The sequence below is a fragment of the Pseudundibacterium arcticum genome (assembly GCF_042646465.1).
In the GTDB taxonomy this organism is placed as follows: domain Bacteria; phylum Pseudomonadota; class Gammaproteobacteria; order Burkholderiales; family Burkholderiaceae_D; genus Undibacterium_A; species Undibacterium_A arcticum.
Map to the genome: position 1 here is coordinate 1 of NZ_JBHRTP010000085.1, position 55,067 is coordinate 55,067.

General features: G+C 56.9%; 43 protein-coding genes and 1 pseudogene. 19 read left to right on the forward strand and 25 right to left on the reverse strand.

Features of this window, described 5'->3' with window-relative positions; translation table 11 throughout:
• Positions 1–274 precede the first annotated feature (274 nt).
• The 4 genes from ACFOFO_RS22375 to ACFOFO_RS22390 all read right to left on the reverse strand — a co-directional run bounded on the left by ACFOFO_RS22375 (position 275) and on the right by ACFOFO_RS22390 (position 4,221).
• On the reverse strand, positions 275–1,183 hold the full coding sequence (locus tag ACFOFO_RS22375) for a 5'-nucleotidase (RefSeq protein ID WP_390322748.1): 909 nt from the start codon (positions 1,181–1,183) through the stop codon (positions 275–277).
• 112 nt (positions 1,184–1,295) lie between these two features.
• Positions 1,296–2,066: a BamA/TamA family outer membrane protein gene (locus ACFOFO_RS22380; RefSeq protein ID WP_390327905.1), complete on the reverse strand. Its 771-nt coding sequence runs from the start codon at positions 2,064–2,066 to the stop codon at positions 1,296–1,298.
• A gap of 44 nt (positions 2,067–2,110) precedes the next feature.
• On the reverse strand, positions 2,111–3,556 hold the full coding sequence (locus tag ACFOFO_RS22385; protein WP_390332904.1) for a patatin-like phospholipase family protein: 1,446 nt from the start codon (positions 3,554–3,556) through the stop codon (positions 2,111–2,113).
• Positions 3,557–3,924: 368 nt separating this feature from the next.
• The gene (locus tag ACFOFO_RS22390; RefSeq protein WP_390332905.1) at positions 3,925–4,221 is read right to left on the reverse strand and encodes a hypothetical protein; all 297 of its coding nucleotides are present in this window, start codon (positions 4,219–4,221) and stop codon (positions 3,925–3,927) included.
• Between the two features lie 123 nt (positions 4,222–4,344).
• Here ACFOFO_RS22390 and ACFOFO_RS22395 point away from each other — a divergent pair, with 123 nt between their 5' ends.
• Together ACFOFO_RS22395 and ACFOFO_RS22400 are read left to right on the forward strand one after the other, a co-directional pair.
• Entirely contained in the window at positions 4,345–4,815 is a 471-nt protein-coding gene (locus ACFOFO_RS22395; RefSeq protein WP_390322752.1) for an Lrp/AsnC family transcriptional regulator, read from the forward strand.
• Positions 4,816–4,990: 175 nt separating this feature from the next.
• On the forward strand, positions 4,991–5,932 hold the full coding sequence (locus ACFOFO_RS22400; RefSeq protein WP_390322753.1) for a CysB family HTH-type transcriptional regulator: 942 nt from the start codon (positions 4,991–4,993) through the stop codon (positions 5,930–5,932).
• Between the two features lie 251 nt (positions 5,933–6,183).
• On the opposite strand, the gene ACFOFO_RS22405 is transcribed toward ACFOFO_RS22400, so the two are convergent.
• The 7 genes from ACFOFO_RS22405 to ACFOFO_RS22435 all read right to left on the reverse strand — a co-directional run bounded on the left by ACFOFO_RS22405 (position 6,184) and on the right by ACFOFO_RS22435 (position 20,906).
• Positions 6,184–7,086, reverse strand: coding sequence for a hypothetical protein (locus tag ACFOFO_RS22405; protein WP_390332908.1), 903 nt, complete (start codon positions 7,084–7,086; stop codon positions 6,184–6,186).
• A 52-nt stretch (positions 7,087–7,138) separates the two neighbouring features.
• Positions 7,139–8,539, reverse strand: a complete 1,401-nt coding sequence (gene cls, locus ACFOFO_RS22410; RefSeq protein WP_390332909.1) for a cardiolipin synthase — start codon at positions 8,537–8,539, stop codon at positions 7,139–7,141.
• 32 nt (positions 8,540–8,571) lie between these two features.
• Positions 8,572–9,651 (reverse strand): glycine zipper 2TM domain-containing protein, encoded by a 1,080-nt coding sequence (locus ACFOFO_RS22415; protein ID WP_390322756.1) that lies wholly within the window; start codon positions 9,649–9,651, stop codon positions 8,572–8,574.
• Between the two features lie 314 nt (positions 9,652–9,965).
• Positions 9,966–18,710: a glycoside hydrolase family 94 protein gene (locus ACFOFO_RS22420; protein WP_390332911.1), complete on the reverse strand. Its 8,745-nt coding sequence runs from the start codon at positions 18,708–18,710 to the stop codon at positions 9,966–9,968.
• A gap of 508 nt (positions 18,711–19,218) precedes the next feature.
• Positions 19,219–19,527, reverse strand: coding sequence for a collagen-like protein (locus ACFOFO_RS22425; protein ID WP_390322761.1), 309 nt, complete (start codon positions 19,525–19,527; stop codon positions 19,219–19,221).
• Between the two features lie 548 nt (positions 19,528–20,075).
• Positions 20,076–20,624 (reverse strand): hypothetical protein, encoded by a 549-nt coding sequence (locus tag ACFOFO_RS22430; RefSeq protein WP_390322762.1) that lies wholly within the window; start codon positions 20,622–20,624, stop codon positions 20,076–20,078.
• Between the two features lie 66 nt (positions 20,625–20,690).
• Entirely contained in the window at positions 20,691–20,906 is a 216-nt protein-coding gene (locus tag ACFOFO_RS22435; RefSeq protein ID WP_390327909.1) for a CsbD family protein, read from the reverse strand.
• A gap of 679 nt (positions 20,907–21,585) precedes the next feature.
• Here ACFOFO_RS22435 and ACFOFO_RS22440 point away from each other — a divergent pair.
• From ACFOFO_RS22440 to ACFOFO_RS22455, 4 genes are all read left to right on the forward strand, one after another.
• Positions 21,586–23,190, forward strand: coding sequence for an ice-binding family protein (locus tag ACFOFO_RS22440; protein ID WP_390332913.1), 1,605 nt, complete (start codon positions 21,586–21,588; stop codon positions 23,188–23,190).
• Positions 23,191–23,314: 124 nt separating this feature from the next.
• Complete coding sequence (locus ACFOFO_RS22445) at positions 23,315–24,424, forward strand: OmpA family protein (RefSeq protein ID WP_390332915.1); 1,110 nt, start codon at positions 23,315–23,317, stop codon at positions 24,422–24,424.
• 451 nt (positions 24,425–24,875) lie between these two features.
• On the forward strand, positions 24,876–25,022 hold the full coding sequence (locus tag ACFOFO_RS22450) for a lmo0937 family membrane protein (RefSeq protein ID WP_390322765.1): 147 nt from the start codon (positions 24,876–24,878) through the stop codon (positions 25,020–25,022).
• Between the two features lie 10 nt (positions 25,023–25,032).
• On the forward strand, positions 25,033–25,149 hold the full coding sequence (locus ACFOFO_RS22455) for a DUF3185 family protein (RefSeq protein ID WP_390332916.1): 117 nt from the start codon (positions 25,033–25,035) through the stop codon (positions 25,147–25,149).
• Positions 25,150–25,510: 361 nt separating this feature from the next.
• Here ACFOFO_RS22455 and ACFOFO_RS22460 read toward each other — a convergent pair whose 3' ends face one another.
• From ACFOFO_RS22460 to ACFOFO_RS22470, 3 genes are all read right to left on the reverse strand, one after another.
• A complete protein-coding gene (locus tag ACFOFO_RS22460) occupies positions 25,511–25,978 on the reverse strand; it encodes a hypothetical protein (RefSeq protein WP_390322766.1) in 468 nt (155 codons plus the stop codon).
• A gap of 207 nt (positions 25,979–26,185) precedes the next feature.
• A complete protein-coding gene (locus tag ACFOFO_RS22465) occupies positions 26,186–26,497 on the reverse strand; it encodes a BON domain-containing protein (protein WP_390332918.1) in 312 nt (103 codons plus the stop codon).
• Positions 26,498–26,708: 211 nt separating this feature from the next.
• Positions 26,709–26,876: a hypothetical protein gene (locus ACFOFO_RS22470; RefSeq protein WP_390322767.1), complete on the reverse strand. Its 168-nt coding sequence runs from the start codon at positions 26,874–26,876 to the stop codon at positions 26,709–26,711.
• Between the two features lie 308 nt (positions 26,877–27,184).
• Here ACFOFO_RS22470 and ACFOFO_RS22475 point away from each other — a divergent pair, with 308 nt between their 5' ends.
• The 4 genes and pseudogenes from ACFOFO_RS22475 (at position 27,185) to ACFOFO_RS22490 (ending at position 31,588) form a co-directional block, all read left to right on the forward strand.
• Positions 27,185–27,934: a Crp/Fnr family transcriptional regulator gene (locus ACFOFO_RS22475; protein ID WP_390322768.1), complete on the forward strand. Its 750-nt coding sequence runs from the start codon at positions 27,185–27,187 to the stop codon at positions 27,932–27,934.
• Positions 27,935–28,109: 175 nt separating this feature from the next.
• On the forward strand, positions 28,110–30,365 hold the full coding sequence (locus tag ACFOFO_RS22480) for a PAS domain S-box protein (protein WP_390332920.1): 2,256 nt from the start codon (positions 28,110–28,112) through the stop codon (positions 30,363–30,365).
• A 41-nt stretch (positions 30,366–30,406) separates the two neighbouring features.
• Positions 30,407–31,216, forward strand: a pseudogene (locus ACFOFO_RS22485) (response regulator); the annotation flags it as partial.
• A 24-nt stretch (positions 31,217–31,240) separates the two neighbouring features.
• Positions 31,241–31,588: a PAS domain-containing protein gene (locus tag ACFOFO_RS22490; protein ID WP_390327914.1), complete on the forward strand. Its 348-nt coding sequence runs from the start codon at positions 31,241–31,243 to the stop codon at positions 31,586–31,588.
• Between the two features lie 201 nt (positions 31,589–31,789).
• On the opposite strand, the gene ACFOFO_RS22495 is transcribed toward ACFOFO_RS22490, so the two are convergent.
• The 9 genes from ACFOFO_RS22495 to ACFOFO_RS22535 all read right to left on the reverse strand — a co-directional run bounded on the left by ACFOFO_RS22495 (position 31,790) and on the right by ACFOFO_RS22535 (position 41,198).
• Complete coding sequence (locus tag ACFOFO_RS22495) at positions 31,790–32,491, reverse strand: ABC transporter ATP-binding protein (protein WP_390332921.1); 702 nt, start codon at positions 32,489–32,491, stop codon at positions 31,790–31,792.
• A 7-nt stretch (positions 32,492–32,498) separates the two neighbouring features.
• Positions 32,499–33,272 (reverse strand): ABC transporter ATP-binding protein, encoded by a 774-nt coding sequence (locus ACFOFO_RS22500; RefSeq protein WP_390322769.1) that lies wholly within the window; start codon positions 33,270–33,272, stop codon positions 32,499–32,501.
• Positions 33,265–34,329: a branched-chain amino acid ABC transporter permease gene (locus tag ACFOFO_RS22505; RefSeq protein ID WP_390332923.1), complete on the reverse strand. Its 1,065-nt coding sequence runs from the start codon at positions 34,327–34,329 to the stop codon at positions 33,265–33,267. The genes ACFOFO_RS22500 and ACFOFO_RS22505 overlap by 8 nt, the downstream gene beginning before the upstream one ends.
• Before the next feature lie 4 nt (positions 34,330–34,333).
• Positions 34,334–35,206, reverse strand: a complete 873-nt coding sequence (locus tag ACFOFO_RS22510; protein WP_390332926.1) for a branched-chain amino acid ABC transporter permease — start codon at positions 35,204–35,206, stop codon at positions 34,334–34,336.
• 108 nt (positions 35,207–35,314) lie between these two features.
• Positions 35,315–36,484: an ABC transporter substrate-binding protein gene (locus ACFOFO_RS22515; RefSeq protein WP_390332928.1), complete on the reverse strand. Its 1,170-nt coding sequence runs from the start codon at positions 36,482–36,484 to the stop codon at positions 35,315–35,317.
• Positions 36,485–36,508: 24 nt separating this feature from the next.
• Positions 36,509–37,315 carry an alpha/beta fold hydrolase gene (locus tag ACFOFO_RS22520; protein WP_390332930.1) on the reverse strand — a complete coding sequence of 269 codons (807 nt, stop codon included), beginning with the start codon at positions 37,313–37,315 and terminating at the stop codon, positions 36,509–36,511.
• A 66-nt stretch (positions 37,316–37,381) separates the two neighbouring features.
• Positions 37,382–38,959, reverse strand: coding sequence for a benzoate-CoA ligase family protein (locus tag ACFOFO_RS22525; protein WP_390332932.1), 1,578 nt, complete (start codon positions 38,957–38,959; stop codon positions 37,382–37,384).
• A gap of 125 nt (positions 38,960–39,084) precedes the next feature.
• On the reverse strand, positions 39,085–40,653 hold the full coding sequence (locus tag ACFOFO_RS22530) for a 3,4-dehydroadipyl-CoA semialdehyde dehydrogenase (RefSeq protein WP_390322771.1): 1,569 nt from the start codon (positions 40,651–40,653) through the stop codon (positions 39,085–39,087).
• Between the two features lie 71 nt (positions 40,654–40,724).
• Positions 40,725–41,198 carry a DUF4863 family protein gene (locus tag ACFOFO_RS22535; protein ID WP_390322772.1) on the reverse strand — a complete coding sequence of 158 codons (474 nt, stop codon included), beginning with the start codon at positions 41,196–41,198 and terminating at the stop codon, positions 40,725–40,727.
• Between the two features lie 214 nt (positions 41,199–41,412).
• Between ACFOFO_RS22535 and ACFOFO_RS22540 the strand changes: the two genes are divergently transcribed.
• The 9 genes from ACFOFO_RS22540 to pcaF all read left to right on the forward strand — a co-directional run bounded on the left by ACFOFO_RS22540 (position 41,413) and on the right by pcaF (position 53,279).
• Entirely contained in the window at positions 41,413–42,312 is a 900-nt protein-coding gene (locus ACFOFO_RS22540; RefSeq protein ID WP_390332934.1) for a helix-turn-helix transcriptional regulator, read from the forward strand.
• A gap of 996 nt (positions 42,313–43,308) precedes the next feature.
• Positions 43,309–44,967, forward strand: coding sequence for a 2,3-epoxybenzoyl-CoA dihydrolase (boxC, locus tag ACFOFO_RS22545; protein ID WP_390332935.1), 1,659 nt, complete (start codon positions 43,309–43,311; stop codon positions 44,965–44,967).
• Between the two features lie 288 nt (positions 44,968–45,255).
• Positions 45,256–46,683: a benzoyl-CoA 2,3-epoxidase subunit BoxB gene (gene boxB / locus ACFOFO_RS22550; RefSeq protein ID WP_390332937.1), complete on the forward strand. Its 1,428-nt coding sequence runs from the start codon at positions 45,256–45,258 to the stop codon at positions 46,681–46,683.
• A 73-nt stretch (positions 46,684–46,756) separates the two neighbouring features.
• A complete protein-coding gene (gene boxA, locus ACFOFO_RS22555) occupies positions 46,757–48,004 on the forward strand; it encodes a benzoyl-CoA 2,3-epoxidase subunit BoxA (protein WP_390332940.1) in 1,248 nt (415 codons plus the stop codon).
• Positions 48,005–48,075: 71 nt separating this feature from the next.
• Entirely contained in the window at positions 48,076–48,879 is an 804-nt protein-coding gene (locus ACFOFO_RS22560) for an enoyl-CoA hydratase-related protein (protein WP_390322774.1), read from the forward strand.
• Positions 48,880–48,893: 14 nt separating this feature from the next.
• Positions 48,894–50,420: a 3-hydroxyacyl-CoA dehydrogenase gene (locus ACFOFO_RS22565; protein WP_390322775.1), complete on the forward strand. Its 1,527-nt coding sequence runs from the start codon at positions 48,894–48,896 to the stop codon at positions 50,418–50,420.
• Positions 50,417–51,226, forward strand: a complete 810-nt coding sequence (locus tag ACFOFO_RS22570; protein ID WP_390322776.1) for an enoyl-CoA hydratase/isomerase family protein — start codon at positions 50,417–50,419, stop codon at positions 51,224–51,226. The genes ACFOFO_RS22565 and ACFOFO_RS22570 overlap by 4 nt, the downstream gene beginning before the upstream one ends.
• A complete protein-coding gene (locus ACFOFO_RS22575) occupies positions 51,223–51,708 on the forward strand; it encodes a MaoC family dehydratase (RefSeq protein ID WP_390322777.1) in 486 nt (161 codons plus the stop codon). Before ACFOFO_RS22570 ends, ACFOFO_RS22575 begins: the two co-directional genes overlap by 4 nt.
• Positions 51,709–52,076: 368 nt before the next feature.
• A complete protein-coding gene (pcaF, locus tag ACFOFO_RS22580) occupies positions 52,077–53,279 on the forward strand; it encodes a 3-oxoadipyl-CoA thiolase (RefSeq protein ID WP_390332943.1) in 1,203 nt (400 codons plus the stop codon).
• A 400-nt stretch (positions 53,280–53,679) separates the two neighbouring features.
• On the opposite strand, the gene ACFOFO_RS22585 is transcribed toward pcaF, so the two are convergent.
• Both ACFOFO_RS22585 and ACFOFO_RS22590 read right to left on the reverse strand, forming a co-directional pair.
• A complete protein-coding gene (locus ACFOFO_RS22585) occupies positions 53,680–54,123 on the reverse strand; it encodes a hypothetical protein (protein ID WP_390332944.1) in 444 nt (147 codons plus the stop codon).
• Positions 54,124–54,287: 164 nt separating this feature from the next.
• Positions 54,288–54,488: a hypothetical protein gene (locus tag ACFOFO_RS22590; protein WP_390322780.1), complete on the reverse strand. Its 201-nt coding sequence runs from the start codon at positions 54,486–54,488 to the stop codon at positions 54,288–54,290.
• Between the last annotated feature and the right edge of the window lie 579 nt (positions 54,489–55,067).

Genomic DNA, 55,067 nt, shown 5'->3' on the forward strand with positions numbered 1-55,067 from the left:
ACCGCACGTACGGTGGTGTGAGAAGGCGACGGGGGCAACCCCGTCCCTTACTCGATTCCGATCAAAAATTCATGGAGTATATGCCTAACTACCATGTAAATTAAGCGGCTTTATGTTGTTGCTTTGCCAGTATATTTTTAAGTCGGCATTCTGGGCTCGACCGGCACTTCAGATCTCGATGACGACTTCAAACTGAAATTAAACGGCGCCTGATGCGCCGTTTTTTGTCTGCGGGTTTATGCGTGTTTATGCGTGTTGATCCGTATTTGCCGATTCATGTCTGGGTGATGATCGGCACGCGTCCGGTCGGCACCAGCGCCCGCGCCCGGTCGCAATGGCCCGGCTGATCGTCGAAAAACATATGCGGCTTGAACGCCTGCAGCACATCCGACTTGGCGACGCCGCCCATGAAGAAGGTTTCGTCGATCGCCACGTCCCACGCGCGCAGAGTGCGGATCACCCGTTCGTGTGCCGGCGACGAGCGTGCGGTGACCAGCGCGGTACGGATCGGCGCGGCGCGGCCATCGGCGTTCTTGAAATTATTCTGGATGAACGACAGCGCCTTCAGCAACCGTGCGAACGGGCCTTCCGGCAGCGGCTTCAAGGCGTTCTCGCGCTCGTGCCGCTCGAATGCTTCGATCCCCTGTTGCTGAAAAATCCGTTCCGATTCATCGGAAAAAATCACAGCGTCACCATCGAAGGCGATCCGGATCTGGTCGAGTTCCTGCAGCACATTTTCGGGTTTCTGATACAGCAGCGCCGACGCGACGCCGGAATTGACCGCGGCCTGCACGTCGTCCTCATGCAGCGACAGGAACAGGCTGACATTGAACGCCTGCAGATACGGTGCCAGCGACGCGCCGCCGGATAGCACCGCACGGGTGATGTCGAGTCCGTAATGCTCGATCGAATTGAAGATGCGCATCGAGGTCTCGGAGGAATTGCGCGACATCACCACCACTTCGACGAAGCGCCGCTCCGGCGTCAATGCGTTCAGCTTCAGCAGCGCGCGCACCAGCGCAAAGCCTGCGCCCAGCTTCAGAATTTCATTTTCATTGGCGATCTGGTGGCGGCGGTAGGCGTCCAGCCCCTGATTGCGGAAGATCGCTTCTTCCGCTTCCAGGTCGAACAGGGCGCGCGATGAGATACCGACGACGAGCAATTTATCGAGCGAGACGGGCATGGTGTCCTTGTTCCTGCGTGCCGGGAAGTGGCAAAGGTGAATGGGTATGCGCCATTATAAAGAGGTTGAAGCGGGAGCTTAGCGCGGAGCGTTGAGCAGGAGCTCCGCGCAATCAAGGCCGTCCCAGGAACAGGTAATAGCTAGAATTGCCATCCAGCGCGCGGCCATACGCCAGGTACAGCGGACCGAGCGGGCTGTCGAGCGCAACGAAGACCGACATCGATTTCACGACGCCGCCGGGCGATCCGCCGATCAACTGGTGGCCGACCTTACCGGCCTCCAGCGAAAAGCCGGCGTAGGCGCCTTCCAGGAACGGCGCGTTGGCCAGTTTGTTCATGTAGGTCAGGCTGGCGAACTGGACCGATTCGCCAAAAAATTGACCGGTGCGGTAACCGGACAGCTGCTGCAAACCGCCGAACTGGAATTGATCGTAGATCGGCAGCGGGTTCCGGCCGATCGCGCCGCCGGCCCTGACGCCGAGCAGCAGCGTATGCCGGCCGACCGAATGCGCGCTCACGAAGTCGGCACTCCAGCGGTTGTAGTCGTCTTGCGCCCCGAGCGACTGGCGCGATGCCAATAGAGTGAGGTTGCCGCCGTAACCATCGCGCGGGAAGTTCCAGCTGTCCAGCTGATCCAGATACAGGTGCCCAGTAAAGCCTCCTTTGCCAATGTTGACGCCCGCCTGCGGCAGGACCGTCTGGCCAGTATCGACATTGTAGTGAAGGTTGCCGCGCATCATGCCAAACCGCAGCTCGCCGTATTTGCCGAACTGGCTGCCGACATCGACCCCGGCCTGGGCATCGTACACATTCAGGCTGGCAAAGCGCGTGTTGCCGTTGAACAGGTCGATCGGCCGCCGTTCGATGCCGATTCTTGGCGCCACGAACAGGTATTGCCGCTCATCGAGCGGCTGGTGCAATTCGGTGGTCAGCCGGCTGCTGCGGCCGACCTGCAGGTCGGTGCGCCATTCGGCGCCGAGTGAATTGAGCCAGGTCTTGCGATAGCTGCCGAGCAGGTTGAAAAACGCATCGCCGCGGAAATCGCTGGAGAGCCCGAGGCCGATGCGCAGGTAACTCGGGCCCCAGGATTTCTCGCTGGTCTTGATCGCCAGCATCCGCTGGCCGTCTTCATCGGGGCTGATGCGGTAGTTGACGTGCTCGAAATCGCCGCGGCCGTAGATGCGGCGGATGTCGCGATCCAGGGTTTGTGCTCGATCGCTACGCCGACCTTGGTCTCCATTGTCGCTTCGACCACCGCCGGATTCATCCGTTGCAAGCCATCGACCCGAATCTTGTGCACCGGCCGCAGATCCGGCGGCGCCAGCGTGACTTTATCGGCTTGCAGTTCCGCATAGTCTTCGACCGACAGGCTGTAGGGCGCCAACTGGGCCGCCACCTTGCGCGCCGCGGCTTCACCGATCGGTACCGTCAGACCCAGATGATCGAAGTCGGTGGCCGAAAAATCGCCCAGTTCGGGTGCAATGAGAATGTCCTTCGGCCCCAGCGATGCCAGCGAGGCCTGCACGTTTTGTTCCGTCAGGATGTTGATCATCTGCAGCGTGACCCCGAACACCGATGTGATCGCCTCGCGCTGCAGCAGCGGGGTACCGAGGTTGACCGCGATGACGATGTCGGCCCCCATTGCGCGCGCCACGTCGACCGGCAGATTACGCGCCAGGCCGCCGTCGACCAGCAGCTTGCCATCGATCTCGACCGGGTCCATCGCGGCCGGGACCGACATGCTGGCGCGCATCACGCTGGCCAGTTCACCATCGCGAAACACCACCATCTGGCCGCTGGCGATATCGGTTGCTACCGCCCGGAATGGAATCGGCAATTCGTCGAAATTGATGTAACCCGGCGTCTTCGCCAGCTTGCGCAATTCCGCTTCCAGCACGATGCCGGAGACGATGCCTTTCGGCAGCAGGATCTTGCCGTCGCGGACACCGAGTTCCGGGCTGAAATACAAGGTCTGATCGTCCTGCTTGCGATGGATCGGCACGTCCTGGCGCGGCGGCTTGTCCTTGAACAGGGTCTCGCTGGTGATGGACTTGAGTTGTTGTTCCATTTCCGCGATCGACGCGCCGGCCGCGTAGCTGCCGCCGACGATCGATCCCATGCTGGTGCCGGCGATGCAGTCGATCGGGATCCGCATTTCTTCCAGTACTTTCAACACGCCCACATGCGCCGCGCCGCGGGCACCACCACCGGACAGCACCAGGCAGATACGCGGGCGCGCCGGCTTGTTCGCGACACGGCCGTCGACCGCATGAACGGTGGCCGGATCAGCGGCCAGCAGTGCGCTCGTGAGCAAGGCAATCAGCTGCAGCGGCATCGCGCGCGTGCGCGCAAGGAATGATGAGATGAACGACATGGCCGGTCCCTGGCGATTTTCGAAATGATTCGGGTGTGATCGATGCGACGCTGCGGCGCGTCTGGCCAATTCGTGGCGCCGGCTTAAGCGAAAATCCGGCGGCCGGCAGCAGGCGCCATATTCAGCTAAACAAGTCGGGAAAGCAAGAACAGGACGGATGCGGCGATCCAGCGTTGTTATAAGTAGGTGGTTTGCTTGCCGAATGATTCACAACACAATATCGGCGTGGTGCGCACGGCGCTAGCGGGAACCCGATGGCGACCGACATTTTTTTCGCGATTTGGCGGCACCGAGGGAGACCAAGAATTGGCTATTGCTGCGGGGGGAGGGGGCCGGTCCAGACCCCTGATCAGGATCGTTCCGCGGCGTTAATCCCCATCGGTACAGGTCGCAACCGATGCAACCGTATAGCGCAGCTCGGTCAGGTCGACACCATTTTCCAGGCGCGCCACGAACAGGTTCAGCGGTTCGGCTTGACGCGCCGCCACATGCATCGCGACAGCGGTATGTTGCCCGGCGGGCGTACGCGGCGGCATTTTCAGTTCCAGCAAGGTCAGGCCGATGCGGCGCGCATGGGCCAGCACCCATTCAAGCGTTGCGTAAATTTCGCCACCTTCGATCCCGAAAGTGAGCTGCATCTGGTGTAGGAGAGGATGTGTTTGCATGCGAATACTGTATCAAAGCGTCCGCAAAATAGGATTCTTATATTCTCTGTAAATCGCAAAAATGAAGATGAATTGACTATCAATATGTATAATCAATAAATTATTATCTATTTATCGAGCGAGATGGGAAATTCTGCAAAACTGGACGAGATCGACCGCCGGATTCTGCGCGAACTGCGCCGCGATGGCCGCCTGAGTAACCTGAAGCTGGCGGAACGGGTCGGCCTGTCTGCGACGCCGTGCTGGAACCGGGTCAAGGCGCTGGAAGAACGAGGTGTGATCGAAGGCTACGCGGTGCTACTCAACCAGAAGGCGCTCGGCCTGCCCGATACCGTGATCATCGAGGTGACGCTGGATCGCCACGACGACGATACGCTCGAGCGTTTTGGCGCGGCGCTGGCGGAATTGCCGGAAGTGGTGGAGGCCTATTTATTGACCGGCGAATACGATTACCTGATCAAGGTCGCCGTCGCCGGCACCGAAGGCTATGAGCAATTCCTGCGCCACAAGTTGTACAAACTGCCGGGCTTGCGCCATAGCCGATCGACCTTTGTGTTGCGCTGCCTTAAAAAAGAACCATCGGTGCAGCCATGAGCATGCTAGGACCTGTGATCAGTCCAATTGGTTGTGCGAATTTGATTGATCACTGGCCCTATTCGGTATGCAGCGACTTCTGTGTGCAACTTTGCTACGATCGGCAGTTCGGTTCCCGCTGAGCAGGACGGCGGGCCCCGTATGCGATCCCGCTAACCATTCCAATCCGACACCGATGAATCTGCATCAACTGCGCTTCGTCCGCGAAGCCGTACGACAGAACTTCAATCTGACCGATGCCGCGAAGGCGCTGACCACGTCCCAACCCGGCGTGTCGAAGTCGATCCTCGAACTCGAACAAGAGCTCGGCGTCGATATCTTCGAGCGCCACGGCAAGCGGCTACGCGGCTTGACTGAACCCGGGCGCACGGTATTACAGTCGGTTGAACTGATCATCCGCGAGATCGAAAGTATCCAGCGCATCGGCAAGGAATTCGCCGCGCAGGATAGCGGCAATCTGACGATCGCCACCACGCATACGCAAGCGCGCTATGCGCTACCCAAGGTGGTGCAGGCATTCGCACAACAGTTTCCGAAGGTGAGGATATCGCTGTTGCAGGGCAATCCGCAGCAGGTCGCCGAGATGGTATTGAAAGATCAGTCCGACCTGGTCATTGCTACCGAAGCGATCGCCGATATACCGGGCCTGATTTCGCTGCCTTGTTATCAATGGGAGCATGTGCTGGTAGTGCCGCCCGGCCATCCCTTGCTGCAATCAGCAAGCATCACACTGCACGACCTTGCCGCGTACCCATTGATCACCTATGACAGCGCATTCGCCGGCCGCAGCAAAATTGATTGCGCTTTCAGCGACTGCGGCTTGCAGGCCGATGTCCAGCTCGAGGCGATCGATGCCGATGTGATCAAGACCTATGTCGAATGCGGACTTGGGATCGGCATCATTGCCGGCATGGCATTCGATTCGCAGCGCGACACCGGATTGCGTGCAATTCCGGCCGGCCATCTGTTTGGCAGCAACGTGTCGCGCATAGCCTTCCGGCGGGGCGCATATCTGCGCAGCTACGTCTATACCTTCATTGAATTGTTGGCGCCGGCGCTGACGCGCGACTTGATCGAACAAGCCATGCTTGGTGCTGCGCATCGCGGTGACGATTAAGCATCGCAGCGTCTTACCGCCGATCGCATCGGCTTTGTGTGACCATCATTCATTAGCAGAATCAGGTGTCGGCCAGTGCTGACAAATCGTGCGCTATCCTCCAACGCGAAGGGCGTCTTGTATGCCTCTGCGGCGGCAGCGTTGCATGGCACCATCGGGGTGTTTAGCAAATTCCTGATGGAAAGGGGCGGTTCCTGGTTATGCGACGCAGTGCCGGTGCTGTCGGTAAACCCATCAACTGAGCACCCCGGTTAATGGACAGTCTGCTGCCGCAAATACTCAGCACGCTTCATCTCAAGATACGCGCCCCGATCCACCTCATGCAACTGCCGCGGATAACGCTCGGTAGCCGCAAACCAGCTCTGCAAACGTTTCTCGAGCTGCGCCGCCGGCGGCGCATTGGCGGCCTCTAAAAAGGTATCGATCGCGAGGTAATAACGCATCGTGTTGCGTTCAATCAGACCACGCACCCCGCCGATATAGTCAGGTTGACCATCGGCCAGCTTGCCGATCACGGTGAACCCCACCTTGCCGCTGCCGATAGTTCCGAGATAGGTCTGCATGGCCAGCCGGCCGGAAAAATTCACTGCGTAAGCATACGTCAGATGCAAGAACGCCTTGGCGTTCGGCAGCGCCACCACTTCCAGCAGGATGCGGTAGTCGCTGGTGCCCATCGGCCCGCGTTTGGCGTTGAGCAAGATTTCGACATATTCCGGGGTCGCCGCAAGGACGCTGTAATTGAATTCGACACGCGCCGCATCGGCCAGTTCTTGGGGCGTTTTCTTGCCGATATTGACTCTCAGGATGGTGCCCGACGGCCTTTCGATCGCGTGACAATATTTGGTGTTGAGGTGCAGGAGCATCACGTCGCACCAGTGTTCCGGATTGTTCAGGCCAGCATTCACCGCGCCAAAAGGGTAATCGACGACCGCGTAAATGTCGCCCTGCAAGCGGCTCGGTGTTTCGGCCGATTCGAGAACCAGCGGCCGCTTGAATTGATTCTGCCGCAGTTGTTGCTCCAGCGACGTGTATTTTGCGCGCAGGGTAGCCACCGGATCCGGCTTCGCGATCGCGCCGTAGGAGACGCCCGCGGCGCAGATCAACACCAGGCATCTGAACCAGCTCACCGAGCTTGACCAAAAACGCTTCTGCATGATCATTCCATCACAGTAAATCAGGACTTCGACTATTCCAGCGGGCGACGCATCACAGCCAATACTCGAGTCTGCGCGCAATCCATTCCTTGAACTGGTCTCCCAGCGGCCGCTGGTCCCATTTATCCTTGGAGATCTCGACCGAACGGCGCAGGTCCTCGACGAACGCATTTTCCATCGCGTTGCCAAATTCGTCGCCAAAGACCACCACGTTGATTTCATTATTGTGCAAGAAGCTGCGGGTATCGATATTGGTCGAACCGACCGTCCCCCAAACCCGGTCGATCACGGCGGTCTTGGCATGCAAGACTGCGATTTGCAGCTGATAGATCTTGATCCCGCTGGCCAGCATTTCACTGTAAAACGATTGCGCCGCATGGAAAACCAGACCGCTGTCAGTCACTCCCGGCAAAATGATTTTGACGTCGACGCCGCGTTGTGCAGCAGCCTTCAACGCCTGCAGAATCTGCGCGTCCGGCACGAAATAGGCGCAGGTAATATGCACCGTATTCTTTGCCTTTTGTATCGCCAAAAAATAAGCCTTGTAAATATCATAATCACCGTCGGGTTCGCTGGCCAGAACCCGGACCAGCTTGTCGCCGACTTCTTTTAACGGGGGAAAGAAATTGCTATCGGGGAGATCGGGCGATTTCTGGCTGGCCCAGTTATTCAGAAATAGCCACTGTAGTGCGGCGACCGCCGGTCCTTCGATCTTGATATGGGTATCGCGCCAGCCGACTTTGGCATCGCGTCGAGATTTCGAGCGGAACAGCGAACTGTTGCCATAGCTATTGCTGATATTCACTCCGCCCGTGAAGGCGACCACACCGTCGACGACCAGAATTTTCCGGTGATCGCGATTGTTCGGCTCCCATGGCCCGATCAGCTTCAGCGGGTTGACGGGATTGAAGGCCAGCAGGTGAATGCCGGCGTCGCGCATTTTATCGAAGAAGGCCTGCGGCGTGCCAATCGTGCCGACACTGTCGTAGATCACATTGACTTGCACCCCGGCGCGTTGGCGGGCGATCAGCAGATCTGCAAAACGGATGCCGAGCTCATCCTGGTCGAAGATATAGGTTTCTAAATTGATGTGATCCGTGGCCGCGCTGATCGCCTGGATCATCGCCGCCATGGTTTGCGGGCCATCATAAAGCAAGGTGACTTTGTTACCGGCGATCAAAGGAGTGCCGGTAGCCGCTTCTTCCAGCGCTGCCAGCGCTGCCAACGTTACGATACCCACGTGCGAATTGTGCCAGCGTCTGGTAAGCAGGGAATTCGATTTTTTGGCGCTCAGAGTGCCTTGCGCATTGGTCACCGTTGGGTTTTCCGGCGCTACCAGCGAACCACTCAGATATCGCACTTCGGGGAGCGCCGCGCAGGCAGTGGCCAGCAGCCCGATTCCGATCACGCTGACGAAACAGGCGATCCATTTAAGACGAACATTGCAGCGCATGAGCCACTCCGGATTCACGCCCGCCAGCGGCGTCACGGATTGCGCACGATTACGCCATCCGTGATTTTGACTTTATCACCAACCCGAAAGCCAGGTTCGGCGGCAAAGGTAACGGTTTGTGTCGCGCCGTTTTGCAGACGAACCAATACCTCATAGTGATTCGAAGCGCGCGAGTTGCCTTCGATGGTACGACCAGCATACGCACCGCCTACCGCACCGGCTATTTCAGCTGCGGTCCGACCCTTGCCGCCGCCGACCTGGCTACCCAGCAAAGCACCGACGACACCACCGCCGATCGTGCCGAGATAGCCGCCTTCGCCTTTGACTTCGATGAGATTGACTGCTTCAACCGTGCCGCAGTTATTGCAAACGCGGGCGACGCGTACTGGCGCCGGGGCTGCCGCGGTTTGCAAGGCTTTACCCAGGATGACGCTGGTAACGCGCTCACCCACGCGCAGATTGGCCGTGACGATGCTGTTCGACGCGATCCGATCGCGATTCCTGATCGTGTAGGTGTTGGCATATTCGCCGCTGCTCACCTCTGGCAACAAGATCTTGCCCTTGACGCCGTTGATGGCGATATCGACTTTTCCGCCAGGGGTGCCGAATATCGTGAAATGCAAATCATTACCGCCGCTTAAGTCAGGAATCGGATCGACATTGAAACGCTCTATTTTTGGCTGCGGCCCCGGCATGGCTATCGCATTGTGCTGACCGACGCCAACTTGCAAGGATTCAGTCAGGACCGCGCTGGCGACCTGATTACCGACGCGCAGATTGGCAGTTACCGGGCTGCGTGCAGCAATGTTGTCGCGGCCGCTGATCGTGTAAGTGCCTTCGTATTGCCCGGCTTCAACTTCAATCAGCGTCAGATTGCGCGTTGCGCCTGCTATGCGCAAGCTCGCCACGCCCCCTGGCGTCCCGTAGAGCTCGAAATTGAGCTCGACCCCGGGGGCCAGTCGACGGACTTCATCGACATTGAAACCTTCAATGCGTGGTGTAGCCTGGGGTCCGCCAGGCTGTTGTGCGTGTACCTGGCCTGGCAGGAGTGCCAACGGCATCAGCGCTGACATGGCGACCACCCCGGCAAAGAATTTTTGTGTAATTTCCATGAATTTCCCCGGTTCATTGATGCGATCGATTCAGATGAATCCATCGACATTACTAATGCCTACGGTCGCAAGATAAACCGGCCTGGCAAGAATGGTCTGTGCGCTAACGAACATGGACGTCCATTGCGATCTTGTTGGACGGATCAACTTACTGACTTGCAGTTGATGCATGACATCAAACGCTACACCTTTCAGCCAAAATATTCTTGAGCACGCATCGTTTCGTTCCGATGGCCCAACTTCTAAGTTGCCTGCCGATAACATTCGGCAGCCAAAATCGCATCCAGGTGCTGCTGATTTCAACCCTCTCCCGGCTAGGCAAAGCGCGTATGTACCAATATCTCCACCGCATGTTCGCGCTTGTCATCAACCAGCGGAATCACCCCATCGTGCTGCTCGATGCCATCCACCTTCACATTATCAGCAACACCTTCGGCACTGCTTTGCGTCACCACAATCCGATACATCGTATCGCGATACCGATAATTTAATTCAAACGTACGCCAGTCACGCGGCAGGCATGGCGTGATAATCAGCTTGTCGCCTGCCAACGTCAAACCCAGCAGCGATTCCACAATCAACCTGTACATCCATCCCGACGATCCGGTGTACCAGGTCCAGCCGCCACGGCCCACGTGTGGCGATACCGCATACACGTCTGCAGCGACGACATAGGGTTCAACCTTGTAGGTGGCAATACCCCTGGCAGTCTTGCCATGGTTGACGGGATTGATCATCTGCAACAATTCCCACGCGCGCTGGTTGTCGCCCATCTTGGCAAATGCCATCACGGTCCAGATCGCCGCATGCGTGTACTGTCCGCCGTTCTCACGTACGCCCGGAACATATCCGCGGATATAGCCGGGATTCTGATCGGATTTGTCGAACGGGGGATCGAGCAACTGGATGATCGAGTCTTCTCGCCGCACCAGCCGGCGGTCGACTGCCTGCATCGCCATCCGCGAACGTTTCGGGTCGCCGGCGCCGGACAATACCGACCAGCTTTGCGAAATGGAATCGATCTGGCATTCGACGTTTTGTGCGGAACCAAGCGGTGTCCCGTCATCGAAATACGCACGGCGATACCATTCGCCATCCCAGCCGTTTTGGTCGATATTCTGCCGTAGCTGAGCAGCTTCGGCAGCGCAACGATCGGAGAAAGTCTGGTCGTTGTGGATCGTGGCGATTTCAGCAAAACGCATCAGCACTTCATAGAGAAAGAAGCTGAGCCAGATGCTTTCGCCTTTGCCGTGTTCACCGACCTTGTCCATGCCGTCGTTCCAGTCACAGGATCCGATCAGCGGCAGGCCATGTGCGCCAAATTTCAATCCTCTTTCAATCGCACGTACGCAATGCGCATATAGCGTCGCGACTTCCTCCGAACGGATCGGCAGGTCATAGTAAGAATCTTCATCCTGATTGACCGGACGGCCTTCGATGAAGTGCACCGTTTCATCCAGGACGCCGGTGTCGCCAGTGCTAATCACATAACGATGAACCGCGAGCGGCAGCCATAGGTAGTCGTCGGAACAGTGGGTCCGGACACCGCGGTCGGTCGGCGGATGCCACCAATGTTGTGCGTCGCCTTCGATGAATTGATGGGCAGCGCACAACAGCAAATGCGCGCGCACCAGTGTCGGCTCGCTGTGCACCAGGGCCATGGTGTCCTGCAACTGGTCGCGGTATCCGAATGCGCCGCCGGACTGGTAGTAGCCGCTGCGCGCCCACAAGCGGCAAGCGATGGTTTGGTACATCAGCCAGCCATTGGCGAGGACATTCAGCGACTCGTCCGGTGTCTTGACTTGTACCGCACCTAGCGTACGCGCCCAGTAGGCTTGCACGGCGTTGAGCGCCTCCTGCGCTGCGGCCCTGCCGCGGTACCGCTGCACGAGATTGCCGACATTGGTGTGACGGGTATCGGCCATGCCGAGCATGAACACGATTTCGCGTTGCTGCCCCTGGCCCAGTTCAAACTCCACCTGCATCGCAGCACATGGGTCAAGACCGGCGCCGAGCTTGCCGGACAAGCGTACACGCTCCATCGCGACTGGGTTTTGCAATGATCCGTTGCGGCCGATGAATTCATTGCGGTCGCCGCTGATGGTACGCGCGGTTGTATCGACATCGAAGAACGCAGTGCGCTCGGTGAACTCAGTATTGTACGGATTGCGCGCAAACAGTGCACCGGTCGCCGGATCGGTTTCGGTGATGATGTGCATTGCCGATTTCGGACGCAGGTCGCCCAGTACCCATTCGACATAACCCGTGGCGGACAGCTTGCGTATCGTGTCGGAATCATTGCGTATGCGCAGCACCGAATATTTGACCGATGCATCCACCGCAACATACACGGTCAGCTCGGACGCGATACCGTCTTCGATATGCTCGAACACGCTGTAACCGAAACCATGCCGCGTGACATAGTCGCCCTCGCCGCGGCGGGGCAGCGGAGTAGGGGACCAGTAGAGTCCGGTCTCTTCGTCGCGCAGATAGAACACTTCGCCGCCGGCGTCGCTGACCGGATCATTGGCCCATGGCGTCAGGCGAAATTCATGCGCGTTCTCGCCCCAGGTGTACGCTTGTCCGCTTTCGGAAATGACGGTCCCGAACTGCGGATTGGCCATCACATTGACCCACGGCGCAGGCGTGACGTGCTGGGCTGAGGTGGTGATCACATATTCGCGTCCATCCGGCGTGAAACCACCAATGCCGTTCGACAGGATCAGTTCCCGTTTGGGCAAAACAATGCCCTTGCGTGCGGCAATCGATGGGAGATTGCTGGTCGGTACCAGCCGGGGCACGCGCACATCCCGCAGGTCGCGGCGGTTGAGCTGTTCGGCCAGTGTGCCACGGCTGTCAGTCAAGATCACTCGCGCCACCGACTGGAACAGCACCCGGTCTTCATTGGAAATCTGATCGAGCAGTCGCACGAATATGCCGCCCGGACGATCAATCGCGTGGACGCCGGTGACGGTTGAAATCAGCCCCATGATCTGCTCCTGCAAGACCTGCCGGTAACCGTTATGCTCTTCGTTCCAGATCACGAGATCGACAGCCAATCCTTTCGAGCGCCAATATGCATGCGCCTGCACCAGCTGACGCACCAGCTCGATATTTTCCTGATTCTTGATCCGCACCAGCACGATCGGCAGGTCGCCGGAAATTGCATAGCTCCACAAGCCTGATTGTCCGCGTTGATTGTGGATCAGTACGCTGGCATCAGCGCGCAACAGCGGATTGACGTAAATGACCGAGTTGGCCAGACGTCCATATAGTTGCGCATCGGCCTCGCTGGCATTCAGCTGGCGCAGCACGACCTGACTATGGGTCCACGATAGTTCGACGACACGGTCTGCCAGATGACGATCCTGATATTTTTCAATCAGGGTGAGACAGAAATCGCGTGATTCGGCGATGCCGGTCACCATGTCTATGGTTGCCGATTGTTCTGCGTCGAGCGTGATCTGATAACGGATCGCGACGATCGGATCGAGCACCGAACCTTGGTTGCCCGCCAGCGGCCCAAGGCCCTGCATCGCTTGCGGCGCGGCGACGGTATTGCCGCGCCCGATGAATTGCATGCGATCTGTTTCGTACGATATCGCGTCGATGTCGGCGCCATGCACCGCCATCAAATGGAACATCCACGGCATTTTTTCATTCATCGAGCGCGGGCGGCGGGTGCACAGAATGGCGCGGCACGGATGGACGATTTCAGTCTGTACGAACAGGTTGGAAAATGCCGGATGCATCGAATCTGCCGCTGCGGGTGCCAGCACCACTTCCGCATAGCTGGTGATTTCGATGGTTCTGCGCGAGCGCGCGCGATTGGTGATACGGGTACGCCGCAGTTCGATATCGTCTTCCGGCGAAACAACTATTTCGGTGTGCATGTCGAAGTTGTTGTCGCTGCGACGGAATTCGGCGCGGCCTTCGGAGAAGATCACTTCGTAATTCTTCGGCTGTGTCCGTGTCGGCTGGAATGCGGTCGACCAGAAACGGCCATCTTCCATGTCGCGCACATAACAGAACGCGCCCCAGTTATCGCGCGTACTGTCTTCACGCCAGCGGGTAATCGACAGGTCGTTCCAGCGACTGTAGCTGCCGCCGGCGCTGGTGATCATCACGTGGTAACGCCCGTTGGACAACAGCTGAATTTCCGGTGTTCGGGAGTCGGGACGCTGCAGTACACGCAGTTGCATTTCCTGATCCATCGATACAGTGCGGATATCGGCCAAGTCCGTTGTGTTCGAATAGGTCGCGGTCGCTTTCGGCACGCGCTCATGCAGCAGCGACATGGTCGCCTGGAACAGCGGATCGGACTCGAAACGCTTTTGTAACGGACGGTCGAGTAGCAGATACGCCAGCGACAGGAAACCCATGCCTTGATGATGCGCCATAAACGAACGGATCACCGCATGGGTCTGTCCGCGCGGCAGCCGTGACGGCGTGTAATCGATCGCTTCATAGAAGCCGAACTTGCCTTCGAATCCTTCGGCGGACAAATGCTGCAGGTTGGTACATGCTTCTGCCGGCGCCACCATCAATGCCATCATCGATGCATACGGTGCGATCACCAGATCGTCGCCGAGGCCGCGCTTGAAGCCGAGACCGGGCACGCCGAATGCGCGGTACTGATAATTCAGGCTGGCATCGAAGGTGTTGTAGCCGGATTCCGAAATGCCCCAGCGCACACCGCGCTGGATGCCGTATTCGATCTGCCGTTCAACTGCGGAATGATAGGTCTGATCGAGCAGGGTGTTGGCAAAGGTCGGCATCACCAGCAGCGGCATAAGGTATTCGAACATCGACCCACTCCACGACAACAGGATCGGCTCGCCGCCGGCGACGGTGAGCTGGCGTCCGAGGGCGAACCAGCTTTCTTGCGGTAGTTGCCCGTGCGCGATGGCGACGAAGGTGGCGAGCCGTGCTTCGGAGGCCAACAGGTCATAGGAGCTGGCATCGCGGCGGCGTTCGGTGACGTTGTAACCGATCGCCAGCAGGTGCGTGGCAGGATCGTACAGGAAGCCGTATTCCTTCCGCGAAAACTCTTCTGCTTGCATCGCGAGCTGTTCGATCAACAGCATGCGTTCAGCGGCGTGGCGGCTGCCTTCGGACACCATGAGATTGAGAGCCGAGGCACGTTCCACCTCTTTCGGATTGGTGTGGGCGGCCAGCCGCTGTCCAAGCGCCGGCGCCAACCTGGTGTGGATCCGCGCCAGCTGGCGCAACGTTGGAATCTCGCCGAGTTCGGGGAAGTCACCGATCCATTCGGACGGTGCGAGTATCTGTGTCCACGGCGTCAGGAAGCTGAGTTCAGCTAACGCTTCACGGCACTGACTTTCCAGCGCGCGTGCCCATACATTCAATTGCGTGTCGGGCACGGTGTCGAGGCTGGCGAGGAAGGTCGCGGCGGAGTGGGTCAGCCGCTCCAGGCAATCGTGGGCGACCATCAGTGTGTCCGGTGCAAACTGGCAGGCGGACTCGAGGTCTTTCTCAAACTGGATCAATTTCGCCAGCGGTGCGCTGCCTGCAGTGTCGCGCAGGATTTCATAGGTATCGCGGATGCCGGGGAATACGCGGGCACCGAGGATCGGTGTATCGAGCAATTCGGTCAAGCCGGGCCGCAGCGTGAGCAGATGACCGGCAAGATTGCCGCTGTCCACCGCCGATACATACATCGGGTGCAGCGGTTTCAGGTATTGCGTGTCGTACCAGTTGTAGAAATGTCCCTGATAACGTTCCAGGGCGGCCATGGTCCGCAGGGTATTTTGAGTCCGTTCGATCAATTGCCCGGCGGGGATATAGCCGAAGTCATACGCGGCAAGATTGGCCAGTAGCGACAGGCCAATGTTGGTGGGCGATGTGCGGTGCGCGACAGCCGCGACAGGATGTTCCTGCATGTTGTCAGGCGGCAGCCAATTGTCTTCCGGGCCGACGTGGGTTTCAAAAAATAGCCACATCTTGCGCGACAGCGATTTCAGGAACCGCGTCTGCTCATTCGACAAATGCGCGGCGCGGCGTCCGATCGGGCGGCTAATCCAGCATGCAATGGCGGGTGATAAACACCACAGCAGCAGGATCGGTGTGGCTGCTTGCAGTGCATTCTGATTGTCCGCGATCAGATAGGCAGTGGTCGCGACCGCAAGCACGGGTGCGATCCACATCGCTCGATAGTAGGAATACAGCCCGTTGCCTGACTGACGATTCGCCTCGCTCGATGGATTCCATTCCAGCAGTCCCCGGTGCGAGCACAATATCCGCCATAGGGTCCGGAGGATTGCGTCAAGATTGAACCATGCTTCATACGGCAGGAAAATCAGTGTCAACGCAGCATGCGTGAAGTATTGGGTAGTCGATCGCAGCAATGCGGAGAAATGCTGACGGAACAGCACATCCTCCGGCAAGCGTGCGAGGTTAAAGATGAATGTGCAGACCGATGGAATCAGCAGAATGCCGAGCACCGCACAGGTCCAGAACCAGGCCGACGGTAACGTGCTCCAGCCTATCAACAATAATGCCGTCAGCGCAAATGGTACGACGCTGCGGCGCAGATTGTCGAACAGCTTCCAGCGCGACAATGCCGATAGCGGATTGCGGTGGCGACGGAGCTTGCCGGTCGATGCATCGCGTGCGCCGGGTACCCTCGGCAACAGCCACGATGCAATCTGCCAGTCGCCACGTATCCAGCGATGGCGGCGGCTGACATCGGCGCTGTAGCAGGAGGGATATGCTTCATAGAGTTGCACATCGCTCAGCAGGCCGGAACGTGCATAACATCCTTCGAGCAGATCATGGCTAAGGATCCGGTTTTCAGGCATGCGGTCGTGCAACGCATGTTCGAAGGCGTCGACATCGTAGATGCCCTTGCCGATGAACGATCCTTCGCCGAATACATCCTGATAGACATCGGACGCGGTGCGGGTGTACGGATCGATACCAGTTTCGCCACCGCAAAGCAGTTCATAACGCGATGCGTCGGCGCCTGGCAGGCTGACTGCCACGCGCGGTTGCAGGATGCCGTAACCTTGACAGACCCGCTGGCGTTTTTCATCGTACTGCGGGCGGTTCAGCGGATGCGCCATCGTGGCCACGAATTTCCGTGCGGAATCGCGTGGCAATTCCGTATCGGTATCGAGCGTGATCACATACCTGACATTGGTCAGGCCATCGGTATTGCCAACGATCAGGGAGAACGCATCGGCCGCGTCGCCGCGCAAGAATGCGTTGAGGTCGGCCAGCTTGCCGCGCTTGCGCTCGTAACCCATCCAGATTTTTTCCTGTGCGTTCCAGCACCGCGGACGATGCAACAGCAGGAAATTGTCCCCGTGGGTGTCGCGATATTTTTCATTTAGTTCATCAATGTTTTTCTTTGCGCGTTCCAGTATCGCTTCATCGGTTGGCATCGTTTCTGTTTCTGCATCGCCGAAATCGGTCAGCAGGCCAAAACGCAGATTGTCGTCGCGGTTGGCGAGAAAGCGAATTTCGAGCGCCTCGGACAGGCTATCGATATTCTGCTTCGTGAACAGCATCGTCGGGACGACGACGAGCGTGCGCGATTCCGGTGGGATGCCATCAGAAAAATCCATGCGCGGGAGCGGACGCGGTATCGTGATCAAGGTGGCAAGCCAATTCACCATGGATAGCGCAAACTGGCTGGTGGCGACCAGTGCGATCAATGCGACGAGCGCGAGCAACCATTCGTGCACGCCGTCGACATAGGCCTTGGCAACGATGACGCCGGTGGCGGCCAGGGTCAGCAACAGTATGCTGCCAAGATAGATACCCAACGGCGAGCTTCTGCCCATGCGCTGCAGTGCTGCCAGTGGCGGCAAGCGGGAAGCCGCCGCGCGTTCCAATTCCAGCAAACCATTGCCGACCAGATAATAACCAACATGTTTGGTGCGGTCTGCGGCACCAGCCTGCGTCGCATTGGCGCTGGCTAGCCGGATCGCGTTGTCGGCGACGTCGACTTCGGACAGGCGGCTGTACTTGGCAATTTTTTCCACGACATGCCGATAGTGATCGCGCGTCGCGAAATCCATTCGGGTGTAGGTATCGGCCGGGTCTTTGCGCAAAGCATGGTCGACCATACTCATGTTTTCGACAAATTCGCGCCAGTCCATGGCACTGAGAAAGCGTAGGCTACCGATGCTATTGCTGATCGATACCTGGTCGGCGGCTTGCTGCTGCGTATCGAACTGGACCAATTGTTCGATGGTTTGGCCAGACTCCGCCAGATGTTGCGAGAGCCAGGTCAGTGGCAGCGTCAGTGCCGGACTTTGCCCTTGTAGACGCCGCACCAGTTCGGCGACGAATGAACTGTCCATCGGTGGACTGGAACGCGCCATGTCGGCCACCAGCAGGATCAGATTGCTTGGTTCGGTTTCGGCAGTCTCCGCCATTTCATCCGCCCAGGCATCGGCCTGGTTTCGGTTGTGGCGGGTGGTTGCCAGACGGGCGGCGACGCGCCTCAGGTTTTCGATCAACGCGAGGCGCAGCATGATCGGGATCGCCCACAATTCGCCGAGCTTCAGTGTCGTGACCTGCTGGTAGGCGGCGACGAAGCGACTCAGGCTTTCGGGATCGACGCGGCCATCACCGTGTGAAATGGTTTCCAGTGCGATGTCATATACGCGCGGCCTGCCGGCGGAGGTGCCACGCAGCAGGTTCGGCAATTCCTTACTGTAATTTTTTGGAAGATGCCGCTTGGCGGTGCGGATCTGTTCTTCGATCAGGTAGAAGTTGTCGAGCAGCCATTCTGCCGCGGGCGTCACTTGCCGGCCTGCCTTGATTGCCGCGGTCAGCTGCTTGCAGGCATCGATGATGACGTTTTCATTATCGGCGAGGCGCGATAGCAGTCGGTCGCGTCCACGTCCGGTGCTGAGCTTGTGGGCGTTGGCCAGTATGCGTCCGTGTTGCTCCATCTGCCAGGCGCTGAACAATTCTGCGCGTAACGGCAATTCTTCATCTGCTTGCCGGCCGGAAATGCTGCTGGCTAGCAATGCGTTTTTGAAGTCGAGTAGATTATCGCGTAGAAATTTGCTGTCTGGTTTCAATGCTGACGTTTCTTTCTATTCAACGAATTTGGATGAAACGGCTCATGCACGACGCGGTTTGTTGTTCGAGATCCAGTTCTGGCGCGATCAGAAATCGATAACCGTACCGGATCGATTCAGTAAAAGACGCACCGTTCCATCTTTTGGCACGGCGCGGACACAGACTGTTTGATGCTACCGTTGGCTGACGGATCAGATTGTGCGTTAGCGCAGATAAGACAGTGTAGATTCATTGCGGTCTAAGCGCTCGTTCATAGTCTGCGGGGTAACAGAGCAAGCAACGTACCGGTTGCGACCAGGAACTGCATGCGCGTGGTTGCCGCCTGCCGCTCGAACCGGTCATGTTCTCTGACTCGGAATAAAAAAAAGACCCCCGAAGAGGTCTTTCACGCGTGTTTTCAGCCGCAAGCGTTGCTGTCCGCCATAGCTACGACGCACGGAACATCCGACCCGCGATCGTTACCCGACCGGCAGCCGGAATTCCTATGGGGGCGCACTTGAAACGCGCTTACTTCGGAACGACGACGACAGTGCTGCCGCTCTTGCCGGAAGCCCCGGTATCGCCTTTGGCGCCTTCGTATCCTGGCGCGCCAACTTCGCCCTTGGCGCCTTCAGCACCAGCCAAGCCTGCGGAACCGGTTGCGCCGGTTGCGCCAGTTGCGCCAGCCGAGGCACTTGCGCCGGTCGCGCCGGTCGTCCCAGTCGCGCCGGTCGGGCCAGGAACCGCGACCGGGACGACGACTGGTGTTGCTTGACGTTCACAGGCTGTCAAAGCAACGGAACCAACTAGGACCAGCAAAAGAATCGAATATTTCATGGCAAACCCTTTCAATGAATATGAAAATTTCCTGTGCTATTTCGGATAAAAACGCCTTGAAATGCGCAGGTGCTCAAACCGGATTCGTTCACTACATGTGGTGTCGGCTGATACGCGGCCCAAATGATCACCGATGTCACAATCAATTCACACAACAGGCCCTTGAATGCACTCAACAAAATCAAAGGAATGGGCGTTTCGTTGGATCAATTTGACGCATGCACCGGAAGATGGGAACTCGCGGTTCGCTAACGAACATACCGTGAGCCACATTATTCGATGTTAATCGAACCAGCAGTTAACTGTATCCCTTTTGTCAATTCCTGATATTGCACTAAACTTTGACTCCCTGCAGCCGAAAGGTTGCCGGGATATTCTGGCCCCGGCATTTGCTTGAAATAAAAATCTGGATTGTTCCGATGAATCATCGTGGCGGACAGGATCTATGCGTCTAGAAGCGTTCATGATCATGGCCTTGATCAATCATGGAAAAGATGCCTCAAGATCAAGCGGTCCGATCAAGTGGCATTGCTCCATTGTGACTGATTTCACTTACCGTATAGCGCTTTTGCGGAAGCGACACAGCTGTCTTTGGACGCACCTGCCAATGCATCACATTTCTCGATCGCGACCTTGTAGTTGGCATCCTGCTTGTCGTTCCGTGCATCGGTACGTGCCGCCACTACTTTCTTGTCGGCCTTGGCGTCCGCCTTAGCGGAAACATTGGCCGCCTTGGCTTCTTTGATACAGACATCCTTGTCATTGCCGGCTTTGTTGTCGCATTTGGTTTTGGCGACGTCATACTCGGAATTGGCGATGGCAGTACTTGCGCTGGCGCGAGCACTTGGTGTGTTCTTGTACTGAGCTTCTGCTTCCGCTGTGGTGCGTGTGCGTGCGGCTTCGGCCTCGGTTACGCATATTTCCTTCGCATTTGCGGCAAAGGAATTGCATTTTTCCCGTGCAATTTTATATTCGGTAGCGGCACTTTCTTGCGCCGCCTTATAGGTTAATTTATCTTCGGCGGTTGCCGCTGTCGCTACGGTTGCAATGCCCATGGCTGCGGCAATAATTAGAATTGCTGCGAATGCTTTATTCATGTGTTCCTCTTGATGTGGTGAAAAATAGTGCGTGCGGACCACGTCCGCACGCAACAATACCGACCATTAAGATGGACGGCTTTCCTTCAAATATTTTTGAAATGCCTTGATTTGCTTGTCGGCTTCGTCCTTGCTGATGCCATACGACTCTTGAATTTGGCCTTCCAGTTGGTCACGCCTTCCTGCGATGACATCGACGTGATCGTTAGTCAGCTTTCCCCATTGTGCTTTGACCTGGCCTTTGTATTGCGTCCAGTTTCCTTCAATGACGTCCCAGTTCATATCAATCTCCTTGATGAGCGGCTCAATCGGCAAAATTGACGATTGCATCGCTGTATTCCCAGATCAAATTCTCGATTAACCGGGAACGCCGCTGTTTGCACGGCACTCCTGTTAGCGATCCGGTTCTGTCCTTATCCGTATTGAAATTCAACTTTACTTGAGACGCAAAGTTGAATCAGTGCGGTGGCGCACATTGCCGACTATTTTTGAATTTTTGTATGCAGGATGTGGTCGGCAGTTCGAGATTTTTGGCGACCTTCACTGCATGGAGATTCGACAATTGATGTGCGCAGGGTGTTGCGGGGCATGCTCCCGCATAGGAGTGGCGGCGGCAGGGGCGCGCAGCGCCAAGCGGCATCCGCCGCGCCGCCACACAGCGTGGCGCACTGCCACATGCCGAGCCAGATCCTGCGTCGTGCAGGACAGTAGTGTTGTAGAGAATAAATTTTTTTTCACGTATGTGCGGCAGCGAACAGAGCGCCTTGGGGTAACCCGGGATAACGGATGCATGACGGATAGTCGCGCCACAGCCTGTCTGCGCGATGTTACGCAGCCGGTGCGTCAGGGAGATCGACCTGTCTGTCAAGCACGACGAAGCCGTAAAAAGAACAGCAACAGAAACAGCGGTCAGACCGAAATTTTTCGGCGCCGGATTGGTATCGAAACACAGGGGAAACAAATGAAAAAGCTACAACGCCACGGGAAACCGCTCATGTGGCTTTCAGCAGTACTCATGACAGCACTCGTCGCCGGATGTGGCGGCGGCGGTCAAGGTCGAGATCCAATTTTGGGCACAGGCGGCGTTGCCGCACTCGTGCCGCCCACGGTGACTGCCGTAGCCCCGGTCAATAACGCCACTGGCGTGCCGATGGACAACGCCATCATTAACGCCGCCTTTAGTGAGTCGATGGCTCCAATCACCGGCGGAGCGTCCTTTACGGTGACCTGTGCCGCACCTTGCGTAAATCCGACAGGAACAGTGGCGCTTGACGCGACAAACAAAATTGCCACTTTTACATCCGCAAACCCGCTCGCGAGCGCGACCCTCTATACTGCCACGGTCACCGGGGCCAAAAGCCTGACCACCGGCCTCGCACTTGCGAGTCCCTATGTATGGACCTTTACGACGGCAGCGGACACAACGCCGCCCACGGTGACTCTCGTGAATCCGATTGACCCTAGTCCAACTGCGTGTCTCCAAAAAGTAGTCAACGCTACCTTCAGCGAGGCGATGAATCCGACAACGATCAACTCGTCCCCGGCTGGAACGCTGCTCACGTTTACGCTCAAGCAGACAATAGCCGGAACCGATGCACCCGGTATCGTTGCCTACGATGCGCCAACCAAGGTGGCAACTTTTACGGCAACTAGCGATTTCGCGCCCAATACCAACTATACCGCCACCATCTCGACCGCGGCCAAGGACCTGGCCGGCAATGCGCTGGCAAGTAACAAGGTATGGACCTTTACCACAAACGCGTTGCCATGTGCCCCTCCTCCTGTATCGTCAAATCCGCTTGGGACCGCCGCGACATTCGGGACTTTTGGTGGTACCGCAGGGATGACCAACAAGGGAATTCAAACCTTGATCACAGGTAGCGGTGGTCGCACTGCTGACATCGGGACTATCGCTACTGATACTTCGGCGATAACCGGATTCCAGGATTCGGCATTAGATGTCTATACGGTAGTGCCGGGCGTTAATCAAGGAATTGTGACCGGAAAGATCTACTCGTGTACCACTTCTACCACTGGTCCAACGAACCCAACCAACGGTGTAAATGCCGCCTCATGCGCAAAAGCGACCCAAGCCCGTCTCGACGCCCAAACCGCGTATCTGGCCTTGGCGGCATTGCCGGTTACCGGAACCGCGGCCGCCAATCTCGCCGGTCTAACCCTCGCCCCCAACGTCTATAAAGCCGCCTCGGGATCGTTCCTGATTGAAGGAGGAGATCTGACCCTCGACGCCCAGGGTGATGCGACCGCTGTATGGGTGTTCCAGATGGCGACCACGCTCACTGTGGGTGGCCCGGGTGCGGCAGCCCCTCAAAGCGTCAAGCTGATCAACGGGGCCTTGGCCAAGAACGTCTATTGGCAGGTCGGCAGTGCCGCGATCATCAACGCAGGAGGCGGCGGCGGCATGGTAGGAACCATCATTTCTCAGGCGGGAGCCGCGTTCTCCACCTCTGGCAACGTCGCACCCGTGACGCTGAACGGCAGGGCGCTGTCGCTGGGTGCTTCCGTTACGCTGGTGAACACAGTCATTACCGTTCCGGCACCGTAAGGTTCGAGATACTAAGGGCCGGCAGAAATGACTCTGCCGGCCCTTATCAAGGGACTACAAATATTGCTCATGTTGCATTCATGCAGCAGGCACAAGAAGTTCTTAAATCCTTCTGGAGAAAAACATGAAAATAGTAAAAACCTCAGGAGCGCTGAGCCTGCTGGCACTCGCTGTCATCGTCAGCCCATTCGCAGTGGCGGACGATTCAGGCTGGTACGCCGGGGCCAACGTTGGCCAGTCAAGAGCGAAAATCGACGACGCACGGATCACCAGCGGTCTGCTGGGATCAGGTTTTGCGACGACCTCGATCAACGATGACGACCGCAGCACCGGTTATAAGGTGTTTGGCGGATACCAGATCAACAAGAATTTTGCCCTTGAAGGCGGCTATTTCGATCTGGGCAAGTTCGGTTTTACGGCAACCACGGTACCGGCGGGAACGCTGAACGGCAATATCAAGCTCAGAGGCGTGAATTTCGATGCAGTCGGTATTTTGCCCATCACTGAAAAGTTTTCTGCGTTTGGCCGGGCCGGCGTGAACTACGCTCAAGCCAGAGACTCTTTCAGCGGAACCGGGTTAGTCAACGTGCTCAATCCCAACCCCAGCACGCACAGAGCGAACTTCAAGTTAGGTCTGGGGGTTCAGTACGCTTTCACCGAAGCGCTCGCCATGCGCGCCGAGGTGGAACGCTATCGGATCAACGATGCCGTCGGTAACAAAGGTGACGTCGATCATCTCTCGGTCGGGCTGGTCTATCGGTTCGGCGGCAAAACGCCGAGCGCCGCCCCGCGCGCACCTGCGCCGGAAATTGTTGCCGCTGCCCCCGAGCCGGTTGTCGTGACGCCACCGCCTCCAACACCCGTGCCAGTGTCTGAAAAGGTCACGTTTGCTGCGGAGGCCCTGTTTGACTTCGACAAATCGGCAGTCAAGCCTGAAGGTAAGGCCGCCCTCGACGATTTGTTGGCCAAGCTGCAGGGCATGAACACGGAAGTGATGATTACGGTCGGCCATACCGATTCCGTCGGCAAAGCCGCTTACAACCAGAAATTGTCGATCCGGCGCGCGGAAGCGGTCAAGGCTTACCTGGTTTCCAAAGGCATCGACGCATCGCGCGTCTACACGGAAGGCAAAGGCAAAACACAGCCGGTCGCCGACAACAAGAGCGCGCAAGGCCGCGCCAAAAACCGCCGTGTCACAGTGGAAGTCGTCGGTACGCGTACCGAAATGAAATAAGCTCGCACGCATCGCACGCATCGCACGCATCGCACGCAAGCCACGCAAGTGCAAGGCCGTTCAGTCAAAAGCTGAGCGGCTTTTTTTCCGTCGATACATTGCCCTTTGTCTTGCCCTCGCAGCTTGCGGCCCGGCACATTCAATCTTTGGGCCGCTCACTAGCATTACCATTATTACCATTGAGCGAGACGCCACGTCAGCGACAGCGCTGTCAGTCCACTGATTCGTCAACTGGCTTCAGAAAGCCTCGAAACATGGGTGATGTGTTCGCCAGCGCACAGAATAGAAGCGTTGTAACCCCCGATAATCGTTGTCACGATGTCGACGCTACCCGGAAAATCGTCACGTTGCGGGGCACCTTTCGACATCGAAAGCGGCTTCATCCTGCTTGCCACAAGCGTTGAAACGGGTTGGCATCGCACATACAACATCACTTATAAGAGGGGAAATCATGCTCTATACAATTGCCGTCGTTTTGCTCATCCTGTGGCTGCTTGGCCTCGTCACGTCCTACACCATCGGTGGCTTCATCCATATACTATTGGTGGTCGCCGTGATCATGATATTGCTGCGCCTGATCAGCGGTCGCGGAATTTAGCAAGGTCTGATTGAGCGACACTGTCCACCATCCACAAAAGCTGAATTCGTTTACGTCAGACATTTCTCGCATTTTTACGGGAGCACCAACCGATCGTTCCATTTGGATGATGGTTGGTGGTGTCTAATCGTGGTGCCTTTGGATCGCTTCGCCACTATGCCGATCGGACATTCGCCACCACGGTGACCGTCGTCGGCCATACTGACAATATCGGCAGCTACACTCGCGCAACGGCCACATTGCCCGTGACGGTGAAATTAGCAACAAATCAGTCTCATCCTCGGTCAGTAAAACACCGCGCGTCGACATGCCTCTGATGGCGTGAAGAACTCGCCGCTTTTTCTCGTGCTCCAGATCTGGTGCCAGCACAGACAGTGAGCGTTCCCAGACTTGCCGTCGGTGCAAAGCTCCAATAGAGTCCGCGGCAATAAAAAAACCGCCCCAATCTGGGGCGGTTCGATTCAGCTTTGACAAGCCGCGTTACGAACTCAATTGCGGCGCGGGTCGTTCGGCTTGCGGTCTTGACGATTGGGTACGCCATCGCCGTCACGGTCATGGTCCATACGGTTAGGAATGCCATCATGGTCACGGTCGCCATGACCATTGCCCCGATTTCCGTTTTCGTTTCGGTTGTCATGGCGTTCGCCGTGCTGCCATCCACCGCGGTTCAGGCGCCAGCCATCATTGTCTTGTTGCCATTCGGGACGCTGATAGTATTGGCCGACGCGTACGCGTTCCCAGTGACCTGCAGTCCATACATGCCTTCCGCCATTCCAATTCCAATAACCAGGCGCCCATTCCTGTCCTCGGCGCGGGGCCGGAACGACTTCATATCTGACCGGAGGAGGGGCGTTACCAATAATGACATTGACACCTACTTGCGCGACCGCTTGCGTAGGGATAACAGCAGCAGTACTGAGAATAATTGCTGCAGCGGTATAGAGAATGCGTTTCATACCAATCTCCAATCGAAGTTGTATTTGCACGGAAAGACGGGCGCGTGCGGTGCTGGGCTGTTCCGATACGTTTGCCAATCCGTGCACCGCATGACAGTTATTTGAGCCAGTGGCGGCCCCGCAAAGAGAACGTTCCGCATGCGTGCGCTCTCTTTGACGACGTCTTAGTGGGTACTTCGTCTGCCGCTATGCGCGCCAACGTAGCGATTACTTCAGACGCATGTCGTTCTTGACTGATTTCACGCCATCGACCCCACGCGCCACGTTCACGGCTGTGACGATGTTGTCTTCGGAACGCACGAAGCCACTCAGTTGGACCGCGCCCTTGAAGGTTTCGACGTTGATTTCAGCGACCTTCAAGGATGGCTCTTTCAGGATCGCGGCCTTGACGCTGGTCGTGATCACGGAGTCGTCGACATATTGGCCCGTGCTTTCTTGTTTTGGCGTTGAGGCGCAACCGACGACAGCCGTCAACATGAGCGCGGTGATCAGTGTGGATACAATTTTGAGGTTTTTCATTTTGATATTCCTGGTTGGGGTTTGAAGTGCTTTTCCTGGCACCCCATTGCCGCAGAGTGCAGATAGGGGGTGAACTTTCTCAAGATGTTGCATCTTGCGCATACTGCGACTGTAGTAAATCTTGTTTCGCATGCTTGACTGCGAATGCGATGCTGTTGTGCGGCTATGCTATGACACGAGACTAAGGTGTAAATCGATCCAGGTCTGTACGCTAACGCACACAGCAACGCAGGTATTCACCAGCTGGCGCAATCGGACGGCGCCATTCGACCCGTCGTACTTCGGCGAACAGTTGCACAGCCAGAGCCACGCCCACTACCAGGGTAATCAATGCCGAGACCGACACCGTGGCAGGTACGCGGCGAAATAGTCTGTGCATGGTTGACCCTCAAGAAATGCGTGTCGGGATCGATTAACAATAACGCAGGGATCAGGAAAAACGCCACCATAGGACTTGATACTCGCCAGGCGTGCGCTAGCGTACGTCTGGCCGGTTTTGGGGGCGGCGCACCACTGAAATTTCCTTTTACACAATGCCAGTCCTGATGTGCGGTAGCACAGACGACAGCGCGTAAGGCGCAGTACCATACAGATGGACAGGGGGGTGTGTTACCTTGTCGGGGGCCGCATTCGTTCGGGCGCCGTTTTACATCCCACTAATTACAGACTGGAAGCAGGAAATCTGATATGTCCAGCATGCATGATCCGAACCAAAATCACCTGCTGGCAGCTTTACTCGACGCGGAATTCGGCCGCCTTGCGCCACATCTGGAATTGATTCCGATGCTGCTCGGCGATGTACTCTATGAGTCCGGTGGCAAGCTGCAGTACGTGTATTTTCCAACCACATCAATCGTCTCGCTGCACTATGTCCTCGAAAATGGAGGCTCGTCGGAAATTGCCGGCGTTGGCAATGAGGGCGTATTGGGGATTTCTCTTTTCATGGGCGGCGACACGACGCCGAGCCGCGCCGTGGTGCAGACGGGAGGACATGGCTACCGTCTCAAGTCCCAAATATTGATGGAGGAATTCAATCGTGCCGGGCCGGTGTTGCGGCTATTGCTGCGCTACACCCAGGCGCTGATCACGCAAATGTCGCAAACCGCCGTGTGCAATCGTCATCATTCGGTGGAGCAGCAATTATGCCGCTGGCTGCTGCTTACCCTGGATCGTTTGCCCTCGAACGAATTGACGATGACCCAGGAATTGATCGCCAATATGCTGGGCGTACGGCGCGAAGGAGTGACCGAGGCGGCCGGGAAATTGCAAAGCTACGGATTTATCCGCTATCGACGCGGCCATATCACCGTGTTGGACCGGGCCGGTTTGGAGGGCGGTGTCTGCGAATGTTATGACGTCGTGAAGAAAGAATTCGCCCGTTTGCTGTCCGATGTGCACCAGCGCCAAGGCAAGCCGGCGGCGAGCGGCATGGCCTGACACCGAGGAAACTGGCATCAGGGAGAGGACGTGTTGATCGATAGCGAATACCGGACGAAGCGCCAGGCGTTGCGGCTGCGCCGTCACCTTGTTTGAGCCGAGGCTAGCGCTCTTTGTAAGTTAATCAAAGTCAGAATTTATGTACAAAATGGAAAAAATGTCGGTCGAGCGCCTTATGTTGATCGGTCTCGGGATGACACTGGCAGTTCTGCTCCTGGTCGGTGGTATCGCGTGGAACAGGGCCGCGCCACCGGTCGCCGCTTTCATCGGGGCCAGTATCGTCTTGCTGCTCGCTTTCCTGGCACTGCTGAATGTGCGGATACGAGGGTTGATGCGCGGCCGTTTGGCGGTCGGACATGCAATGCACGAGGTACGGGAGCCATTGCTTAAAGCGGGCGCATTGCAGGATGCCATTTTCAACAGCGCCAATTTCTCCAGTATCGCCACCGACGCCCAGGGCGTGATTCAGATTTTCAACGTCGGCGCCGAACGCATGCTCGGTTACAAGGCGGCGGACGTGGTGGACAAGATCACACCGGCCGGCATCTCAGATGCGCAAGAAGTGGTCGCGCGGGCAGCGGCTCTGAGCCTGGAATTGGACACCCCGATCACGCCGGGTTTCGAGGCGCTGGTGTTCAAGGCCTCACGCGGCATTGAAGATATTTATGAACTGACCTATATCCGTAAGGATGGCAGCCGCTTTCCGGCGATCGTTTCCGTCACCGCGCTGCGGGATGCGCAAGAAAAAGTGATCGGCTACCTCTTGATCGGCACCGATAACACGGCGCGCAAGCAGGTCGAGGCGGAGCAGGCGCTGCTCGACCAGCGTTTGCGCGATCAGCAGTTTTACACGCGCTCATTGATTGAATCGAATATCGACGCATTGATGACGACCGATCCGCGCGGCATCATTAGCGACGTCAACCAGCAGATGGAAGCGCTGACCGGCTGCACGCGCGATGAATTGATCGGGGCACCGTTCAAGAACTATTTTACCGATCCGGAGCGGGCCGAGGCGGCCATCACGCGTGCGCTGCGCGAAGGCAAGGTTACCAACTACGAGCTGACTGCCCATGCCAGGGATGGCAAGGAAACGGTAGTCTCGTACAACGCGACCACCTTCCATGACCGCGACCGCAAGTTGCAAGGCGTTTTCGCGGCAGCCCGTGATGTCACCGATCGCAAGCAATTCGAACATACGCTGCAAGAAAATAACGTCGAACTGGAAAGTGCAAAGGCGGCCGCAGAAAAGGCCAACTTGGCGAAATCGGAATTTCTGTCCAGCATGAGCCATGAATTGCGTACGCCGCTTAATGCAGTGCTCGGATTTGCGCAGTTGATGGCATCCGAGACGCCCCCGCCCTCATCGGCGCAGAAGCTGTCGATCGATCAGATCTTGCAGGCCGGTTGGTATCTGCTGCGCCTGATTAATGAAATCCTCGATCTGGCGATGATCGAATCGGGCAAAGTGACGATGTCGCAAGAAGCGATGTCGCTCACCGATGTGCTGCAAGATTGTCAGGCAATGATTGAGCCGCAGGCGGATAAGCGCGGGATACAGATGACGTTCCCGCGTTTTGATAATCTGTTCTATGTACATGCCGATCGTACCAGGGTCAAGCAGGTGATGATCAATTTGCTGTCGAATGCGATTAAATATAATCAGGGCGGTGGCGCGGTCATTGTCCAGTGCGCGATGAGTGGCGAAAATCGGGTGCGCGTCAGCGTTAAGGATACCGGAGCTGGCTTGACGCCGGAGCAGGTGGCGCAACTATTCCAGCCGTTCAATCGGCTTGGGCAAGAGAGCGGTACCGAAGAAGGCACCGGCATCGGCCTGGTCGTCACCAAGCAACTGGTCGAGTTGATGCATGGCGTCATCGGCGTCGAAAGCAGTGCCGGTGTCGGCAGCGTATTTTGGGTCGAATTAGCTGCGGCGAGCGCGCCGGAGCTGGCGCCTGGCAGCAGCGGCGAGATCGGCGCGGATGAACCGGGTGATGTGGTGGCGCACGCATTGTCGTCCCAGCGCACGTTACTTTATGTCGAGGACAATCCGGCAAATTTGGCGCTGGTCGAGCAATTGATTGCGCGGCGCAGCGATTTGAAATTGTTGACGGCCATTGATGGTCATCTGGGCATTCAGCTGGCGCGCGCCTATCAGCCGGACGTGATTTTGATGGATATTAATTTGCCCGGCATCAGTGGTTTTGGCGCCTTGCAGATTTTGCACGACGATCCGGCAACAGCCCACATCCCAGTCATGGCGCTATCAGCCAATGCTGTTCCGCGCGATATCGAGAAGGGGTTGGAGGCTGGGTTCTTCCGCTATTTGACAAAGCCGATCAAGGTCCTCGAGTTTATGGATGCACTTGATGTCGCTTTGCATTATGCGGCGGAAAATGGCTTGGCAAGCGAATCACAGACAGTAAAGTAATTCCGCTGAATAATAGTTGGACGATTTTTGGGAAGAATGCAATGCTTGAAGCATCCGAGGTTCTAAACGCCAGCATCTTGATCGTCGATGACCAAGCAGCCAATGTCAGGTTGTTGGAACAAATGTTGCGCAATGCAGGTTACCAACGCATCACATCGACGACGGATCCACGCGCGGTCTGCACCTTGCATTCGGCGCATCGCTATGACTTGATTTTGCTCGATTTGCAAATGCCCGACATGGATGGATTCCAGGTCATGGAAGGCTTGAAGGCTATCGAGACGGACGGTTATTTGCCGGTGCTGGTCATTACGGCGCAACCAGGTCACAAGCTGCGCGCGCTGCAAGCGGGGGCCAAAGACTTCATCAGCAAGCCATTCGATCTGGTCGAAGTACAGACACGTATCCACAATATGCTGGAAGTGCGGCTGTTGTATCAAAAGCTGGACAATTACAACAAGCTGCTGGAACAAGCAGTGCAAGAACGCACCGCCGAATTGCGCGAGAGTGAAGCCCGCTTCAAGAGTTTTACGGAACTGTCATCAGACTGGTATTGGGAGCAAGACTCACAAGGACAATTTACCAAAGTTTCTGGCCCGGTCAGTGAAATGCTCGGCCTCGGACCGGACGACATACTGGGCGCTACCAGCACGGTGTTGGCAGGGTGGAATGTGGCCGAGCGCGCGTTGCTACATGCCAACATCGCCGCCCGTCGCCCCTTCCTCGATTTCGCCTACAGTCGCAGCAATGCCGACGGCACGATGCAATATCTGCAAGTGAGCGGGGAGCCGATGTTCGATTCAGCCAGCCGTTTTATCGGCTATCGTGGGATCGGCATGGAGGTCACAGACCGCAGGCGTCCGGACCAGGAACAAATGCGTTTTCGCAGTGCCATGGATGTGATCGATCAGGGCGTTTGTTTGCTCGATCGCGCGAGCATGCGCTTGATCGATGCCAATGAGACGGTTTGCCGCATGTCGGGTTATAGCCGGAACGAGTTGTTCGCCGTGGACCTGGCCGATTTCGGCATCGGCAGCAGCGAGTACTTGGCGACCATCTTTGATGCGTTGATCTCAGGTGGGCCAACGTACACGCAGACAGCGGAATTGCGACGCAACGACGGTTCGCCACTGGCCGCCATGATCGATTGGCGCGCATTGAAGGTGGTCGACACTTGGATCATTGTCGGCGTGATCAGCGCCGGTAGTAAACAGGACAGGTGACGGATTGTCACCTGTTATTCGGTGCCTGCAATTTCCGATCTATGGGTCATCTATGGGTCAGCGCCTTCTTCGCAGTTTCTCGCGCAATGCTGTATCCGGCTATTTTTCCCGCGTCGGAACACGCTCAGCTGAAAACCCTCTGCGAGCTTGACACCTCTTGCGTACGCCAGCTAATGTGATGCGGTTTTTTTTCATTGCTGCTTACACACCCAGGTAGCGTGACAGGGTATCGGATGCATTCAACAACGTTATCGATTCATCCGCTAGCACGATTTGTCCTTTTTCCAAGACCACCGCCACATCGGTATGAGCAAGAACAGATCGATAGTTACGGTCTACGATCAGCGTGCTGATCCCTGTTTGACTTATTTGCTTGATCACGCGCCAGATTTCCTGGACGATCAGCGGCGCCAAGCCTTCGGTGGCCTCGTCAAGTATCAGCAGATCGGGATTCGTCATCAACGCCCGACCAATGGATAACATTTGCTGTTCGCCGCCAGACAGCTGTTGTCCGCCGTGGTCGAGTCGCTCTGTTAGTCTTGGGAAGGTTTCCAGCACCCGCCCGTAAGTCCAGTCGCATCGGCCTGCAGCGCCAAGCCGCGCACTCATCACCAGATTTTCTCTTACTGAAAGATTGGGAAATATCCCCCGACCTTCCGGTACATAGCCGATGCCCAGGCGCGCCATGCGTTCTGGTGACGAACCTGTCACCTCTTTATCGCGCCATAGTATTCGGCCTGATGCAGCAGGGACGAAGCCCATCAAGCTGCGGATCAGTGTGGTCTTGCCCATGCCATTACGGCCCAGTAGTCCGACTGCTTTTCCTTCGGGGATATCAAGATCGACGCCATGCAAAATATGGCTGTCACCGTAGTAGGTATTGAGCGATCTAATTTTTAGCATGGTTGGCTTAATCTGAATGAGTTTCGCCTAGATAGGCCACTTTGACGTCGTTGTTGTTGCGGATATTGTCTGGCACGTCCGTTGCGATCACTTGACCGTTCACCATCACAGTAATGCGGTCGGCAACACGAAACACCGCATCCATGTCATGTTCGACCAGCAAAATAGCATGTGCGGTTTTCAGCCTCTCAAGCATCGACAACATGCGATCGGTCTCTTCGGCCCCCATGCCTGCGAGCGGCTCGTCCAGTAGCAGTACCTTGGGATTGGTAGCAAGACACATTGCGATTTCCAGCTGGCGTTGCTGGCCGTGGCTAATGGTGCCAGCGATAAGATATGCGGAATCATGCAAGCCGGCAGATTCAATTGCATGCCATGCAGTCTCCATGCTATGCGGGCATGTTGCTGCCGCCTCCCATAGCATCCAGGGTCGTTGCGCTGCCGCTTGCGCGGCCAGGCGGCAGTTCTCGAGCACAGTGAACTTTGGAAATATTGTCGTGCGTTGGTAGCTGCGACCGATACCGGAACGCGCACGGCGCGCTTGCGACCATCCGGTAATATCGATTCCGCTCAATTTAATTGCGCCGCCAGACGCCGCAAGCTCGCCGGACAACATGTTGATCAGGGTGGATTTGCCCGCGCCATTGGTGCCGATGACCGCATGCACTTCACCGACGTGCAAATCTACCGACACACCGTTGACAGCAGCGAGGCCGCCGAAGCGACGTGTGAGTGCTGCCGCTTGCAACAGCGGCGGTGACGCAGAGGCAGCATTAATCATGAGGTGTCTCCGTATGGTGGCTGGGGTGGGGTGTCAACCGACGCTTGCCGGCTCTGCTGCGCTTCCATTGGGCGACCAGGCCGATCAAACCATTTGGCATGACGGCGACAAAAAATATCATCGTCAACCCCAGCGTCATTTGCCAGCTATGCGCGATCTGGCCGAAGATCGTTTCGGATGAATAAAATTCTTTCAGCAAGATAAACGCCGCAGCGCCAATGATGGCGCCGCGCAAGCTGCCCAAACCACCCAGAATAATCATCAGTAGTACCGCGCCGGATTCATGCCACGACAGCAGCTCCGGATTGACGGCGCCATTTTTTGCAACCATCAAAAACCCCGCCAGGCCCGCCAGCATGGCGGCGATGACGAATGCGGCCAGCTTGTAGTGATACGTGTTGTAACCGGTTGCACGCATGCGCTGCTCGTTGGCGCGGATGCCAGCGAGTGCATGGCCGAAACGGGAGCGCTGAATCATCGCAAGCAATGCGTAGCTTGCCACCAGGCAGCCGATCACAAGAAAGTACATGTGCAGCGGCTTTTCAAGGTCAAGCAGGGTGAAGTCGCCAATGCGCAATGCCGGCCGGAACGTGAGGAAAATGCCATCGCTGCCACCGCCGATGGACGTGTCGTGAAACACGAAATAAGCCATCTGCGCAAACGCCAGCGTCACCATGATGAAATACACGCCTTTGGTGCGCAGGCTGAGCGCGCCGACGAAAAGCGCATAAGCGCCGGCGCCGAGCATCGCCAGCGGCAACAGCCAGCCGATCGAGGAAGCCGAAGAGTCAGACGATGCCAGTACCGTGATGTAAGCGGCAATGCCAAAGAATGCGGCATGCCCAAGACTGATCAGGCCGGTGGTGCCGACCAGCAGTTCCAGGCTCAGCGCAAAGATTGCGTAAATCACGATCTTCAGCACCAGATCCTGCAGATAGGACGACAGGAACATCGGTAGTGCGGCGAGTACGACGGCGACAGCCACTGGCAGCAGCCAGTGCTGAATATTGCTGTGGGAACGCTTGATAGCCGGACTGGAGAGGGATGATATGGCCATGATTTTAGTATCCTTTGCTTTTCAGGCCTTCGGGGCGCCAGATCAGAATCAGTGCCATAAGCAGGTACACGCTAAGGCCGCTGAACTGGGCGAAAAAGACTTTGCCGAAGGTGTCGACAAAACCCACCAGCAATGACGCGATCAAGGCGCCTGAAATGGAGCCGATGCCGCCGATGACGACAACGACGAAACAGATAATCAGGATCTGCCCACCCATGCCCGGATAGACCGACGACATCGGTGCCGCAATCATGCCGGCCAGTGCCGCAAGCGCCACACCGGCAGCAAATACAACGCGATACAACAGTTTGATATTGATACCGAGACCGCGCACCATGTCGCGGTTGCTGGCGCCGGCCCGGATCATCATGCCCAGCCGTGTGCGGTTGACCACAAAATACAAGCCGATTGCCACCACCAGGCAGGCCGCCGAAGCGAACAGGCTGTATACCGGGTAGCTCATCAAGTCGCCAAGCCGGATGCTGCCGGATAACCACGGCGGTGCTTTGACGCCGTGCACCTCGTTGCCGACCAGAAGACTGCGCGCTTCCTCGAATACCAGGATCAGCGAATAGGTCATCAGCACCTGCTGCAGGTGATCACGCTGATACAGATAGCTGAAAAACAGCCATTCCAGTATGAAGCCGAACGAAGCCGCCAGCACGACCCCGGCCAGCAGCTGCAGCAAAAACTGATCCCCGAACAGAGGTGCTAGCCCAAACGCCAGATACGCGCCTATCATGTAAAAGCTGCCGTGCGCCAGATTGATCACACCCATGATGCCGAAAATCAGGGTCAGACCGCTCGCCACCAGAAACAGCAGCAAGCCATATTGCACAGCGTTCAAACACTGCGCCAGAAACGTAGAGATATCCATGGTGATTCCAGGTAGCAAAGGGAGCGATGCGAACAGGCGGTGAGCATTCGCGAGAGGTGCCTGGGTGGCGACGGTGACGTTGCCACCCAGGCACCTGCTGCCAAAACATCACATCCTGCAACCCTTGGCCGGATCAGCCAGTGCCTTGATCGCGACGTTCTTGAGTTCGTTATTGTTGGCTTTGACCTGACGCAGATAGATATCCTGAACCGGGTTATGCGCAGCCGATAAGGTGAATTTGCCGCGCGGGCTATCAATCTGCGCCGCCGCCATACCGGCGATGACCGTGTCCTGTTTCTTGATATCACCGCTCGCCGCTTTCAGGCCTGCCGCCAGCATTTGTGCCGCATCGTAGCCCTGTACTGCATAGACATCAGCATTGACCTTATAGGCTTTAGCAAAGCTAAGACGAAATGCGTTGTCGCGCGGCGTATTCAAATTGTCGGCATAGTGCAGCGTGGTAAACAGTCCTTGGGCTGCGTCGCCTTGCGCCTCCAGTGTGCCGTCCGTCAGGAAGCCAGGGCCGTACAACGGAATCGATTTGTTCAAGCCGGCCGCCGCATAGTCCTTGACAAACTTGACGGCACCACCACCGGCAAAAAATGCATACACTGCATCCGGCTTCTGTGCGGCAATCTGTGTCAGCAATGCCTGGAATTCCACATTCGGAAACGGTAGCGTCATGTTTTGCGTCACTTTGCCACCAGCCTTTTCGAATCCCTCGGTGAAGGCCTGCACCGACTCATTGCCGAAGGCGTAGTTCCAGGTAATCGTCATGATCTTTTTGTGTCCACGCTCCGCTGCAACCTTGCCCATTGCAAAACCAGACTGCCAACTGGAGAACGAACTACGGAAGATATTTTTCGCGCACATTGCGCCGGTGATCGCATTCGCGCCAGCATTCGGCACAATCAGCAGCGTGCCTGTTTCCTTGGCAACCTTGGCCATGCCAAGTGCAACACCTGAATGGACCGTGCCGACCAGGACATCGACCTGATCCCGCTTGATCAGCTTGTTGACGTTGTCGGTTGCTTTTGATGGGTCGGATTCATCATCGACCTTGAAATATTGTATTTCCCGCCCGGCCAGTTTGCCGCCCTGTTCGGAGACATACAGCTTGAAGCCGTTTTCGATCATCGTGCCAAGATTGGCATAGGTGCCAGTCGCCGGCAGCATCAGACCGACCTTTACTGGCGCGGTTTGCGCATGAACCTGGCTGGCAAGAAATAATGTTGCGGTCGCAACGGCGAGTCGGGTGATAGTGAATCGGGTTTGCATGTTGTCTCCTGCTAGTGTGGTTTATTAAACTCTGTGGGTAATAAAATGAGCAACTTCTTGGCTGAGTGCTTCTGATTGATCGCGATGCGGAGAGTGGCCGCATTGCGGTAGTACGACGATCTGTGTCGCGGGAATTTTTCTTTGAATTCCATAGATTTGTTCGAGGGTGCCGTATTCGTCGTCTTTGCCTTGAATCGCCAGAACAGGGCAAGTGATGGCGGTGAGATCGTTTTCGATATTCCATGAACGGAATGCGGGGTCAAGCCACACATCGTTCCAGCCCCAGAAGGCCGAATCGGGATCGGCATGATAGCGAGCTAGCCTGCTGCGCAAATCCTGCGTAACATAAACTTCACGAGCGGCACGTATGCTGTCGATTGTTTTGTCTTCGACAAAGATATGGGGGGCGGCGACGACAATCCCGCTGAGCTGTTGCGAAAAACGCGACGCATACAGCAGCGCGATCGACGCGCCATCGCTATGGCCGAACAGCCAGGGGCGCGCAATGCCCAGGTGCGAGAAAAAGACAGGCAGCACCTGATGCGCCTGCTCATGCATGAAGCTGACCGGCCACTTCTCTTCTGCAATTCTTGGGGTGGATTGACCGTAGCCGTAGCGTGAAAATACTAGTCCCGTAAAGCCGTAAGCACGGCAAAAGGACGCGGGAAAATCTTTCCAAAGCGCGATCGAACCGAGGCCCTCATGCAGAAACACGATCACCGGGTGCTCAGAACGTCTGGCGCCGACCCACTGATACTCCAGCCTGAGTTGGCTGTTGCGCCATTGAATATCGGCAAATTGGACGCCGCTATTGTGCATATCTGAACTCATTGCCGATGTATCCTTTCTACGGTCGATGCATTACTACCAGGTGCTGTCGCGCTTTGTCGCGAAGGCTCAGGCGCGCAACTTGAAGCGCTGTATCTTTCCTGTGGCGGTCTTTGGCAGTTCGTCGACGAATTTCATCCAGCGCGGGTATTTGTAGGGCGCCAGGCAAGCCTTTACATGCGCCTTTAGTTCAGCCTCCAGCTCGGGCGAAGCGTGAATGCCCGGCTTCAGCACGATAAAGGCAATCGGCTTGATGAGCTTGTCGTCGTCTTCCTTGCCTACGACGGCCGCTTCGAGAACGGCCGGGTGATCAATCAGCGCCGATTCGACTTCAATTGGCGAGACGTAGATGCCGCTGACCTTGAGCATGTCATCGCTGCGACCGGCATAGATGAAATATCCATCCTCGTCTTCATGGTATTTGTCGCCGCTGCGGGTCCAGTCGCCGAGAAAGGTGCTGCGGGATTTCTCGCGATTGTTCCAGTAAAGGGTGGCGCTGGTTGGACCGGAAATATGCAGTTCGCCCGGTTCGCCACGCAACACCGGCTTGCCTTCTTCATCGACCAATCGCACCGCATAGCCGGGAACCGGTTTGCCGGTGGTGCCGTGACGGACTGCTCCGGTGCGGTTGGAAAGAAAGATGTGCAGCATTTCGGTGGAGCCGATGCCATCGAGGATATCCAGGCCGAAATGCTTCGACCAGCGTTTGCCGATTTCCTCGGGAAGCGCTTCGCCGGCAGAGATGCAACGGCGCAGATTGAGTTCATCGCGGGCAGGCAGGTCCGGATTGGCCAGCATGGAGGCATACAGGGTCGGCACGCCGCAGAAAATGCTGGGCTGATGCTGGCGCAGGCGCGCGAAGACTGCCGCTGGTGTCGGACGTTCGGCCATGAGCACCGCCGTGGCACCAACCGCCATTGGAAATGTAAGGCCGTTACCGAGACCGTAGGCAAAGAATAGCTTGGCGGCTGAGAAGATGACGTCGTTCTCGTTGATTCCGAGGATCGGCCGTGCATACAGTTCTGCTGTCTGGATCAGGCTGGAGTGGACATGCACCGTGCCCTTGGGCGCACCGGTGGAACCGGACGAATATAACCAGAAGCAGGGCGTGTCGCTCGAGGTGGCTACGACATGAAAGTCGCCGTTGGCCTGCTTCAGCAGCGGGGTGAGTCCATCCGGAACTTGGTTGCTACCGGCGACGAGAATGCGCTCCAGGGTCGGCACCTTGCCCAGCAGTGGCTGGAACAGCGGCAGCAGCGCTGCTGAAACCACCGCAATTTTGGCCGCACTGTCGGTCAGCATGTATTCGTAATCACCCTGAGTCAGCAGGGTATTGACCGCAATTGGCACGACGCCAGCCTTGATCGCACCAAGAAAAGCCGTCGGAAAATCGATCGTGTCATGGATGCACAGAAGAATGCGCTGCTCTGCCACAACGCCCAATTGACGGAGCACATTCGCGAATGCGGAAGTTCTATGCGCAACGTCAGCGTAGGTGTAGACGCCGTTGTCGTCGATAAATGCAGGTTTGTCTTTTCGGCCTGCCAGCAGATTGCGTTCGATCAGATCATGCGCCGCGTTATAGCAACGCGGAATATCGATGACCGGCGGGCTCACACTATGGTCAGCAGTGGATAAATCCGACATTTCATCTCCTATTGATGCGCATCACATGTCCCATGCCGCGCGCTAAAACTTCGTCATTGATGCAGACAGTCTGAATTCGTCAATTTCTGCAAGGTCGATCTCTGCACTGTCGCGTTTGTTATTTTTCAAACGTTCCAGTTTGTTGCGGCGGGTGTCAGTTGCTGTAACGTGACTGACGATCCCTGCAGCGCCGCGCGACGGTGGTAAAAGCCGAGTGCGCGCAAACCGCCCAGTTCTTCGCCGCCACCGGCGCGACCTGGTCCGCCGTGGATCGATGCGGGCATCACATTGCCGTGACCAGTCTGGGTCTTGCCGACATCGGGACTCACCATGTGCACGCGACCATGCGTGCCGGCCAGCTCACGTCCGACCTGCGCCATCCACGCACTGTCTGCACTGAACACGGAGGCGACCAGCGACCCCAGGCCGCGATGGGCAAGCGACAGCGCATGCCCGGTATCGCGATAGCCAAGCAAGGTCGATACCGGTCCGAATACTTCATGGTCATGTACCAGCGCGGCCCGATCCGCATCGCGCACACCCAGCAAGGTGGGCGCAGCACATGCGGCGATGGCAGGGTCGACGTCGATCAGCGCTTGCGCACTGCCGTCGTATAGAACGGTGGCTTCGCTTGCCAGCCTGGCAATGCCTGCCTGCACGCTGTCAAACTGTTCGCGGCCGACCAGTGACCCCATGCGTACTTCTGCATGACGAGGATTGCCAACACTGACCTGTGCCAGTTTGGCGCCGACGGCTTCGGCCACCGCATCGAAAAATTGCTGGGGAACCAGCGCGCGGCGAATCGCGGTGCAGCGTTGCCCGCTCTTGGTGGTCATTTCACGCACCAGCTCATTGACGTAAAGGTCGAACGCTGCCGTACCCGGTGCCGCATCGACACCGAGAATGGACGAATTCAAGCTGTCCGCCTCGATATTGGCGCGCACCGAATGGCGTGAGATGGCAGCGTGCGAGCGGATCAGCGCGGCGGTATCGGCCGAGCCGGTAAATGACAGCACATCGAATGGCTGCAATGCGTCGAGCAGTCCGGCAGAACTGCCGCAGACAATGGACAGCGCACCCTCAGGCAAAATGCCGGCGGCGATCACGTCAGCCACCATGCGATGAGTCAGCCATGCGGTGACCGTCGCCGGTTTGATGATGACGGGCACCCCCGACAGCAAGGCCGGTGCCGCTTTTTCCCATAAACCCCAGGCCGGGAAATTGAATGCGTTGATAAACAGCGCGACACCGCGCACCGGTGTCAGGATGTGCTGCGATTGGAACAGCTGATCTTTCGACAGGATCGCCGCAGCGCCGTCGAGTAGCGTGCGGGCGTCGCCCAGTGCGGCGCCGGTCTTCGCGTAATAGCCAAGCGTAAATGACGCACCTTCAATATCGACGGCGGAATCGGCCTTGGTCGTCCCCGAATTGGCAAGCGAGATATCGTAGTAGGCGTCGCGATTGGCTTGCAGCACTTTCAATATCTCGCCTAGCATGCTGGCACGCTGACCGTAAGACAGTGCTTGCAGTCCGGCCGCACCTTGCGCGCGGGCGAATGCAAATCCTGCATCCAGACCTGCGGCAGGTCCACCCGCAGTGGCAAGCGGCTGGCCAGTGACCGGATCAAGTAGTGTGGCGCTGCGACCTGAATCAGGTTGCCAGACGCCGCTTAAATAGTTGGGTAGATGGATCATGTGAATACAATCAGAAAATGTGGAATCAGCCAGCAGGATCGAATAGTCGAATAGTGGAATTGCGGGTGCGATTACGCCGCTGCAGGCGTAAAGTCGATGGCGCCCTGCGGCAACAGATACAACACCAGAGCGCTGCCTTTGGTGACAGTAGGGCGGTGCCCGCTGCCGGGTTCATAGACGCACCAGCCTGCCGGATTTGAATCGAAACATGTGCCCTGTGTCAGCGGCATGATCAAATCTATCTCGCCGTTGGGATGGACATGGTAGGGACCGGCCACATTTTCCATCTCGACCACGTCGACGCTGAAACCGTGGGTCGCCTCAGTCGCCTTCAGCACGCGGCCATAACGTATGCCGCCACCTTCCCGATTGCACATCCAGCCTTCTTTGACGCCAATCTTGCAGGCGTCGAAAATCGCTTCGAACAGATCGCTTCCGGGGCCGTGCTCTGCATTGAGGTGCGCTTCAAGCGACGATCCCAGGGAAACACCGGCAATCTCTTCGGTCAGACGGGCAATCAGCGACTGAAATGTATTTATATCCATGTTTAGTTCTCCGGGAGAGTGCACTTATGGCTTATAGTGCATGAAGCATACGTGTTGCTAGGATTTATAGTGCATCTTGAATTTAGTATAGGTGCAGTATATTGCTTTAGTCAAGCGCTTGTACCTGCATCTCGAATATAATTTGTTGACCTTCTGATGCATGCTCATATTTAATGAGCGCGGCAAGGATAAATAATTTTTTACGGCAATATTTATGACTGACAGTTCAGAGCAAGCCAAAGATCCATTCCTGATTGCGCTCGGCGAGCGCTTGAAAACCCTGCGTGCGCGGCGCGGCCTGACGCGTAAGGCGCTGGCACGCATGGCCGATGTGTCTGAGCGCCATCTTGCCAACCTTGAATCTGGTGTGGGCAATGTCACGGTCCTATTTCTGCGGCAACTCACCTCGGTGCTCAATTGCACGCTGGCCGAAGCGATCGGCGATGAGACTGCATCGTCGCCGGAATGGCTGATGATTCGTGAAATTCTGCGTGGCCGCTCGGAGACTGAGCTGGCCAAGGGCCGCGCCGCACTGGCGGGCGTTTATGATGCGCCGACCAGCGAATCGGCACGCCGTCAGCGCGTGGCAATGATCGGTCTGCGCGGCGCCGGCAAATCGACGCTGGGGCAGATGTTGGCAGATAACTGGGCGGTGCCGTTCATCGAACTGAGCCGGCAGATCGAAGCGTTGGCTGGTTGCAGCATTTCAGAAATTTATAATCTGTATGGACCCAGTGCCTACCGGCGCTATGAATATCGCGCGCTGGAAGATGTGATCCGCCGCTTTCGACGCGCCGTGATTGCCACGCCAGGCGGCATCGTATCGGACCCTGCGACATTCAAGCTGTTGCTTTCGCATACGTACACAGTCTGGATGAAGGCATCTCCGGAAGATCATATGGGGCGAGTGCTGGCCCAAGGCGACACGCGACCGACCTCCGGCAACCGTGAAGCAATGGAGGATTTGAAGCGCATCATGGAAAGCCGCGCACAATTTTATTCCAAGGCCGATGAAGTGTTCGATACCAGTGATATGACGCAGGAAGCGGCTTTTATGGGCCTGGTAGACCAGTTGCGGGGTTCCGTGCTGGCGCAGGACAAAGTGTTTTATTAGGCGTTACAAGGCAGCAGACAAGGTGGGGTGGGAAGCCAGTTTTTCCGACTTGCGCCAAAGATGCGGATGCTGATACAAGACAAGGGCAGGCCTCGAGCCTGCCCTTGTCTTGTCCGCCAGTGGTTTTGCCGATTTGCAAGAGCCGCTCCAGCACAATAAATAGCGCTTTCTGCCGCGGCTACCCTTGCAGATGGGCGGATCAGGCTGTCCGCCATTACTCTTCAGAAACCATATACATACCCATGTATTTTTGAAAGGCCGCAGAATATGAGCGGTAACTGTGGTGTTATTGCCTATACTCCCCATGAATTTTGAATGCAAGCTATTCAGCCTGTGGTAAGGGGTTGAATGCATGGTACGCAAAAGGCCGTTCGTCCTGAATAGGCCGGTTCGCCCTGAGTAGGTCCGATCGCCCTGAGTAGCGAAGCGTATCGAAGGGAGCATATCGAAGGGAGCATATCGAAGGGAGCATATCGAAGGCTGCGCAGCCTTCGATACGCCCTGCGGGCTACTCAGGACGAACGGCTTGTCGGGATTGCTAAAACCAGTGTTTGCTGTGAGCACAACAATTACGAATACAAGCCTATGCTCCGGCCCGCGCCGGCCACGCTGAATCAAGCCATGCGCGCTACCGCACTGGCAATACGGGCCGAATAGCAGGTGACAGGCAAGTTGGGCGGGCTTTAAAAAAACCGTTCTGCCTGATATACCACCCTCCCGGTCTCAAATCCTTCCTGGACTATGCCCCGGCGCCAGCACTGTGCGCACCTTCAAACCAAAGTCAAAAACGCCGCGGACAGCCTGTCATGCGCCGCTGTCCGCATCATTATTTTCCAACTGGCAGGGCGGCATTCCGTTGTCCGCTCAAAATTCTTCCGTCTTTCCGTCTTTCATCAGTCATAAAAACTGCATTTTGATGCTTGACTACTGAATTTATATGCACTATATTGCGTTTATAGATTTTATCAACGCAGCATAATGCCTACGTGGAGTGCCATGAATACCTCGCCGCAAATCAACTATCAAACCGCACCTGAGCGTTATAAACACTGGTCCATTGCCTGCGATGGACCGATTGCCACACTGACCATGAACATCAATGAGGATGGTGGCTTAAAGGAAGGTTACAAGCTCAAGCTCAATTCCTATGACCTCGGTGTCGACATCGAGCTCAATGATGCCGTACAGCGGATTCGCTTTGAACATCCAGAAGTGCGTACGGTGATTCTCACCAGCAGCAAGGATCGCATTTTCTGTTCTGGTGCCAACATCTTCATGCTGGGAAAATCAACCCATTCGTGGAAAGTCAATTTTTGCAAATTCACCAATGAAACGCGCAATGGCCTGGAAGATTCCAGCCGCTACTCCGGTTTGAAATTCATCGCGGCAGTCAATGGCGCCTGCGCTGGTGGTGGCTATGAGCTGGCCGCCGCCTGCGATGAAATCATTCTGGTCGATGATCGGGCTTCTTCTGTCAGCCTGCCGGAAGTACCCCTGTTGGGCGTGTTGCCCGGCACCGGCGGGCTGACACGCCTGACCGACAAGCGCAAGGTGCGCCATGATCATGCCGATATCTTCTGCACCACCTCCGAAGGCGTGCGCGGACAGCGTGCCAAAGACTGGCGTCTGGTAGATGAAATCGCGACACCCGCGCAGTTCCAGAAAACCGTGCGTGACCATGCACTGGCGCTGGCCGCCAAGAGCGACCGTCCTGCAGACGGCAAAGGCGTCAAGCTGACGCCTTTAAACCGGACGCAGACAGACACGACGATCGATTATGAATTTGTCAGCATCGTGATTGATCGCGCCGCGCGCAATGCGACCCTGACGGTCAAGGCGCCAACTGCGCCGCAACCAACCGATATCGCCGGCATCGAAGCCGCAGGCGTGCAATGGTGGCCGCTGCAGATGACGCGGGAACTCGATGATGCGATTTTGCACATGCGCACCAACGAACTCGAGATCGGCACCTGGATCCTGAAGACCCGCGGCGATGCGCAGGCAGTGCTCGCGAGCGACGCCACGTTGCTGGCGCACCAGTCGCACTGGCTGGTGCGCGAAACCATCGGCTTTTTGCGTCGCACGCTGGCGCGACTCGATGTGTCGTCGCGTTCGCTGTTTGCACTGATCGACGAAGGCTCCTGCTTTGCCGGCAGCTTGCTCGAAATTGCATTGGCGGCCGACCGCAGCTATATGCTTGCCCTGCCATCGACACCGCAGCGCGCACCGCGTATCGCCGTATCCGCGCTCAATTTCGGCAGCTTGCCGATGGTCACCGCGCAATCGCGTATCGCACGCCGTTTCTATGAAGACGAGGCCGAGATCGCCGCAGTACGCAACACCGTTGGGCAATCACTCGATGCGGGCCAGGCCCTTGCACTGGGCATGATCACCGCCGATCCGGATGACCTGGATTGGGCCGATGAAACGCGCATGGTACTGGAAGAGCGCGCCAGCATGTCGCCCGATGCCCTGACTGGTCTGGAAGCCAATCTGCGCTTCAATGGCAAGGAAACGATGGAAACGCGTATTTTCGGCCGTTTGACTGCTTGGCAAAACTGGATTTTCATCCGCCCGAATGCGGTGGGTGAACTAGGTGCGCTGAAGGTCTATGGCAGCGGCAACAAGGCCCAATTCGATATGAACCGCGTTTAACCTAGAAACGGCAGTTGGACAGGTACGAGTGTGCGTTTTTCCGGCTTTCTGGCTAGGGACGACGACGACGCAGGCTGCATCCTGGTAGGAGGAGCAACAACGCCAGGGAGACGGAAAAACGTGCAATCGCACCTGTAGCGGTGTCACCCAAACGGTGAACTGTTTAACCATGAAAAATTTAAATCAATTCATGAACTTATCGAAGCTAACAAGCGGTCAACTGCTGTTTCTAGGTTTATAGATTGACGATAACAACTCTTGCATTAACTCTGATTAAAGGAATTTACCGTGAGCACAATTGATTACAGTGAAACAATTCCAAACAACGTCAATCTGTCGGAAGACAAGACACTGCAGCGTGCGCTGGAACATTGGCAGCCGAATTACTTGAACTGGTGGCGCGACATGGGCCCGGATGGCTCAACCAATCACGACGTTTATCTGCGTACTGCCATCAATGTCACACCTGAAGGTTGGGCCAATTTCGGCCATGTGAAGATGCCGGACTATCGCTGGGGTATCTTCCTGGCGCAGGCCGAAGAAGGGCGCAAGGTCAATTTCGGCGAGAGCAAGGGTCAGGATGCATGGCAGGAAGTGCCGGGTGAACATCGCGCCAATCTGCGTCGCATGATCGTCACGCAAGGCGATACCGAACCGGCCTCAGTGGAACAGCAGCGTCACCTCGGCCTGACTGCGCCGTCCAATTACGATTTGCGCAACCTGTTTCAGATCAATGTCGAAGAAGGCCGCCACTTGTGGGCAATGGTCTACCTGCTGCACAAGCATTTTGGCCGTGACGGCCGCGAAGAAGCCGAAGCACTGTTGCAGCGTAATTCCGGCGACGTCGACAAGCCGCGCATTCTGGAAGCGTTCAATGAAGAGACGCCGGACTGGCTCGCGTTTTATATGTTTACGTACTTTACCGACCGCGATGGCAAGTTCCAGTTGAATGCGCTGGCGGAATCCGGTTTTGATCCGCTGTCCCGCACCTGCCGCTTCATGCTGACCGAAGAGGCGCATCACATGTTCGTCGGTGAATCGGGCATTTCACGAGTCATCAACCGTACCTGCCAAATCATGAAAGAGTTTGGCATCGAGGATCCGGCGCAGGTGCGCGCGAAGGGCGTGATCGATCTGCCGACCATCCAGCGCTATCTGAATTTTCACTTCAGCGTCACCATCGATCTCTTCGGTGCGGATCAATCGTCCAACGCTGCCGCGTTCTACAGCGCCGGCTTGAAAGGCCGTTACGAAGAAATGAAGCGCGATGATGATCATTCATTGAAGAATAGCCAGTACCGCATCCTCGAAGTAGCGAACGGCAAGCTGGTCGAACGCGAGGTGCCGATGTTGAACTCGCTCAACGAATTACTGCGCGATGACTATATCCGTGACTCGGTTGCTGGAGTCGGACGCTGGAACCGGGTGATTGAAAAAGCAGGGCTAAGCTTCCGTCTTGTCACGCCACACAAGGCGTTTAATCGGCATATTGGCCCGATGGCTGCATGCAAGGTCTCGCCGGATGGCCAGCTGATTTCAGAAGCGGAATGGGCAGCAAATGCGCGCAACTGGCTGCCAAGTGAAGCAGACCGTGCCTACGTTGCGTCATTGATGGTGCGTGTGATTGAACCAGGAAAAATGGCGAACTGGATCGCGCCGCCACCGGTTGGCATCAACCGGCAAGCGATTGATTTCGAGTACGTCCGCTTCAACTAAGCAAAAAAGGCCGGCCGGTGTAATGCATCGGCCAACCCGCTTTGATCTTCCTGCACCATATGGACGACATGCCATGAACGCCACCACACCGATCGTATTGATACGACAACACCTGATTGATCCCGAGGTCTGCATTCGTTGCAATACCTGCGAAGAAACCTGCCCGGTCGATGCCATCACCCACGATAGTCGCAACTACGTGGTGAATGTGGATATCTGTAATGGATGCCTTCAGTGCATTTCGCCATGCCCGACCGGCTCGATCGATCACTGGAGAACCGTGCCGAAAGACGCCGCGTATTCGCTGGCAGAACAGTTTGGCTGGGATGAATTGCCGCTACAGCAGCAGGTGCCCGACAATGCGCTGGTGACTTCTGCCGACGACGACACTGCCGAGGGAGTCAGTAATGAAGGGATGCAGATCAACGCAGCCACGTCCCCATCATCCACGATGGCGCCGTGGTCGGCCGCGCATCCATACCTGAATCTGTACACGCTGAAAAAACCTGTAACGGCAACGGTGGCGGGCAATTACCGGCTCACGGCGGCGGATACACAAAGCGACATACATCATATCGTGCTGGACTTCGGCACCCAGTTCTTCCCGATTCTCGAAGGGCAGTCGATCGGCATCATTCCGCCCGGCGCCGATGCCAGCGGCAAGCCGCATTACTTGCGCATGTATTCGGTCGCCAGTCCGCGCGAAGGCGAGCGTGACGGCTACAACAACTTGGCACTGACCGTCAAACGCGTCACCGAAGACCATGAAGGCCAACCGGTACGCGGGGTCGGCTCCAATTATTTATGCGATTTGCAAAAAGGCGATAGCGTGCAGGTCACTGGCCCGTTCGGCACCAACTACCTGGTGCCGAATCATCCTGGTTCCAACCTGCTGATGATTTGCACCGGCACCGGCTCGGCCCCGATGCGCGCAATGACCGAGCATCGGCGGCGGCTGGCAGCAAAAGGGCAGGCCATGAATGGCAAGCTGATGCTGTTTTTTGGCGCGCGCAAGCCGGAAGAATTGCCGTATTTCGGTCCACTTCTGAAGCTGCCTCCAGCCTTCATCAACATGCATCTGGCGTTCTCCCGCGTCGAAAGCCAGCCACGCGCTTATGTGCAGGACAAGATCCGCGACGCCGGCAGGACTGTGACCGATTTGCTCAGCGGCGACACTTACATCTATATCTGCGGCCTGAAAGGCATGGAGACCGGCGTCATGGAAGCGCTGCGCGATAACTGCAGCGCGGTCGGCATGGACTGGCCGTCGCTGCACGGCAAGATGGTCAGGGAAGGGCGTTTCCACGTCGAGACCTACTGAGCCGCTGGATAGCCAGGCGGCTATCGCGCCCCATCTATTCGCTTCCTTATGTTCAATTGTTAGCAGGAGTCATGTTGGCCGATTCAAATTACCAAACGCTCAAACTGGCGACCGACGCGCGCGGCGTCTCGCATGTCACGCTCGCCAAACCGGAAACCTTGAATGCGTTTGACGAAACAATGATCGCTGAGTTGAGCGCTGTATTCGACGCACTCAGCCATTCGCACGACACCCGGGTGGTCGTGCTTGCCGCCGAAGGCCGGGCCTTCAGCGCCGGAGCAGACCTGCGCTGGATGGAGCGCGCCAGCAATAATTCGCAGCAGGCCAATCTGGCCGATGCGCGGCGCTTTGCGTGCATGATGCAGATGATCCAGACCTGCGACAAACCGGTTATCGCACGGGTTCAGGGCGCCGCCTATGGCGGCGGTGTCGGCCTATGCTGCGCCTGCGACATCGTGTTTGCGGTGCCGCAGGCGCGCTTTGCGGTGAGTGAGGCAAAGTTCGGCATCCTGCCGTCCGTGATCGGCCCTTACCTGATCAATGCGGTTGGCAAGCGTCAGGCGCTGCGTCTGGCATTGACGGCAGAACAGATCGACACGGCACGCGCCGCAGAGATCGGTCTGGTGCACGAAATCGTGGAAGCGGACCAGCTGGATGCCGCCATTGAGAAGACCATCGTCCAACTGCTGGCCAACGGCCCCGGGGCACTGGGCGAGATCAAGCGGCTATTTGGTCAGCTCGCCGTGGCCGAGGTGGATGAGGTGGTGCGCGAACTGACCGCCCAGACGATTGCACGGGTACGCGCGACGCCGGAAGCACGCGAAGGATTTGCGGCATTTCTGGCCAAACGTCCGGCCGCCTGGGTGAAGTCATGAACGAGCCCAGTCCAATGACATCTGAATATAAATTCAATACTCAGCCAGCAGTGCAACAACTGGTTGGCGTAATTGGCGCGGGTACCATGGGCGCGGGTATCGCGCAAGTCGCTGCAGCTGCAGGGCATCCGGTGCGCTTGATGGATGCGCGCCCGGATGCGGCACGCGCAGCCCATGACAATATTGCTGCCGCACTGTCTGGATTGGTCGGCAAGGGACGCATGTCGGGGCCGGAGCGGGCGGCGATTCTGGCGCGCATAGTGCCGGTTGACACGCTGGCCGATCTGGCCGACGCCGCACTGGTGGTGGAAGTGATCGTTGAGCAACTGCAAGCCAAGCAAACCTTGCTGCGCGAACTGGAAATACACGTTGGCCGCCATACCATCCTGGCATCGAATACCTCGTCCATTTCGATTACCGCACTTGCCAACGGCATGCGGCATCCCGAGCGTGTGGTCGGCATGCATTTTTTTAATCCTGTGCCCTTGATGAAACTGGTCGAAGTGGTGTCCGGCGCGGAGACTGCCGCCGCTGTCGCCGATGCGATTGTCGACCTCTCGCGTCGCTGGGGCAAGACAGCAGTGCATGCAAAATCGACACCGGGCTTTATCGTCAACCGGATTGCGCGCCCGTTCTATGCGGAAGCCCTGGCCTTGCTGCAGGAACAGGCCGCCACGCCGGCCCAACTCGATCGGGCTGCCCGCAGCGCAGGGTTCCGGATGGGGCCGTGCGAGCTGATGGACCTGATCGGGCATGACATCAACTACGCGGTGACCGTCTCGGTGTTCGATGCCAATTACGGCGACCGCCGCTATCTCCCGTCGCTGGTGCAGAAAGCGCTGGTTGACGGCGGCCGTCTCGGACGTAAAGTGGGCAAGGGTTTTTATGAAGACGTGCCGCCTCCCGCGGCGGATAAGCCAACCGGCCATCCGATGCTGCCGATTGCAGTTGCGGGCAACAGCGCGCTGATGTTGCGCCTTGTGAACTGGCTCGATGGCAGGCAGGTGGCATTTTCCCATGCCGCCGACAGCAACTGGAATGGTTTGCGGATCGGCGCTACGGAATTGCATCTGACCGATGGCCGCACTGCCGCCCAACTTGCCTGTGAGCGAAACAGCAGGCAACTTGCCGTCATCGATCTGCCGCTGCTGTCCGAACGCAGCGATGCAATCGGCATTGCATTTGCTCCAGGCATGTCGTCTGAAGCGCAGACCAGCATCGCGGCCACGCTTGCCGCCTGCGGCCTGCAGGCGATCGTCATGCGCGATGTGCCGGGTCTGTTGATCGCACGCACGGTCGCGATGCTGATCAACGAGGGCGCCGATGCCGTGCATCAGGGCGTGTGCGACGCAGCGAGCGCCGATCTGGCGATGAAGCTGGGCACCAATTATCCGGCCGGGCCGTTTGAATGGCTGCAGCAGATCGGCGTTGATTACACCGTCAATCTGCTCGACAATTTATTTGCCGCCTATCGTAGCGAACGCTACCGCATCAGCCCCTTGCTGCAGCAGCGTTTCTGGACCGAAAGGATCTCTGCATGAGTATTTCCATTCCGGTCGACACCAGCAATTTCCGGGTCGAGATCGACGATCACGGCATCGCGCATCTGATATTTCAACCGCCAGGCGGCATGCCGGTGACCGATGCGCAAGGCCACGGCGCACTGGCTTCGATCTGGCGCACACTGAATGCGCATCCGCAGGTAAGGGTTGTGCTGGTGCGCAGTGAAGGCAAGGCATTTTGTGCCGGCGGTGAACTGGGCATGGTGGAAGACATGCTGCACTCCGAGCACGCGCGCATGCGCGTGATGCGCGAGGCACGCGAACTGGCGCAGGGCATCATCGATTGCGACAAGCCGATTGTTTCCGCGATCCATGGCGCGGCTGTCGGCGCCGGATTGGCGGTGGCATTGCTGGCCGATATCTCGGTGGCGTCGCGCAGCGCCAAATTGATCGACGGACACACTAAATTAGGAGTCGCCGCGGGCGATCATGCGGCGCTGATCTGGCCGCTGTTGTGCAGCATGGCCAAGGCAAAATACTATTTACTGCTGTGTGAAACGGTCAGCGGCGAGGAGGCGGAACGGATCGGCCTGGTCAGCCTCGCGGTCGCGCCCGAGCAACTGCAAGACCAGGCATTGCAGATCGCGCAGCGGCTGGCGGCAGGCAGCCAGAGCGCACTGACCCATACCAAGCGCTCGCTCAATCATTGGTTGCGCGCCGCCTGGCCGGCTTTTGAAGCCTCCCTGAATGCCGAGATCATGGGCTTCGGCCAGGCGGACGCACGCGAAGGGCTGGCCGCCATCAAGGAGAAGCGTAGCCCACAATTCAACCAGGCGGCCCCATGAAATTTGCAGATCTGACCAGCGGCACGCACTTCACACTAGGCCCGGTAGAGGTCGATGCCGAAGAAGTCCTTGCCTTTGCCCGCAAGTACGATGCGCAGTGGTTTCATACCGACCCGATACAGGCAGAACAGGGACCCTGGGATGGCTTGATCGCCAGTGGCTGGCATACCTGCGCAATGGCGATGGGACTGATCAGCAACGGCATTCTGAATGGATCTGAATCGTATGCATCGCCCGGCCTGAACTACGTAAAGTGGCCGCATCCGGTGCGCCCCGGCGATCTGTTGACCTTGAACGTGCTGGTCCATGAGTCGCGCACGTCGTCGTCAAAACCTTGGCTGGGGATCATACGCTGGCAGTGGACCATGCAGAACCAGCTTGGTGTGGACGTGCTTGACCTTGAGGCGACCAGCTTGTTCAGACTGTCGGGAGCAGCAATGCTGCCAGCCAGCCATCTGCAAGCTGGGGCGCTGCAGCCATAAAATATACTGGAGCGTGTATATATTTATATGCCTTTAAAACTATGCGGGAAGTGACATGTTTTTATGCATACTCCCATATTTATTATCAATTTTACGAGGAGTGTTAGTTTCTCACCACCTCAGTTATCCGTTCGGGCTGAGTAGCCGCACAGCGGCGTATCGAAGCCTGGCGCGGCCTGAAAAACGCTCCCTTCGATACGCTTCGCTACTCAGGGCGGACGGACCTACTCAGGGCGAGCGGATCTCAGCGCGAACGGCTCTTGGAGAAATTAACAGCCTTGTCAACTTTAATCCGGCAGCGCAGTCGGGCTGCGTAAGCCCGCTACTGTCGCTGGAGCGACCCATCCATTTTTTTATTTCGCCATCCCATGAACCAAGCCTATATTTGCGACGCATTGCGTACCCCGATCGGCCGCTATGGCGGCGCCTTGAAAGATTTGCGCGCCGACGACCTTGGCGCAATCCCGCTGCGCGCGTTGATTGCGCGTCATCCCAAGCTGGATTGGGCCGCGGTGCAGGATGTGATTTATGGTTGCGCCAATCAGTCGGGTGAAGACAATCGCAACGTGGCGCGCATGTCTGCGTTGCTGGCAGGCCTGCCGCAGGAAGTGCCGGGTTCCACCATCAATCGTTTATGCGGCTCAGGCATGGATGCGGTGGGCACTGCCGCGCGTGCGATCCGGTCCGGCGACACTGATCTGATGATCGCAGGCGGCGTCGAATCGATGACGCGTGCGCCGTTCGTGATGGGCAAAGCCGACAGCGCCTTTTCGCGCAGGACAGAAATTTTCGACACCACGATGGGCTGGCGTTTCGTCAACCCGCTGATGCAAGCGCAGTACGGCGTCGAGACGATGCCACAGACGGCTGAAAACGTCGCCACCGAGTTCCGCATCAGCCGCGAAGATCAGGATTTGTTTGCGCTCGCCAGTCAGAACAAGGCTGCAGTCGCGCAACAGAACGGCCTATTCGCGCAAGAGATTACGCCGGTCATCATTCCGCAGAAAAAGGGCGAGCCTATTACGGTGTTGCATGACGAGCATCCGCGCGCAACCAGCATGGAAGCGCTGGCAAAATTGAAGGGTGTGGTGCACCCGGATGGCACCGTGACCGCAGGCAATGCATCCGGTATCAACGATGGCGCCTGTGCGCTGTTGCTGGCCAGTGAAGCCGGTGCGAAGCGGCACGGCCTGACGCCACAAGCACGCATTGTCGGCATGTCAACCGCAGGCGTCGCACCGCGCGTGATGGGCATCGGTCCGGCGCCTGCAACCCAAAAGCTGCTACAGCAATTGGGTATGACGCTGGACCAGATGCATGTGATCGAATTGAATGAGGCATTCGCCGCGCAAGGGCTGGCCGTGATGCGCATGCTGGGCTTGCAGGACAGCGATCCACGTGTGAATCCGAATGGCGGCGCGATAGCATTGGGCCATCCGCTCGGCATGAGTGGCGCGCGGCTAGTGACGACCGCGATGTATCAGTTGCATCGTACCGGTGGACGCTACGCATTATGCACAATGTGCATAGGCGTCGGCCAGGGAATTGCAATAGTGATTGAGCGCGTCTGATTTGATTCCATCGGCCCGGTTTTGCAAACCTTTGTCATGACAATGTTTAAGGTTCTGGTGCAAATTTTCCAGTCAGTTACATTTGCCGCTTTTGCAAGCTGTGAATTGCGATGGCGAAGCTAAAAGTGTATTGGTCCAGACTTGATCCGACATGTGATGTCCTATTAAGTCAAAACTAATTTGCGCCTGAAAGGCTGGAGTCGGCCAAATCCGGCCGGTCGATCGGTGCTGGCGATTGCGCGACGGTGGCATAGCGATGAGCCACGGGATTACCTCGACCTTTGCCGCGCGCTGCGAGACACCGTACCTTTGCTCGATGACTGCCTTAAATGATTGCATTAATGCAACAACGCCAATAAAGATGCTGTCCCAGTTTTGTGCTCAGGTGCGAATCACCTATTCAAATGCCGAGTGCTTTGCCCAGTGCCGCTATTGCCCCAGCAATATTGCCTTCTTGGCAATCGTAAGCAGCCAGTTGTCCCGCTTTGATTAGTGCAATACCTTCTGGCGTGTTCGCCATCCTGTCCAAGACACTGAAAGTCATTGCTCCGTCCTGATGAGGCAAACCTGTGATTTCGACAAAAAATACCTCAAATGCGTCATTGCATTCATCATCAGAAAGTCCGACTGCCAAACCGCAAAATTTAACGAATCCCTTGAAAAAAATCATGATGTTGTTAACGTTTTCAAGGAACAATTCTTGTGATATCGAGCGGACAGACATTCCGAAAATAGTGGCTGCATACTCAGCGATTCTGGCGTAGTCTTTATTCTTCTTCGGTGCCCCCTGCAAACCTCGTAACAAAGCCCCCGCTAAATCACTCAACTCAGATTTTTCATTCATCTCATTCTCCTAAGAAATACATGCGTGTAGCGCATATCTGGCAGCTTCGACTTGGAAGTCTAGGGGGGCGGAGGCTAACCCAGTGCCCCGTTGGGTCGCGAAGCTTCTGCTGTCCGTTCGTTGCCTAATGGTCGCAGCGTAACTAGGAGCCATGCACGAGCCGCTCATTTTCGGTCGATCTCGATGTTTTCTTTGCTGCCGCTATTGGACACTGCAAGCATGATGCCAATGCCGATCGCGATCACGACTCCGATCACTGTCCACGTCGTGCCGATGCTGGTCAGAATACCCAATTTCCAAAGCGCCGCCAGAAGACCGCAAATCAGGACAAGAAAACCAACGAGATACATACCTGCCCATTTCATAATAACCCTCCTGAAGGGATTAAATCCTTAAAACTGCAATGGATGTAATGGATGTATTAGAACGTCGATTTTCAAACTTGACCTCCTCCGCTGGAGGCGGTTCGGAATCGCTGCCATTACTTCATCTTAGTCTGTGCAGAATACATACCAAAGCGGGCACTGTCTGTGCGCTGGCGCACGAATTAGATGAGGGCAGCTTCGGCCACGAGTTGCAGGTGGCTGTGACCCGAAAGAAGGGCAGCCTCAAAAACCAAGTGCGCGTGGGGTAAGGGAGTGCGATTAAGTATGTTCAGCGCTGTTTTTAGTATTTGTGCTTATCGTCGCAAACCAGCCAACACCGGCCGGTCGGTCGTGGCGCTACAAAGCAGCCGCTCATCCGTGCAATTGGCCCAGCTTGAATTCCAAAATTTATTTTCCATGGATTCCTTGAGTGTGTCCGTCTTTGCGATTTCTCAATTCGTAATTTCTATTCTTCGAACAAAATTATAAATTCTGGAATACGTTTTTCGGGGGCAAGAGCAATTTCTCGTTCGCTTTCACAGAGGGGCCAAGGCATGTTGCATCTGATCTGGATAATTC

What these genes read in the sequence shown, in the direction of transcription:
- ACFOFO_RS22445 (WP_390332915.1), top strand. Translation starts at nt 23,315, where the DNA reads ATGAAAATAGTAAAAACCTCAGGAGCGCTGAGCCTGCTGGCACTCGCT.
- ACFOFO_RS22430 (WP_390322762.1), bottom strand. Translation starts at nt 20,624, where the DNA reads ATGAATAAAGCATTCGCAGCAATTCTAATTATTGCCGCAGCCATGGGC.
- ACFOFO_RS22530 (WP_390322771.1), bottom strand. Translation starts at nt 40,653, where the DNA reads ATGATCCATCTACCCAACTATTTAAGCGGCGTCTGGCAACCTGATTCA.
- ACFOFO_RS22585 (WP_390332944.1), bottom strand. Translation starts at nt 54,123, where the DNA reads ATGAATGAAAAATCTGAGTTGAGTGATTTAGCGGGGGCTTTGTTACGA.
- ACFOFO_RS22505 (WP_390332923.1), bottom strand. Translation starts at nt 34,329, where the DNA reads ATGGCCATATCATCCCTCTCCAGTCCGGCTATCAAGCGTTCCCACAGC.
- ACFOFO_RS22590 (WP_390322780.1), bottom strand. Translation starts at nt 54,488, where the DNA reads ATGAAATGGGCAGGTATGTATCTCGTTGGTTTTCTTGTCCTGATTTGC.
- ACFOFO_RS22465 (WP_390332918.1), bottom strand. Translation starts at nt 26,497, where the DNA reads ATGAAAAACCTCAAAATTGTATCCACACTGATCACCGCGCTCATGTTG.
- ACFOFO_RS22500 (WP_390322769.1), bottom strand. Translation starts at nt 33,272, where the DNA reads ATGATTAATGCTGCCTCTGCGTCACCGCCGCTGTTGCAAGCGGCAGCA.
- ACFOFO_RS22535 (WP_390322772.1), bottom strand. Translation starts at nt 41,198, where the DNA reads ATGGATATAAATACATTTCAGTCGCTGATTGCCCGTCTGACCGAAGAG.
- ACFOFO_RS22475 (WP_390322768.1), top strand. Translation starts at nt 27,185, where the DNA reads ATGTCCAGCATGCATGATCCGAACCAAAATCACCTGCTGGCAGCTTTA.
- ACFOFO_RS22570 (WP_390322776.1), top strand. Translation starts at nt 50,417, where the DNA reads ATGAGTATTTCCATTCCGGTCGACACCAGCAATTTCCGGGTCGAGATC.
- ACFOFO_RS22390 (WP_390332905.1), bottom strand. Translation starts at nt 4,221, where the DNA reads ATGCAAACACATCCTCTCCTACACCAGATGCAGCTCACTTTCGGGATC.
- ACFOFO_RS22460 (WP_390322766.1), bottom strand. Translation starts at nt 25,978, where the DNA reads ATGAAACGCATTCTCTATACCGCTGCAGCAATTATTCTCAGTACTGCT.
- ACFOFO_RS22540 (WP_390332934.1), top strand. Translation starts at nt 41,413, where the DNA reads ATGACTGACAGTTCAGAGCAAGCCAAAGATCCATTCCTGATTGCGCTC.
- ACFOFO_RS22515 (WP_390332928.1), bottom strand. Translation starts at nt 36,484, where the DNA reads ATGCAAACCCGATTCACTATCACCCGACTCGCCGTTGCGACCGCAACA.
- ACFOFO_RS22415 (WP_390322756.1), bottom strand. Translation starts at nt 9,651, where the DNA reads ATGGAAATTACACAAAAATTCTTTGCCGGGGTGGTCGCCATGTCAGCG.
- ACFOFO_RS22400 (WP_390322753.1), top strand. Translation starts at nt 4,991, where the DNA reads ATGAATCTGCATCAACTGCGCTTCGTCCGCGAAGCCGTACGACAGAAC.
- ACFOFO_RS22575 (WP_390322777.1), top strand. Translation starts at nt 51,223, where the DNA reads ATGAAATTTGCAGATCTGACCAGCGGCACGCACTTCACACTAGGCCCG.
- ACFOFO_RS22490 (WP_390327914.1), top strand. Translation starts at nt 31,241, where the DNA reads ATGCGTTTTCGCAGTGCCATGGATGTGATCGATCAGGGCGTTTGTTTG.
- ACFOFO_RS22525 (WP_390332932.1), bottom strand. Translation starts at nt 38,959, where the DNA reads ATGTCGGATTTATCCACTGCTGACCATAGTGTGAGCCCGCCGGTCATC.
- ACFOFO_RS22375 (WP_390322748.1), bottom strand. Translation starts at nt 1,183, where the DNA reads ATGCCCGTCTCGCTCGATAAATTGCTCGTCGTCGGTATCTCATCGCGC.
- pcaF (WP_390332943.1), top strand. Translation starts at nt 52,077, where the DNA reads ATGAACCAAGCCTATATTTGCGACGCATTGCGTACCCCGATCGGCCGC.
- boxA (WP_390332940.1), top strand. Translation starts at nt 46,757, where the DNA reads ATGAACGCCACCACACCGATCGTATTGATACGACAACACCTGATTGAT.
- boxC (WP_390332935.1), top strand. Translation starts at nt 43,309, where the DNA reads ATGAATACCTCGCCGCAAATCAACTATCAAACCGCACCTGAGCGTTAT.
- ACFOFO_RS22435 (WP_390327909.1), bottom strand. Translation starts at nt 20,906, where the DNA reads ATGAACTGGGACGTCATTGAAGGAAACTGGACGCAATACAAAGGCCAG.
- cls (WP_390332909.1), bottom strand. Translation starts at nt 8,539, where the DNA reads ATGCGCTGCAATGTTCGTCTTAAATGGATCGCCTGTTTCGTCAGCGTG.
- ACFOFO_RS22385 (WP_390332904.1), bottom strand. Translation starts at nt 3,556, where the DNA reads ATGTCGTTCATCTCATCATTCCTTGCGCGCACGCGCGCGATGCCGCTG.
- ACFOFO_RS22405 (WP_390332908.1), bottom strand. Translation starts at nt 7,086, where the DNA reads ATGCAGAAGCGTTTTTGGTCAAGCTCGGTGAGCTGGTTCAGATGCCTG.
- ACFOFO_RS22395 (WP_390322752.1), top strand. Translation starts at nt 4,345, where the DNA reads ATGGGAAATTCTGCAAAACTGGACGAGATCGACCGCCGGATTCTGCGC.
- ACFOFO_RS22470 (WP_390322767.1), bottom strand. Translation starts at nt 26,876, where the DNA reads ATGCACAGACTATTTCGCCGCGTACCTGCCACGGTGTCGGTCTCGGCA.
- ACFOFO_RS22510 (WP_390332926.1), bottom strand. Translation starts at nt 35,206, where the DNA reads ATGGATATCTCTACGTTTCTGGCGCAGTGTTTGAACGCTGTGCAATAT.
- ACFOFO_RS22440 (WP_390332913.1), top strand. Translation starts at nt 21,586, where the DNA reads ATGAAAAAGCTACAACGCCACGGGAAACCGCTCATGTGGCTTTCAGCA.
- ACFOFO_RS22565 (WP_390322775.1), top strand. Translation starts at nt 48,894, where the DNA reads ATGACATCTGAATATAAATTCAATACTCAGCCAGCAGTGCAACAACTG.
- ACFOFO_RS22560 (WP_390322774.1), top strand. Translation starts at nt 48,076, where the DNA reads ATGTTGGCCGATTCAAATTACCAAACGCTCAAACTGGCGACCGACGCG.
- ACFOFO_RS22450 (WP_390322765.1), top strand. Translation starts at nt 24,876, where the DNA reads ATGCTCTATACAATTGCCGTCGTTTTGCTCATCCTGTGGCTGCTTGGC.
- ACFOFO_RS22495 (WP_390332921.1), bottom strand. Translation starts at nt 32,491, where the DNA reads ATGCTAAAAATTAGATCGCTCAATACCTACTACGGTGACAGCCATATT.
- ACFOFO_RS22425 (WP_390322761.1), bottom strand. Translation starts at nt 19,527, where the DNA reads ATGAAATATTCGATTCTTTTGCTGGTCCTAGTTGGTTCCGTTGCTTTG.
- ACFOFO_RS22520 (WP_390332930.1), bottom strand. Translation starts at nt 37,315, where the DNA reads ATGAGTTCAGATATGCACAATAGCGGCGTCCAATTTGCCGATATTCAA.
- ACFOFO_RS22480 (WP_390332920.1), top strand. Translation starts at nt 28,110, where the DNA reads ATGTTGATCGGTCTCGGGATGACACTGGCAGTTCTGCTCCTGGTCGGT.